Genomic DNA, 57,671 nt, shown 5'->3' with positions numbered 1-57,671 from the left:
GGGCTACTCCGGCCGCGTCCGCACGCTCTCGCTCGACGTTGAACTGACGCTGGTTTCGGCCGAACCGTCGAACGCTGAGAACGCCCCAGACTATCGTATCCACCTCGGCGACGAAGACGGACCGGAGGTCGGCGCTGGCTGGAAACGCACTGGCGAACGCGCCGGCGACTACGTCTCATTGCAGCTCGACGATCCCGTCTTCGTGCAGCCGATCCGCGCTAACCTGTTCCAGTCAGGCGACGATAAGACCGCCTGGGGCCTGCACTGGAACCGCGCGCCAAGACGCTCCGAGCGGGAATGAGCCGATGCCCTGGCCCTTCCTCCCTCGTCGCAAAAGCACTGCTGCCGGGCGTCATCGTGCCGCCCTGCATGCAGGCCTCCTTCTCCTTTCCGGCTTGCTTCTCGTCGGCGCGCCATCGGGCATCACGCTGGCGCAGAGTGTGCCGGGCGACCATGCGACTTCCATCGATCCCTATGCAGCCCACATCGCCGAGGCAGCACGGCGCTTTGGCATTCCGGCGGCCTGGATCAGGGCGGTCATGCGTGTCGAGAGCGCGAACGACCTGCGCGCTGTCTCGCGGAAGGGCGCGATCGGCTTGATGCAGCTCATGCCCGGAACCTGGGCGGAGCTGCGCGTCCGTCATTCGCTCGGCACGGATCCCTTCAATCCGCGCGACAACATCCTGGCGGGCGCGGCGTATCTGCGCGAACTGCACGATCACTACGGCTCGCCGGGTTTTCTCGCCGCGTATAATGCGGGACCAGGCCGATATGAGGAATATCTCGCCGGCCGTCCCTTGCCGGCGGAAACACGCGCCTATGTGGCCGCGCTCCTCCCTATCTTCGGCGGCGGTGAACTAACCGCTTCGGCGACCGTCGCCGCCGCCGCCAATCCGCACGCCTGGACCAGAGCGCCGCTGTTCATCGCGCAGTTCGAGCGCACCACGACTGCCGATCCTGTGCAGCGCGGCGGTACGCGGGACGATGCGCCAATAGCAACGATCGCACGCGATGTCTCTGCCATCGCGCCTCAGTCGGGCGGCCTGTTCGTCGCCCGCAATCGTATGGGAGAGCCACAATGACGGCATTCGCACTTTGGCGCGGTGTAGCGGGCTTCCGATCAGGTTGGGCAGGAGGATGGGGACGGCAGGGAAACACGACCAACAGACGGCGAGATAAAAGCGCATGCCCGAAACGCTGTAAGCCTCTGAAGAGGCTCGCGTTTTGGCGTGCATGGCGGTCGGTCGCGGGCATGAAGCCCGTTTTTATTGAGGAATTTCAAAGCCTCCATATGCACGGCCCCGAAATGCTGCTCCTCGGAGCTGCGTCATGACCAAGGGCGATAGCGATTTTCGGGTCCGGCCTGCGCGCATCAACACCACGCGTGCGCCGAAGGCGAAGAGCTTCCTTAGCCAGGTGCTGCGGGCCGCAAAAAAGGCGGGCCATACCGGCGCCTCGGCGTCAGGCAGACGCGCGTCCGGTTATGGCCGCTCGACCTTTGGCCGGGGGCGCGGCAGCTTCAGCCGCAGCCGCCTGTTCAACTCGACCCGCCGCGTCGTCGTCAAGGCGCGCGTCGTGCGGCATCAGGGCCGATCCTTCCGCTCCGCGCCGCTGTCGGCGCATCTGTCTTACCTCAAGCGCGAAGGCGTCAGCCGGGACGGAGAAAAGGGCGTGATGTTCGACGCCGGCTCCGATCGCACTGAGGATCTCGCCTTTGCCGACCGGTCTAAGGACGACCGGCACCATTTCCGCTTCATCGTCTCGCCCGAGGACACCGGCGAGATGACCGACCTCAAGGCCTTTACGCGCGAACTCGCGAGCCAAATGGAAGCCGATCTGGGGACGCGGCTCGACTGGGTCGCAGTCGACCACTGGAACACCGACAATCCGCACGTCCATCTGCTCGTGCGCGGTGTGGATGAGACCGGCGCCGATCTCGTGATCTCGCGCGACTATATCAGCCGCGGTCTTCGGTCACGCGCCGAGGATCTGGTGGCGATCGAGCTTGGCCCAAAACCTGAGCACGAAATCCGTAGCGCCCTGGAGAAGGAGGTCACCGCCGAGCGGTGGACCCGCCTCGATGTCGAGATCCGCGGCCAGGCCGACGACGTCGGCGCCATCGACCTGCGCCCCGACTCCAGCGACGCCCCTAACCCGGAGATCCGCCGCCTGATGATCGGCCGTCTTCAGCGTCTCGAGAAGATGGGGCTCGCCACCTCGACCGGCTCCGGGGAGTGGATGGTCGGCATGGAAGCTGAACGCCATCTTCGCGACCTCGGCATGCGCGGCGACGTCATCAAGACCATGCACCGCGCCTTCACCGAGCGCGGCCAGGATCGTAGCGTCGCCGATGTGATCGACGGCGGGGCCGGCTCGCCGATCATCGGCCGGCTGGTCGACAAGGGTCTCCACGACGAGCTGACCGGTGAAGCCTATGCCGTAATCGACGGGACCGACGGCCGCGCCCACCACGTCCGCTTCCATGGCATCGAGGCCTTCGAGCATGCGCCGCCAGTCGGCGGCATCGTCGAGGTTCGACGGTTCGGCGGCCCGGAGGACCAGCGGCCGACGTTGGTGCTCGCCACCCGTTCTGACTTCGATCTGCGCAGCCAGATCACCGCGCCGGGCGCCACCTGGCTCGACCACCGTCTGGTCGAGCGCGACCAGATGCCCCTCTCCATGGGTGGATTCGGCCGCGAGGCGCGCGACGCTATGCAGGCCCGGGCCGAACATCTCGCTGACGAAGGGCTCGGTCGCCGCCAGGGCCAGCGCATCATGCTCCAGCGCGATCTCCTCAGCTCGCTGCGCCGCCGCGAGCTGGACGCCGTGGGCGAGAAGCTGTCGGCCGAGACTGGCCTGCCTCAAGTGAAGGCTGCGGCCGGCGAGCATGTCTCGGGCACCTATAGCCAGCGGCTGACGCTCTCCTCGGGCCGCTTCGCCATGATCGACAACGGGCTTGGCTTCCAGCTCGTGCCCTGGTCGCGCGAGATCGAACGCAAGCTAGGCCAGCACATCGCCGGCGTCGCCCGCGATGGCGGCGGCATCGAGTGGAGCCTGGGGCGCCAGCGCGACCTCGGCCTTTAGCCACGAACAAGAGACAAGGAGGACGCCTATGTCCGCGACCAAAATCCTCTGGGGCCAGATCATTATTGTGTTCCTGATCGTCTTGATCACGACTTGGGGCGCGACGCAGTATGTCGCCTGGCAGCTTGGATTTCAGGCCCAGCTCGGAGCGCCTTGGTTCAGGCTCGCCGGCATGCCCATCTATTTCCCGCCCGCCTTCTTCGCCTGGTGGTTCTCCTATGACGCCTATGCGCCGGAGATATTCACACACGGCGCCTTCATCGCCTCGTCGGGCGGCTTCATTTCGATCGCGGTCGCCATCGGCATGTCGGTCTGGCGGGCGCGGGAAGCCAAGAACGTCGAGACCTACGGCTCGGCGCGTTGGGCCGATAAGGGAGAGGTGAAGGCGGCAGGGCTGCTCGGCCCGGATGGCGTAGTGCTTGGCAAACTGGAGCGCGACTATCTCCGACATGATGGGCCCGAGCATGTGCTGTGCTTCGCGCCGACACGCTCCGGCAAGGGCGTTGGGCTGGTTGTGCCGTCGCTGCTGACCTGGCCGGGTTCGGCCATCGTCCATGACATCAAGGGCGAGAATTGGCAGCTCACCGCCGGCTTCAGGGCGAAGCGTGGCCGCGTGTTGCTTTTCGACCCGACCAATCCGAAATCCGCCGCATACAATCCGCTGCTCGAAGTGCGCCGCGGTGATTGGGAAGTCCGCGACGTCCAGAATGTCGCCGACGTGCTGGTCGATCCGGAAGGCTCGCTCGACAAGCGCAATCACTGGGAGAAGACCAGCCACTCGCTGCTGGTCGGCGCGATCCTGCATGTCCTCTACGCGGAAGCAGACAAGACACTTGCCGGCGTCGCCGGCTTCCTCTCGGACCCGAAGCGGCCGATCGAGACGACGCTGAAGGCGATGATGACGACGCCGCATCTTGGGGCGAAGGGGCCGCATCCCGTCGTCGCCTCCACGGCGCGCGAACTCCTCAATAAATCCGACAACGAGCGCTCCGGCGTGCTCTCGACCGCCATGTCGTTTCTTGGCCTCTATCGCGATCCCGTCGTCGCCCAGGTGACGCGGCGCTGCGACTGGCGCATCGCCGACCTGATCGCCGATCCGCGTCCGGCGACGCTCTACCTCGTGGTGCCGCCATCCGACATCTCACGGACCAAGCCGCTCATCCGCCTCGTGCTCAATCAGATCGGCCGCCGTCTGACGGAGGACCTGCACGCCAAGGAGCGAAAGCATCGCGTGCTGATGATGCTGGACGAGTTCCCGGCGCTCGGCCGTCTCGACTTTTTCGAGTCCGCACTCGCCTTCATGGCCGGCTACGGCATCAAGAGCTTCCTGATCGCGCAGTCGCTGAACCAGATCGAGAAGGCGTACGGGGCGAACAACTCGATCCTCGACAACTGCCATGTCCGTGTCAGCTTCGCGACTAACGACGAGCGGACAGCGAAACGCGTCTCCGATGCACTCGGCACCGCGACCGAAATGAAGGCGATGAAGAACTATGCAGGGCACCGGCTTTCGCCTTGGCTCGGCCATCTGATGGTGTCGCGCTCGGAGACCGCTCGCCCGCTGATGACCCCAGGCGAGGTGATGCAGCTTCCGCCGACCGAAGAAATCGTCATGATCGCCGGAACCCCGCCGATCCGCGCGCAAAAGGCGCGCTATTATGAGGACTCCCGCTTCAAGGAGCGGGTGCTGTCGCCACCCGATCCGCAGACGTCCGGACGTACGTCCCGCGCGGACGGCTGGTCGGCGCGCTCCCCACAGAAACCCGACGCGCTGCTGCTCGCCGAAATGGAGAAGGCGGAAGGCGATCCGGCCAATAGCGGCCTGCGCCGCGAGCCCGAGCTTCCCGATCATGTGGCCATCGTCAAGGAGACGACCGACCAGCAGCCGGCGGAGGAGTTCGCGGTTCTGCTCGACGAGGAGCCCGAAGATGTCGCCCGCCAGCGGCAGGCGCTGCGCCGCCAGATGAGCGGCGTGGCCCGTCAGGTCTCGCTCGATCCCAACGACGGCATGGACCTGTAGGAGGCGATGATGCGAGACCGCCTGAACCTCACCTTGCCTGTCGAAATGATCACGCGGATCAACGAGTTGTCGGAACGCAAGAAGATCCCGCGATCGGCCATCGTCGAGGCGGCTGTGGCGTCGTTCCTGTCGCCTGATGCCGCCGATCGACGCGAGGCCGCCTTCACCCGCCGGATGGATCGGCTCTCCCGGCAGGCCCAGCGGATCGAGCGCGATCTCGGCGTTACAGCCGAGACACTCGCGCTATTCGTCCGCTTCTGGCTGACGATCACGCCGCCGTTGCCCGGTGACGCGCAGGCCGCAGCCCAAATCAAAGGTCGGGAGCGCTTCGAAGGCTTTGTCGAGACGCTCGGCAAAAGGCTTCAGAAGAGTCAGAGCTTTCTGCGGGAAATCCCGAACGATATCGCCGGCAGGGTTCGCGGCGATGACGACGACTCGCCAGCAGAAGACCGGTAGTTTCCGCTTGTCATCGATTAATCAGAGTCGATTCCGCCGTTCTCCTGTATTTGCACGCTAGGCTACTACGACGATCTAATCTTGTTGAAGCGGCCTGAGTTCTGGCTCTTTTAATCTCCCCGATCCAGGGCCGCGTGTCGTGCGCGCCCGCGATAGAACGGGGACGACGTGGCGACAACTCACCAGAAATCCGAAGCGATCGTGCGGGGCGCGCGTATGTTGCGCACCGCCCTTGGCCCCGCCATCGCCCGGTTTCTGGAAGATCCCGCGATCGTTGAGGTGATGCTCAACCCCGACGGACGGCTCTGGATCGACCGACTTTCCGAGGGGCTTTCCGATACGGGTGAGCGGCTCTCGCCCGCCGACGGCGAACGGATCGTGCGCCTGGTCGCGCACCATGTCGGCGCCGAGGTGCATGCAGGCAGCCCGCGCGTTTCGGCCGAACTGCCCGAGACAGGGGAGCGGTTCGAAGGCCTGCTGCCTCCTGTCGTCTCGTCGCCTGCATTTGCAATCCGCAAACCCGCCGTCGCCGTCTTTACTCTCGATGATTATGTCGCCGCCGGCATCATGACGAAGGCACAATCCGAGGCGCTACGCGACGCCGTCGCGTCCCGGAAAAACATCCTCGTCGCCGGCGGCACCTCGACCGGCAAGACGACACTCACCAACGCGCTCCTGGCCGAAGTCGCCAAGACGGACGATCGCGTCGTCCTGATCGAGGACACGCGCGAGTTGCAATGCGCCGCGCCCAACCTCGTCGCGCTGCGCACCAAGGACGGCGTCGTCTCGCTCTCCGATCTGGTGCGCTCCAGCCTGCGGCTCCGACCAGACCGGATTCCGATCGGCGAGGTCCGCGGCGCTGAAGCCCTCGACCTTTTGAAAGCTTGGGGCACCGGCCATCCGGGCGGTATCGGCACCATCCACGCCGGCACCGCGATCGGCGCGGTGCGCCGCCTCGAGCAACTCATCCAGGAAGCCGTCGTCACCGTCCCGCGCGCGCTGATCGCCGAGACCATCGATCTCGTCGCCGTCCTTTCCGGCCGCGGCACCCAGCGACGCCTAACCGAACTCGCCTGTGTCGATGGGCTCGGCCCGACCGGCGACTACGCCATCACCCTCGCAGCATCCGAACCTTCGGGAGATCCAGCATGATCCGTTATTCGCACCATATACGCCGTCACATCGCAACTGCGGCGGCCGTCACCTTCCTGTCGATCGCCCTGACGCCCGCCGCCTATGCGTCGGGCTCGTCCATGCCATGGGAGCAGCCGCTCCAGCAGATCCTCCAGTCGATTGAAGGCCCGGTGGCGAAGATTCTCGCGGTGATCATCATAATCGTCACCGGTCTGACGCTGGCCTTCGGTGATACGTCGGGTGGCTTCCGCCGACTGATCCAAATCGTCTTCGGTCTGTCGATCGCGTTCGCCGCCAGCTCGTTCTTCCTGTCGTTCTTCTCGTTCGGCGGTGGGGCGCTCGTCTGATGGCCGGTCCGACCGAACATGCCGGCGAGGTGCCGGGCTTCTCCGTTCCGGTCCACCGGGCGCTGACCGAGCACATCCTGCTCGGCGGCGCCCCGCGCGCGATCGCCATCCTCAACGGCACGCTGGCGGCGGCGCTCGGTCTCGGGCTGCGTCTTTGGCTGGTCGGCCTCGGCCTTTGGGCCATCGGGCACTTCGCCGCCGTCTGGGCGGCCAAGCGCGATCCCCAATTCGTCGATGTGATGCGCCGCCATCTGCGCATCCCGGGCCACTTGGCGGTCTGAGGAGCGGCATCGATGTTGAACCTAGCTGAATATCGCAATCGCAACACCCGGCTTGCCGACTTCCTGCCCTGGGTCGCCCTGGTCGGCGAAGGCGTCGTTCTCAACAAGGACGGATCGTTCCAGCGCACGGCCCGTTTCCGCGGCCCCGATATGGATTCCGCCGTGCCGGCCGAACTGGTCGCCGTCGCCGGCCGGCTCAACAACGCCTTCCGGCGTCTCGGCTCCGGCTGGTCGATCTTCGTCGAAGCGCAGCGCCATGCGGCCGGGACCTATCCCTCCAGCATGTTCCCGGATTCAGCGTCGGGTCTGTTGGATGCCGAGCGCAAGGCCGACTTCGAGCAGGCGGGCACGCATTTCGAGTCAAGCTACTTCTTGACCTTCCTCCATCTCCCGCCTGCCGAGGATGCCGCGCGCACCGAAGCCTGGCTCTACGAAGGCCGCGAACAATCGGGCGTCGATGCCCATGAGATCCTGCGCGGCTTCATCGACCGCACCGATCGCGTGCTGCAGCTCGTCGAAGGTTTCATGCCCGAATGCCTCTGGCTCGACGACGGCGAGACGCTGACCTACCTCCATTCCTGCGTCTCGACCAAACGCCACCGCGTGCGCGTTCCCGAGACGCCGATGTATCTCGATGCCCTGATCGCCGACCAGACGCTCACCGGCGGGCTGGAGCCGAGATTGGGAACGGCGCATCTGCGCATCCTCACCGTCGTCGGCTTTCCGACGGCAACCACGCCTGGATTGCTCGACGATCTCAATCGGCTGGCCTTTTCCTATCGTTGGTCAACCCGGGCGATCCTGCTCGACAAGACCGATGCGACCAAGCTGCTGACGAAGATCCGGCGGCAATGGTTCGCCAAGCGCAAATCGATCGCCGCCATCCTGAAGGAGGTGATGACCAACGAAGCCTCGGCTCTCGTCGACACCGATGCCGCCAACAAGGCAGCTGACGCCGATCTAGCGCTTCAGGAACTCGGCGCCGATTATGCCGGCCAGGCCTATGTGACGGCGACCGTAACGGTCTGGGATGAGGATCCGCGCATCGCCGCCGAGAAGCTGCGGCTGGTCGAGAAAATCGTCCAGGGTCGCGACTTCACGGCAATGCCCGAGACGATCAACGCCGTCGACGCCTGGCTCGGCTCGCTGCCCGGCCACGTCTACGCCAATGTCCGGCAACCGCCGATCTCCACGCTCAATCTCGCCCACATGATCCCGCTGTCGGCGGTGTGGGCGGGGCCGGAACGGGATGAGCACTTCGGGTCGCCCCCCTTGCTCTACGGCAAGACCGAGGGAAGTACCCCGTTCCGGTTTTCCCTTCATGTCGGCGATGTTGGCCACACGCTTGTCGTCGGCCCGACGGGCGCGGGCAAATCCGTCCTGTTGGCGCTGATGGCGTTGCAGTTCCGCCGTTACGCCGAATCTCAGGTGTTCGCTTTCGACTTCGGCGGCTCGATCCGCGCGGCGGCGCTCGCCATGCGCGGCGACTGGCACGATCTCGGCGGCGGCCTGACCGAGGGATCGGCCACCTCAGTCTCGCTTCAGCCGCTGGCCGGCATCGACGAGGTTCCGGAACGCGCCTGGGCGTCCGACTGGATTATCGCGATCCTGATGCGCGAGGGCGTGCCGATCACGCCTGACGTGAAAGAACATCTGTGGTCGGCGCTGACCTCATTGGCCTCCGCCCCGATCAACGAGCGCACCATCACCGGCCTCGCCGTCCTCCTGCAATCGAACGACCTGAAACAGGCGCTGCGCCCCTATTGCATCGGCGGCCCCTACGGCCGGCTGCTCGACGCCGAGGCCGAGTATCTGGGTGAAGCCTCGGTGCAGGCTTTCGAGACCGAGGGCCTGATCGGCACCGGCGCCGCGCCCGCCGTGCTCGCCTATCTGTTCCATCGCATCGAGGACCGGCTCGACGGCCGGCCGACGTTGCTGATCATAGACGAGGGCTGGCTCGCGCTTGATGACGAGGGCTTCGCTGGTCAGCTGCGTGAGTGGCTGAAGACGCTGCGCAAGAAGAACGCCAGCGTCATCTTCGCCACCCAGTCGCTGTCGGACATCGATAATTCGGCCATCGCACCCGCCATCATCGAGAGCTGCCTGACCCGCCTGCTGCTGCCGAACGAGCGTGCGATCGAGCCACAGATCACCGCCATCTATCGTCGCTTCGGCCTCAACGACCGCCAGATCGAAATCCTCGCGCGGGCCATGCCGAAGCGCGACTACTACTGCCAGTCGCGGCGCGGCAACCGACTGTTCGAGCTGGGCCTGTCCGACGTCGCGCTGGCGCTCTGCGCCGCGTCCTCGAAGCAGCACCAGACTCTGATCGCCGAAGTGTTCGCCCGGTCCGGCCGTGATGGCTTCCTGCACGAGTGGCTCGCCGAATGTTCGCTCGGCTGGGCGGCGGATGTCATCGCCGATCTCACCAACGTCATTCCCCAGACCGCCATCCCCACCAGCCAAGAGGTTTCGTCATGACCCGTATTCGATCCCGCACGCGCGCCGCTCGGCTCGTCTTCTCCATCCTGGCGGCGCCGTTGGCGCTGGCGCCGCTGCTGACCTCGCCTGCACACGCCATCATCGTCTACGACCCCACCAACTACGCGCAAAATGTCCTTCAGGCGGCCCGCGCGCTTGAGCAGATCAACAACCAGATCACCTCGTTGCAAAATCAAGCGACGATGCTGATCAACCAAGCCCGCAATCTCGCAAGTCTGCCCTTCTCATCGCTCCAGCAGCTTCAGCAATCCGTCCAGCGAACACAACAGCTCCTCACCCAAGCGCAGAACATCGCTTACAGCGTCCAGGATATCGACAAGGCATTCCAGACCAAATACGGCAACATCTCGCTATCGGCATCCGACCAACAGCTTGTCGCTGACGCGCGTTCGCGTTGGCAGAACACGGTCGGCGGCCTACAGGACTCCATGCGCGTCCAAGCTGGCGTCGTCGGCAACATCGACACCAACCGGACGCAGATGTCGGCGCTGGTCGGTCAAAGCCAGGGCGCGACCGGAGCGCTTCAGGCCACGCAGGCCGGCAACCAGCTCCTCGCGCTGCAGGCGCAGCAACTCGCCGACCTCACGGCCGTCGTCGCCGCCAATGGCCGGGCGCAGGCGCTCCAGTCCGCCGAGCAAGCCACGGCTGCCGAACAGGGCCGCGAGCAGCGCCGTCGCTTCCTTACCCCCGGCTCCGGCTATCAGCCCGGCAACGCCCGGATGTTCCAGAGCGGCAACTGAGGGTGCGATCATGGATGGAAAGATGTTCGCCCGCATCGGTGCCATCGTCTTCATCGCAGTGGCCGTCACCGCCGCGGCGGTCGAGATGACCAGACACGAGGACGCGCCGATCTATCGAAGTGTCGATCGTCCCAGTAACGAGGCCGCCGATCGTCTGCGGGCCGAACTCATCCGCTGCGCAGGGATCGGCGAGGCCGGTCCGCGCGACCCGTCCTGTCTGCACGCCTGGGCCGAGAACCGTCGTCACTTCCTGGCCCCCGGATCTCGCCCCGCCGAGCGGTTGCCCGACGCGCCGCAGTCGCCGCACCCGACGGCGACCATCCCTGCGCCCGTCGTTCCGCTCCAACGCGAAGAAGTCAGGTAAAACCATGGGCGGCTCCGGCGTCATCGACCACTTCCTGGAGGTCTTCACCCGCTACATCGATAGCGGGTTCGGCCTGTTGAGCGGTGAGATCGCGTTCATCGCAACGACCCTGATCGTCATCGACGTGACGCTCGCCGCCCTGTTCTGGAGTTGGGGTGCCGACGACGACATCATTGCGCGGCTGGTGAAGAAGACCCTGTTCGTCGGTGTTTTCGCCTACATCATCGGCAACTGGAACAATCTCGCCCGCATCGTTTTCGAGAGTTTTGCCGGGCTCGGCCTGAAGGCGAGCGGTACGGGCTTCACGACCGCCGATTTTCTGCGTCCCGGCAAGGTGGCGCAGACCGGGCTCGATGCCGGCCGGCCGCTCCTCGATTCCATCTCCGGCCTGATGGGCTATTGGAGCTTCTTCGAGAATTTCATCCAGATCGCCTGCATGTTCTTTGCTTGGGCACTGGTGCTACTCGCCTTCTTCATCCTCGCCATCCAACTCTTCGTGACACTGATAGAGTTCAAGCTGACGACGCTCGCCGGCTTTGTTCTCATTCCCTTTGGCCTCTTCGGCAAATCCGCCTTCATGGCGGAGCGGGTCCTCGGCAACGTCATCTCGTCTGGCATCAAGGTGCTCGTGCTCGCCGTCATCATCGGTATCGGCTCCACCTTGTTCTCCGAATTCACCGCTGGCTTCGGCGGCGCGACACCGACGATCGACCAGGCCATGGCGATCGTGCTCGCAGCGCTCTCGCTGCTAGGCCTCGGCATCTTCGGTCCCGGCATCGCCAACGGCCTGGTCTCGGGCGGACCGCAGCTCGGCGCGGGCGCGGCGATTGGCACCGGGGTTGCCGCCGGGGGCATGGTCGCCGCCGGCGCGGCCACCGTGGGAGCTGTTGCTTCCGGAGGTACTGCCGCGATCGGTGGCGCGGCCGCCGCCGCCCGCGGTGGAGCCGCGCTCGCAGGTGGAGCGTCAAGCGCCTACAGCCTCGGCGCGGCTGGTCAGTCCGGTGCGGCGGGCGTCGCTTCCGGCCTCGGTGGCGTTGCCCGCGCCGGCGCGTCCGCTGCTGCCTCTCCGCTGAAGCGCGCCGCGTCGCGTACGGCGGACAGTATGAAGTCGAGCTTCTCCGCCGGCGCCAAGTCCGTTTTCGAGGCAACCGGCGGCTCTTCGACCGCAGGCACGATCGGCAGCGACACCGAGGCAGCCAACGACTCCTCTACCAGTCAGAGCGCGTCTTCCCGTCATGGGCCGCCCGACTGGGCCAAGCGCATGAAGCGCTCTCAGAACATCACGCACGGCGTCCAGGCCGCCGCGCATGCCGTCCGCTCCGGCGACAGCCATGGCGGCGGCTCTTCCATCAACCTCTCCGAAAGCGAACGCTGATGAGCCTCTTCAAACGACCGGCAACCCACTATGGCAAATCACCCGAGCCCGAGACGCCCTACCAGCGCGCCGGTCAGGTCTGGGACGAACGCATCGGCTCGGCCCGTGTGCAGGCGAAGAACTGGCGTTGGATGGCGTTCGGCTCGCTGATCCTCTCGGCCGGCTTCGCTTCGGCGCTGGTCTGGCAGTCGGCGCGCGGAACGATCGTGCCCTGGGTGGTGCAGGTCGATCGTCTCGGGCAGGCGCAGGCCGTCGCGCCCGCCACCGCCGACTATCAACCGACCGATCCGCAGATGGCCTGGCATCTCGCCCGCTTCATCGAGCAGGTTCGCTCGATCCCGGCCGACGCCATCATTGTGCGGCAGAACTGGCTGCGCGCCTATGAGTTCACGACCTCTGCTGGCGCGATGGCGCTCAACGACTATGCCCGCGCCAACGACCCCTTTACCAAGGTCGGCAAGCAGCAGATCTCGGTCGATGTCTCGTCGGTCATCCGCGCGTCGCCCACGAGTTTCCGCGTCGCCTGGGTCGAGCGCCACTATCAGGACGGCGCGCTTGCCGAGACATCACGCTGGACTGCCATCCTCACCATCGTCGTGCAGCCGCCGCGCGACGCCGAAAAACTCCGGGCCAATCCGCTCGGAATCTACGTCAACGCCATCAATTGGTCACGGGAGCTGGGACAATGAAGTCGTCTTTCCGTAAAGCCGGAAACCCGGCTTCACATTCATCCGCATCGTCGGTTTTGCGCAAAGCCGGGTTGCCGCTCATCCTCCTCGCAACGACCGCCCTCGCCGGCTGCGCCACGACGCATAAGCCGCCCGAGATCAGCTATGACGACGCCGCGCCGGCCGTGCAGACGGTCGATCCGCCAGCGCCGGTCACCGTGGTCGAACTTCCCCGGCCACTGCCGCTCCCTGGCCAGATGAAGCCGGTCGAGACGACGCGGAGAGCGCCTGAGGCGTCCGATCCGACAGCGCGGGTCAACCAGGCCAACGCCGCTGCTCGCATTCAGCCGGTACGCAACGGCTTCATCAACTCGATGCAGGTCTATCCGTTCACACAAGGCGCACTGTATCAGGTCTACACCGCCGTCGGGCAGATCACCGACATCGCGCTCCAGCCCGGCGAGCAGCTCGTCGGCTCCGGTCCCGTCGCCGCGGGCGACACCGTGCGCTGGATCATCGGTGACACCGAAAGCGGAACCGGCGCGACGCGACAGATCCATATTTTGGTGAAGCCGACCCGTGCCGAGTTGATGACGAACCTGGTCATCAACACCAACTTGCGCACCTACTACATGGAGCTGCGCTCGACCGAACGGACATATATGGCGTCCGTCTCCTGGCAGTATCCGCAGGATCAGCTCATTGCGCTGCGCCGTCAAAACACCGAGGCCCAGGCAGTCCAGCCTGTCGCCACCGGCATCGACATTTCCCGCGTCAATTTCCGCTACGAGATCGACGGCGACCGCGCGCCGTGGCGGCCGCTCCGCGCCTTCGACGACGGCCGTCAGGTGTTCATCGAGTTTCCGCGCGGCATTGGTCAGGGCGAGATGCCGCCGCTCTTCGTCATCGGCCCTGAAGGCAACACGTCCGAGTTGGTGAACTACCGGGTTCGCGGCAACCACATGATCGTCGACCGCCTGTTCGCCGCCGCCGAGCTGCGCTTCGGAGCGGGCGACCGCCAGAAGCGTGTGCGCATCACCCGTACTGACGGGAGGCCAGCATCGTGAGTGACATCGATCCCCGGAAAGAGGAAGGGCCTGCGCCGGACAACGTCGAGCAGCCCCTGACCGGCGAACCGGCACCGCCAATGCGGCTGCGCGCCGAGGCGCCGCGTGTCACGCGCTTGTCGAGGAAGGTGTTGACCGGTCTCGGTCTGGTCGCCAGCGTCGGTATTGGCGGCGCGCTGATCTACGCCCTCCAGACCCGCGACGGCGGCCGGCCGAATGAGGAGCTGTATTCCACTGACAATCGCGCCACCGCCGACGGCCTTGCCGGCCTGCCGCGGGACTATACGGGGCCGGTGCTGGGTCCTCCGCTGCCCGGCGACCTTGGCCGTCCCATCCTCGACGCTCAGAACCGGGGACAGCAGGTCCTCGTTCCTGGCATGGCGACACCCAACCCCGAGGAACAGCGTCGGCTGCAGGAATTGGAGGCCGCGCGCACGGCGCGCCTGTTCGCCTCGACAGAAACCAGGACAAGCGCGCCCGCGGCGACATCGCCTGGGGCGACACCAGCCGCCAGTCCTCAACTGCCGGCGCCAGACCTGACCAGCCTCGGCCTCGCGCCACCGCCCGCCACACCGACCGCGCAGGACCGCCAGCTCGCGTTCCTGAGTGCTGCCGCCGATCGACGGACCGTCTCCCCGGATCGCGTCGCTGCGCCGGCGTCGCCGAACATCCTGCAGGCCGGTGCGGTAATCTCGGCCGCGCTGATCACCGGCATCCGCTCCGATCTGCCCGGCCAGATCACTGCTCAGGTCACAGAGAACATCTATGACAGCCCGAGCGGCCGCATCCTGCTTGTGCCCCAAGGCACCAGATTAATCGGCCAGTATGATAACGGCGTCGGCTTTGGCCAGCGCCGCGTGTTGCTGGTCTGGAACCGGCTCATCATGCCGAATGGACGCTCGATCGTGCTCGAACGCCAACCAGGCACCGACTCCGAGGGGTATGCCGGCCTGGAGGACGGCGTCGACTATCACTGGGCCGAACTGCTCAAGGCCGCCGCGCTCTCCACCATCCTTAGCGTCGGCGCAGAGGCAGGATCGTCAGGCCAGGACAGCGACATCGTGCGCGCGTTGCGCCAAGGGGCATCAGACAGCGTCAGTCAGACCGGTCAGCAGATCGTTAGCCGCCAGCTCAACATTGCGCCGACGCTCACGATCCGCCCGGGATTCCCTGTGCGCGTGATCGTCACCCGCGATCTCGTCCTCGAACCATACAAGGGCTGAAATGACCAAACTGAAACTCGGCCCGATTACCGAAGACAAGCCAGTCAAGGTCACAATAGACTTGCCTGGTAGCCTGCATCGTGATCTCGCCGCCTATGCCGAGGCCCTGGCCAGGGAAAGCGGTCAGCCCGCTGCCGATCCAAAGCGGCTGATCGTGCCGATGCTGGAGCGGTTTATTGCGACGGATCGGGGCTTTGCAAAGGTGCGGCGAGCGCCGGATCAGAACCGTTCATCCCGCTTTCCGAAGGACCAGTCACGCCCGTCGTGACAACGCTGGCCTCACAGCGTTTTGAAATGACTTTGGCCAAGCTGAGAAACCGCCGGAAGGCCGGATTGTCATTGCGGGGCGACCATACCGCACAGAAAGGCAGCACTTCGCCTGTAAGAGGGCGATAGACAACACCGGGAAACTGCGCAGCGATCGTCGCTTCGCTGGTGAGCGTCAGACTGCTTCCGCCGGCGACAATCTGCATCAGTGTGTCTCGATAGACCGCATGCTTCTGCACACTTGGACTATGGCCGAGTTCGGCAAGATGCTTCACCAAGCAGTCGTGAATCTCCTGCCCCGACTGCGCTTCGCTGACGATGAACTCCCGGTCTCGAAGATCGCTCCACGCGATCCCGTCTTTTCCGGCCAGTTCATGTCTGCCCGACATCGCCACGAAAATCCGCTCGTTCCACAGATGCAAAACGTCGCAGTCTTCGGCCGCAGGCGTGCCAGTCAGGAAGGCGACATCCAGCTGGTGCTGCTGGATCGCCGGAACATGTTGAGAAGCTTGACCTTCGACATATTCGATCTGTACCTCGGCATGAGTGACACCATAGGCATCAAGAAGCTTGGCGATGAAACCGGAAGCAATCGAGGACGTCAGGCCGATCCTGATGATGCCCGCTTGGCCTCGCCCTATGGCGCTGGCATCAAGGGTAGCATGGGTGAGCTGGTTCAGCGCTTTGCGTGCCCTTCGGATGAAGCGCTCACCTGCAACAGTGAGACTGACGCCATCATGAGCGCGAATGAACAGGGCAGCGCCAATGTCGTCTTCCAGATCGCGGATACGGCGACTGATCGTCGATGGCTCGACGGAAAGGCTGCGAGCAGCCCGCCGAAAGCTTCGCTGCTCAGCCGCTGCGAGAACATATCGCAGATGGCGAAGCTCGAATTTCACGCCGCAAATTCCCGATGTAGCAGGAAGCTGAATGCTGCAACGCACGCAGTTCCGTCAAGGAAAACACCTTGTCCAGTAGATATTAGCTTAGGGCCTGTCGCTGAACCGCAAGCCCAGTTTTTTGCATGCATCCCTTCCGGCATGATCACATTGCCTCTCTATCCGATTCCACGCTATGGCTCTCCAATTCGTCCTCTTTCGGCGCCATGCCGTAATCGGGCATCGTGATCTCGTTCGGTTCAACGACTGGGCTGACCGCATTCTCAGGAACCAGATGAGAACTAGGCCGACGCTATAGCCCTCTGTATTCGCTGGCCCTGCAACGGCCACGGCAACGCTCTTTGACCGGTTCGCAGTGCTCACTGTGGACCGATCGCCAGCCGATAAAGCTGTACATTCGACCACGCAGGCGCACCCCGAAGCGAACCGTGTAGGTTGAGTTGCATTAAATGATCCGTTCAGCCAGTCCTTCCGGCAGGTCGAGGAAGGACATGGCATGGCGGAAGTTCTGGTCGACACTTTCAAGGAAGCTGGCGGAATTCATCGGACAATGCTCGTTGGGGTCTGCTGTTGTTGTGAACGACTGCCGGGTTGCCAAGCCCACCCCGCGAGGGGTGAGCGCAGCCCGCGTTCAGAGCGACACGCCCGACACCATCAGCGCTGGGCGCCCGAAGTCATGACAGGGACTAGACCGCCTTCTTCAGACGAATGGCCTCAGGGTCGTAAACCCGGCCAAAGCGATTGTTCAGGAAATCTGCCAGCGCGACTTCCTCCTGCCGAACGAAGCCCTTCTGAGGCAGTTTTCCATCGGCGAGGAGGTCGAGAACCGTCGTGATGCCGGCGGCCGTCGTGATCTGGATCGCGCTCATCGTTTTGCCCGCGACGACACCCGAATAAACCTTGTTGGCGTAGGTTTCCTGCATATAGCGGCCATCTTTCCAGCCACACACGGTGACGAAGATCACCACCACGTCCTGCATCGTGGCCGGCAGAGCGTTTTCGAACAGGTCCTTGAGCACGTCCCGGCGGTTTTTGAGGTTGAGGTCGTTCAGTAGTGCCTTGATGATGGCCTGATGGCCTGGATAGCGGATCGTGCGGTAGTTCATCGTCCGAACGCGGCCCTCCAGCGTCTTGGCCAGCGTGCCGAGACCACCAGATGTGTTGAATGCCTCGTAGGTAACACCATCCAGCGAAAATTCTTCGCGCTCTTCCATGGCCGGCACTGTAATGAACTTGCCCTCGACAATCGCCTCGCATGGCTCGATGTATTCGTTGATCAGCCCATCCGTGCTCCAGGTCAGATTGTAGTTCAGAGCGTTCGACGGATATTGCGGCAGTGCTCCAACGCGCATGCGTACGCTATCCAGCGTGTCAAAGCGCTTGGCGAGCTCATTGGCAACAATCGAGATAAAGCCGGGCGCGAGGCCACACTGGGGGATGAAAGCAACATCCGCACCTTCGGAGAGCTCCTCAACCTTCTTGGTCGTTGCGACATCTTCCGTCAGGTCAAGGTAATGCACCGAGGCTTCCAGCGCAGCCTCGGCGACTTTGCCGGTCAGGTTGAAGGGCGCCGCGGACAGAACGGCGAACTTCCCGCGAAGCAGCGCCACGATCGCCGCGTTTTCGGTGATATCAACAACTTTTCCGGAAATCCCGGGATGCTTGTCGAGCTTGTTGAGCTGCGCCTGGTCACGATCGGTTACGACGACATTGTAATCGCCTGTTTCGGCCAGCATCAATGCGATGGCGCCACCGATCTTACCTGCGCCAATGACCACTACGTCCTTCATTTCAGTCTCCTCCGCTTCAGGATTTCAATGTTGATAGTTTGAAGGGATGAGGCAACATATCATAGGGTCACATTGCTATTTTTGTTTGCTTGTTTTAAGCATTTCGCCGTATCAGATTGACTGAATGCCGGGGTTCCAATGAATGTGACGGGAAAAGATCGGGAACTGCTCGATTTGCTTGGCGAAAATGCACGGGCGCCCGTGGCAAGCCTTGCCAAAAAGCTCGGTTTGTCGAGAACGACCGTTCAGGCCCGACTTGATCGCCTGGAGCGTGAAGGGGTCATTGCCGGATATAACGTTAGACTGTCCGATGCGTATCAATCAGGTCTAGCGAAAGCCCATGTCATGATCACGCTCGCGCCAAAAGTCTTATCACAGGTTTGCGTTTCGCTGCAGGCAATCCATGGTGTGAAATCACTGCACTCGGTGAGCGGTACATTCGATCTAATTGCGGTTCTCGAAGCGCCGTCAATTTCGGAACTTGATCAACTCGTGGACGGGATCGGAATGATCGATGGCGTTGAGCGAACGCTTTCCTCGATCATCATGTCCACTCGACTAAGCCGCTGAACACATCCAGCTAGATGCGCCTCACCGCTGATTACAACGCCAGTCTCTATGCGTTGGAATTGACTAGGCGTGCTATGATTTGAAGGGGATGCTCCACAGCAACGGCCCCAAGGATCTTGACCTGCGACCGGCAGGAATATCCAGTGACCATGACAACGTCCTCTTTTTGTCGACCTGCGATCGGAGACTTCCAACTCATTTCGTAGAGCGCTTCCGATAATCTTCTGTTGCGCGTCTCGTGCCCAAACGTGCCCGCCATCCCGCAACACCCCGTCTCGGCAACTTCGAGTTCAATACCGAATTGCGCGAATACCGCCTTCCACTGCCCGATGGCGGCAGGCGCGTTGGTTCTTTCCGTGCAATGGGGCATGAGCGTGTAACGCGTACCTTCGATGGCTTTTGCGCGAGGTAGCTCTGCTAGAACATTTGCCAGCCACTCTTGCGGCAGGGCGACATCGGCCCCCAAAGGCTTGCCGGGCAGCGCGCTATATTCGCTGCGGAAGGCAAGCGTCATTGAAGGATCAATGCCGACTAATGTTACGCCAAGATCAGCAAGCCCTTGCAGGTAGGCGGACGTTTCTCTTGCCGCCTTTTCGAAGCGTGCCAGATAGCCATGCACATGCAGCGCTTTCCCGTTGATGTGCGGAGCGGCAAGCAAAGGCTCATACCCCAGCTTGCGGGCAAGGCTGATCGCTGCAAGTGCGACATCCGGATCGAAATAGGAGGTGAAAACATCCGGCACGAAGACGACTGTCCGGGCCAGTTTTTCATTGGCGAACCGTGTCAGATCCTCGGCATGCGCAATGGCCACTCCCAGCCGTCTGGCTTCCCTGCGCAGCGAAACTGCGGGCAAAGGTGGGAGTGCCGTCAGCCCAGCCATGCGCGTCAGAGCCTTGCCAGGCATAGTGCCTGCAACGAGGTTATAGAGCGGTCGGACACGCGCCATCATCGGCAGCATTGTCTCGATGGATGCAACGAGCGAGTCCTTGAGGGGCCGCAGATAGCGGCCATGGTAGATCTCCAAAAACTTGGCCCGGAAAGAGGGGACACTCACCTTAACAGGACATTGCCCGGCGCAGGCTTTGCAGGCGAGGCAGCTGTCCATCGCCGCCTTGACCTCATGCGAGAAATCGCCTGCGTTTGTCGGGTTGAATGAATTGAGGATACGGCGCGGCAGTTGCCACAGACCGACGGCCTTGCGCAGACGCTCCACTTCCCTACCGGGATCGGTGCCCTTCTCCGCCAGAAGCCGCAGCCATTCGCGCATCAATGACGCACGGCCCTTGGGCGACTGACGCCGATCCCGTGTCGCCTTGTAGGACGGGCACATGGGACTTCTTTCATCGAAATCGAAACAGGCACCATTGCCGTTGCAATAGGCGGCGTTGTCGAACGCGGCGCGGATCTCGTGCCCTATAATCCTGTCGAAATCGCCGCGGAGCGGCACCTCATCGATCTTCAGCAACGGTCTTCCGTCGATGCTGGTGATCTTGCCTGGATTAAGCCGGTTTTGCGGATCGAAGCCGCGCTTGATGTCTTGCAGGCAAGGGTAAAGGTCTCCGAAGAATTCGGGCACATATTCCGACCGCACGCCCTTGCCATGCTCGCCCCATAGCACGCCGCCATATTTGCGAGTGAGCGCCACCACCGCATCGCTAATTTGGCGAACCAGGGCTGTGTGATCCGGTCGAACCAGATCAAGAGCCGGGCGGACATGCAGCACGCCGGCATCGACATGACCGAACATGCCGTAGGACACGCCTGCCCTATCGAGAAGATCGCGAAACTCGCGGATATAGGCAGCCAAATGCTCAGGCGGCACGGCGGTGTCCTCGACGAAAGGCACCGGCCGAATCGAGCCTTCGACATTGCCGAGCAGGCCCACCGCGCGCTTGCGCATGGACCAGATCGACTCGGCATCGGCATGGCCGCGCGCGACCGTGAACCTCAGCCGGTTTGCACCGGGCCTTGCCTCGAGCGAGGCAGCGACCTCCGCGATCTTTTGCTCAAGCGCGTCGCCGTCGTCAGCCAAGATTTCCACGATGTTGATGCCGTTTGCCGCCCGCCCCCCCTCCGTGGGAAAGAAACGGCCGATAGCGCTCCACACAATATCGCCTTTGGCAAGACCGAGAACTTTCTCGTCAACCGTTTCAACCGAGGCGACGCCGAGCGCCACCAGGTTGCGGGCATCTTCCAGCGCAGCATTGAAATCGCCATATTGGATGTTGATGAGCGCCACCTCGGCGGGAAGCGGCATGAGATTGAGTTCGGCCTCAGCAATCAGGGCGAGAGTTCCCTCCGACCCGCACAGCACAGCGTTGAGATCGAAAAGCCCGTCCTGCCGTCGCACATGCGCCAGGTCGTAGCCGGTCATGTACCGGTTGAGATTTGGGAAGACCTCGGCGACCCGCTCCTGCTTTTCCCGCGTGATGCGATCCACGATCCGATGGACTTCACCGATGCGGTCATCGCGCGCGCATATTTCGGTAAGCTCCGCGTTTTCGAGCGGGCGGGACCAGAAATCCGAGGCGTCCATCAGCACGAGCCGCAGACCCAGAACATGGTTCGACGTCTTGCCGTAGAGGCAGGAGCCCTGCCCGCAGGCATCGGTAGAAATCATACCGCCGATCGTCGCCCGGTTCGAGGTGGAAAGCTCCGGCGCGAAGAATAATCCATGCGGCTTTAGCGCCCTGTTGAGCTGGTCCTTGACGACGCCCGCCTCAACGCGAGCCGTTCGTCGCACAGGGTCGATCTCGAGAATGCGGTTCATGTGCCGTGAACAATCGACCACTACGCCATCGGTCAGAGACTGGCCGTTGGTGCCTGTACCACCACCACGCGGGGCAATGACGATGGTGCGGAAAGCTGGCTCGGAGAGGGTGCGGGCGATGATTTGCAGATCTTCCGCATCGCGGGGAAAGACAATCGCCTTCGGCTCCATCTGATAGATGGAGTTATCCGTGGCATAAACCGTGCGGGAGGCCGCTCGCTTTTCAATATCGCCGCGAAAGCCCGCCTCGATCAGGCGCTCGAAGAAGCTTGCAGGAGCGTCAGCGGCGGAAGCTAGGCGATCGAGGCGTGGAATCATGGCGGGAGAATTTATCCTTTCAGAGCCAGCCGCAGGAGGTAATCGGTGAAATCGGTATCCGTCAGCAGGGTCTTTCCCTTTCGGAATGAACTTTTTCAGCACGCCCGCGCAGCCCGAAAAGGTGCAGAAGGCCCCTTCGGGTGTGTGCGGCATTCAGGATCAGGAATGGCATTGAGCCGACCGACCACCAGATCGCGACGTAGTGCTACCGGTGTGACGAACTCGAACCTATCATTGACGATATGCCCATACATATTGTCCACCATCAGCCAGACATCCAGATGGCGTAGTAGAACTTCGATCAGCGGCTGGTAATCTACGGGACTACAAGCCGGACGGATTGGACGGCGAGCTCAACAGCAGCCAGCGGGTTTTCGGCGCGATCGCCTGAAGACGAAACCCGGCCGCAGCATCACATGGCACAAGACCGGATGTGCCGCCGCACACTTCTACAATATCGGAATAGCAGGGTGTGAGTATGATGGTTGCCATGAAGGCGTTGAACAGGATCTGCTTGGCGCCGGCGCCGACGTCACTTCGTCGGTAGCGTGTTCAATGCCGTTCTCGCGCTTGAACTTAGTGGAGACCGCCGGCTTCATAGCTGGAGAACCGTCGAGCGCGGTGTATTTGGTCTCACCGGCATCAATGGCTGCCTTCGCGGTCTGCTTGATATGGTCTGGTGTATCGAAATCCGGCTCGCCCGTGCCGAGAATAATGACGGGCAAGCCCTCTTGCTTCATCGCCGCGGCTTTGGCGCCAATTTGCAGGATTTTCGAAACGTCGACAGGCGAGCCGCGCGGCGGCCCGAAAGCTCCCCTCCCCAACGTTGATTGAGACCGTCATGGCGTCGAGCCCTATTCAATATCGAAAGAGACACCTTGCGCGAGCGGCAAGGATTTCGAATAGTTTATGGTGTTGGTGGCGCGGCGCATATAGGCCTTCCATGCGTCGGAACCGGACTCACGTCCGCCGCCGGTCTCCTTTTCCCCACCGAAAGCGCCACCGATTTCAGCGCCCGACGTGCCGATATTGACATTGGCGATGCCGCAGTCCGAACCATCCGCCGCCAGGAAGCGCTCGGCTTCGCGCATGTCCAATGTAAAAATCGACGAGGAAAGACCTGCACCCACCGCATTGTGATCGGCCAGAACGGCGTCGAAGTCGCTGTATTTCATCACATAGAGAATGGGTGCGAAAGTCTCATCCCGCACCGGGCCGTCATGCGCCGGCATCTCGACAAAGGCAGGCCTCACATAATAGGCGTTCGCGCTACCGGCGTCTATCCGCTCGCCGCCATGTACGGTGCCGCCGTGCGCCTTGGCCGCGGCGATCGCTTTCTGCATCCCCTCAAAAGCCAGCTTGTCAATCAACGGACCGACCAAAGCGCTTCCGTCCAGCGGGTTGCCGACGGAAACGCTGGCATAGGCCTTCTTCAGACGCGGCACGAGTAGGTCATAGACGCTTTCATGGACGAAGAGGCGGCGCAGCGTGGTGCAGCGCTGGCCGGCGGTGCCCATCGCGCCGAAGGCAATGGCACGCAACGCCATGTCGAGATCGGCGGAAGAGCAGACGATGCCACCGTTGTTGCCCCCAAGCTCTAGGATTGCGCGGGCAAAGCGCTTGGCAAGGCGCGGTCCGACCTCGCGGCCCATCCGGGTCGACCCGGTTGCAGAAACCAGCGGCACTTTGGGGTGATCGACCAAAACCTCGCCAACGGTTCGGTCACCGATCAGCACTTGCGCCAGGCCCTCCGGCGCATCGCCGAAGCGCTTCAGGGCGCGCTCGAGGATGGCCTGCGCGGCAAGCGCGGTTAGGGTCGTCTTTTCGGACGGTTTCCACACCACGCTGTTGCCGCAGACTAAGGCAAGGGCGGTATTCCAAGCCCAGACGGCAACGGGGAAGTTGAAAGCGGAAATGATCCCGATGACACCAAGTGGATGCCAGGTTTCCATCATGCGGTGACCGGGGCGTTCGGTGGCGATCGTCAGGCCGTATAGCTGGCGGGACAGGCCGACCGCGAAATCGCAAATATCGATCATTTCTTGCACTTCGCCGAGGCCTTCGGACGGAATCTTGCCGGCTTCGATGGACACGAGACGTCCGAGATCAGCCTTGGCGGCGCGCAGTTCCTCACCGAACAGCCGAACCAGTTCGCCACGCTTCGGGGCGGGCACCAGGCGCCATGCGCGAAATGCAGTATCGGCGCGCTCGATAGTCTCGGTGGCCCCCGCTGCTGAAACGGTTTTCAGGCTACCGGTCTGCTCGCCGGTGACGGGAGAGAAGGAGCTAAGGTTACCGCCCGTATAGGCGGATTTGTCCACCCCGAGGCGGTCCAGAATGGCAGCAGCTTCCGCTTTGAGGGAGAGGCTTTCAGGAACAATGTTCATCTATGGAACTCCAAGAGAGGGTTGGTTCGGCCGGCTACTCGGCTGCGGCACGCTTCTGAAGCGCGTTGAGGCAGGCTTCGAGGGACGTCTTTTCGATACCCGCGTAGTGATCGAATTCGTTCAGGACTTTGGCGCCGAGATCGGCTTCGAACCGCTTCTGGTTCGGGCTCGCTTCAAATTCCTGCTGCGCGCCGCCGCCCAGATTTGACTGGAAGATTCCGGCGGCACTGACGGGCAAAAAGTCTTCGTACACGACGGGATCGAAGCGGATAAAGCCTTCGGCGATCAATGTATCGAGATCGAGCGACGCCGGAGCCGTATGCTCCGCCTTTTCGGTCAGCGCGTAAGCGAAGTAGCCGAGACCTTGGGAGCGGATCGACGCCCAATCATCCGGAAAAGCCTTGAACGTCTCGGCAAGCGCGGTCTCGTAGGCAGCGGCATTAGAGCCATCGGCGGCTGGACGTGCGATCTTGCGCGTGCCATCCAGCAGCCTGTCGTAAAGGGCGCGGCCAGTCGGGGTCAACGCGACACCGCGCTGCTCGATCTCGCCGAAGCGGGCCGTATGGGTGCCGGCCTGCCAGCCCCCCTCACAGTCCTGGAAGGAGACAGGTTCTTCCAGAGCCTTGAACGAGGTCTGACGCAGCAGGATCTGACATTTGCGCGTGGGAGGACCTTCGACCACGGCCTTCGGCGAAATGCCATATTCCGGCATCAGCGCCTGCACCTCGTCGATGTCCAGGGTGCGGGGTGTCAGGTGGTTAATGTGCGGCCCCTTAAAAGACACGACATCCGCGATCAGCCGGTGGGCGTCGTGCAGGCGATGGTACATGGACAATTCGACATTGGCCTTGTCGTGCCAGCGAAACGTCTCCAGCACTTCCGCCACGAAACGGGTCGCGGCTTCCTGGCAGAGCCCACCTTCCCTCTCCGCCTTTTCCGTCAGGGCAACTGCGGCGGACGTGAAGATCTGGCGCTCCGCCAGAACAGTCTGTGCCTCTTGCCGGAGCGCTTCATCCGCGATCAGGTCGAGGCGAAGCAGCGAAGTGAAAACACGGAAGGGATTGCGCCTGAGCGCCGCCTCACCAACTGGCCGGAAAGCCGTTGAGTGAACTGGAACGGCCGCCATCGAGAGGTCGTAGTAGCCAACCGGATACATTCCCATCACCGCGAAGATGCGGCGCATCATCGCAAGCTCGGCTGCGGTGCCGAGCCGGATGGCCCCGTGCCGCTCCTCGGAAATGCGTTGCAAATTGTCGGTCGCTTCGAGACGGGATTTCAGCTCTGGATCGCTGGCCAGCGCCTGTTGGTTCACGCGAGCCACCAGCTCCATAAGCGTGCCATATGCCGGAACTTCTTCTCGGTACATTGCGGACATCGCACTCGAAAACGAGGCCCGGATGTCGCTTGCAGAAACCTTCCCGGTCATGGTGGAAATTCCTGTGGTTAGTGCTTATCATCCACTTTCATCACCATAACCCGGATTTTCGTGGCCGTGTTGTGAGGTTTTCTGTTAAATTAATGAGGTAACGGAATATATATGCGCAGAGCCTTGATCCCGGACATCGTAAATCTGCAGGCATTCGAAAGCGCTGCGCGTCATGAGAACTTTTCCAGGGCTGCCGAAGAACTCAATCTCACCCAAGGTGCCATCAGCAGGCAGGTAGCTGAACTCGAGCAGCAAACCGGACTGAGACTATTCGAGCGCATCAAACGTCGTGTCGTGCTTTCCGACGCAGGGCAGAGACTGCTGCCTGAAGTTAGACAGTTCCTAGCGCAGTCTGAGCGCCTGATGATTGGAGCGGTAGCAGCCGGGACCATGAGTTCGTCTCTGCGAATTGCCACGCTTCCGACTTTCGGGGCCAAGTGGCTTGTTCCCAAACTCGGAAGGTTCATTGCCGATCATTCTGACGTTGCCATATCTGTTGAGTCACGCTCGAGCCCGTTCAGTTTCGCCGAGGAGAAATTCGATCTGGCAATTCATTTCGGGCAGCCCACATGGGCAGGTGCAACCGCCACGTTCTTGTGTCACGAGACCGTTTTGCCTGTTGCAAGCCCGGCCCTTCAAGAGGGAACTCATGCGGCAACGAACGATCCTTTTTGCAGCGCGCAATTGTTGCATTTGACGACAAGACCAAAACTCTGGTCTGACTGGTCCGCACATCACGCCATATCGCTTCCGCGCGCGTATCAGGGGCCGAGGTTTGATCAATTCTCGATGATCATTTCGGCCGCGATTGCGGGTCTTGGAGTTGCGCTCCTCCCTACATATTTAGTTGAAGATGAGCTTGCCTCCGGCGCGCTGGCCCCGTTTGTCCCCCAATCAATGCAAACGGAGAATGCGTACTGGGTCGTTCGCCCCGAGCAGAAGCGCACGATGGGGCTCGCAGTGGAATTTCAGGAATGGCTTCTTCGAGAAATCAATAGATCAAACTCTATCGCCACTCCGGGGCCAAATATTTCATGAGTCCTGAACAAGATGCTGCCACCAGCAAAGCCGCTATCTCGTTAGAGACTTTCCCTGACTAACGAGAAGTCGCAGCCGACAATGCAATGACGTAGAGGTTCGTATTGACTTGGAACCAGTCGCACTGACGTCGACACCTCCTACGAGAAGGTGTCGACGAATTTTCAAAAACAACCTTGCCTCAATCCGTCAAAGTTGTGCCGGGTTCTCTCATTGGGAAAGAATTGACACGCAGCGCTCAAGCGCTAGCTCATAGTTCGTGCGTCCGTCAGCTTGTGTCTGACCCCACCATTCATAGTTCTGCGGGATTTCTTTGCCTTTCCGCTCGGGCGCCCCCGGAAGGGCTTCAACCAGATCCTTTGACAATAGCGCAAATGCGTCGCTATTTATTGGACCGTATGGAATTTCTGTGGAAAATGCCGCCTGGGGCTTCGCTTGGGAAATATAGGCCAGGAATTTAAAAGCATTTTCCTTGTTGGGTGCATCTTTCAGCACCACCCAGTAATCATATTGCAGTAAGGCTTGATCCCAAGATAGGGCGAGTGGCGCTCCCTGCTTTTTTGCACTTATAATCCTACCATTGTAGGAAGCCGCCATATCGACCTCACCGCTCACAAGGCTTTGAGGCGCGTCCGCGCCAGCGACCCACCAACGGCCAACATTCGGTTTCATTTTCGTGATCTTCGCAAATGCGCGCTCCACATCGAGAGGATAAAGCGCTTGAGGCGAAACACCGTCACCCAAAAGTGCTGTTTCTAACAGCCCCCCGTTTAACATACTTTCACATTTCGGAAGGCCTCGTTTACCCGGATATGCATCAACGTTATAGAAATCTACCCAATTCCTCGGAGCATTCGTTTCAGAGAACACCTTAGTGTTATAGGCTACGTTCAACGAGAAGATAACAGCGCCGACGCCATACTTGGACTTTAGATAATCTGGCACACCCTTCAGTGTATCTTTCCCGAAAAGGCTGTAGTCAATTTCTTCAGCTGCGGATTTATTGACCCAGGTAGGTAACGAACCCCCATTTATCTCAGTTATGTCTGCGGCCGGTTGACCCAGTTTAACTGAAGCCAACATCTTGCCGTCGTCCTGCGGCACGACGACAACTTTGATCCCCGTGTCACGAGTGAACGGCTCAAAGAAGGCTTTGCGCTGAGCAGCCTCCCAAGCGCCACCTCCAGATGTAACAATGACCTCTCCAGATCCTTTTAGGTTTTCAGGCACAGTTTGTGCCCAGGCGGATGGTGCCACTATTGACCAGCCCAGCGCGGTGCTGATGGCGATGGCAAGTGCTGATGTCTTCATGCTTTCTTCCTCCCTGACTAAGGCTTCCACTCAAGCAGTGTAAGGGTACGCGGCTGATTGGCAGAGCCGGCCGCCTGAGCGTACGCAGCTTCAACCTTGAGCGGCCATTCCCCTGAGTTCTGGACTAGCCATAGGAAATCACGTTTCAAGCATTTGGGAAGCAGCTCCGACTGCCCTGGTTATTATTCTCACCATCCGGTTGGCGGTTCGGCGCTAGTAGGTGGGCGGCGTGATCGCGCTGAGGATTTCGCTCTGCCCGTCATCGACGTTGCGAAAGCGGTGAGGCAGCCGGCTCTCGAAATAGTATCCGTCACCCGGCTCCAGCACTCGTTTCTGATCTCCAACCGTGACCTCCACCTTCCCCGACAGCACCATGCCAGCCTCCTGCGCGGCGTGTGAAAACTCCTCGCCTGTGTCAGCGCCGGGCGCATAGCGCTCGTGCAACATCAGCAACTGTCGGTTTGGGTGATCCAGTCCGATGACGCGATATGAAATTGTATCGACCTTTCCAATCTCGGTCAGGTCAACAGACGCGTAGAATGGAGAGTATGGAAGGGTCGACTGCAAATCGGAGAAGAAGCCAGGCATTGTCGTGCCCAGGGCTTCGAGCACCGCGCTGAGCGTGTCAACCGAGGGACTCATGCGATCTCGTTCGATAAGGGAAATTGTTGAATGAGATATCCCTGAACGGGCGGCCAGTTCCCGAGCACTCAAATTGCGTCGACGGCGCAACTCATGCAGCTTGCTCCCGATCTTGGGCATGTGACAGCTCTCCCCGTATCATTCAACCAGGCCCACAATGACACCATCCATGTCGAAGGGAGGACCAGATGCAACATATAGGCTAAACACTGGTGAATATACTGAACGGGCGAGCGACTGGCGATTGCCGGGCCGCCGAGCTTCCACGATGCTGGCGTGGATTATCCCGATTTTAGGAGATTTTGATGACGCCGCGTCTTGAAGCGTTGAAAGGCAAATTTGTCCAGCTCAAGCGACCGACCAGGGACGCCGTCTCCGATACAGCGCAGGTCGAAACAACCGTAAAGGAGATCATCGCAAATGTCCGCAAGCGAGGTGACGCGGCGGTTCGCGAATACTCCCGTTTCTTCGACAAGGCTGACGTCGCAAACTTCGAGGTCACCGAGGAAGAGAAGCTGAAGGCTGTTGCCGATCTTGATCCGCAGACCCGCGAGGACACCGAGTTCGCTATTGCCAATGTCCGTCGCTTCGCCGAGGCGCAACTTGGCACTATTTTGCCCCTCGAAATCGAGAGCCTTCCCGGCCTTCACCTCGGCCATCGTGTAATCCCGATTGAAACGGTTGGTTGCTACGTACCGGGCGGTCGTTACCCGCTTCTTTCGGCGCCGGTGATGACCATCGTACCGGCAAAGGTCGCTGGCTGCGACCAGGTCATCGCTTGCCTTCCGCCAAATGCTCACCCTGCAATGATCGCTGGCTGCCATCTCGCGGGCGCTGATCGCATCTTCCGCGTCGGCGGCGCGCAAGCAATCGCCGCCATGGCATATGGCACCGAGACGATCCCGGCTGTCGACAAGATCGTCGGGCCCGGCAATGCCTTCGTCAACGAAGCAAAGCGTCAGGTGTTCGGCCAGGTCGGTATCGACCAGCTTGCCGGTCCCAGCGAAATATTCGTTGTTGCTGACGAAACGGCCAATGCAGTAACGATCGCAACGGACCTGCTCGCCCAGGCCGAGCACGACGTTCGCACCCGTGTTGGTGTGGTCACAACCGACCGCAAACTCGCTGAAGACATTCTCCGCGAAGTCGAGAACCAGTTGGAAACCCTGCCGACGGCACCGGTGGCAGCGGTCGCGTGGAAGGACTACGGCGAGATCACCGTTGTTGAGGACGAAGAGGCGATGATTGCCTACTCCGATCACATCGCAACGGAGCACTTGCAGGTTCACACCCGCGACCCACAGGCGACCGCGAAGAAGCTGCGCAACTACGGCTCGATTTTCATCGGGGAACTTGCCAGTGTCGTCTATTCCGACAAGTGCTGTGGCACCAACCATACCCTTCCGACGATGGGTGCAGGGCGTTACACGGGTGGCCTCTGGGTCGGTTCCTACGTGAAAATAGCCACCCATCAATGGCTGGATGAACGCGGCGTCGCCGCCGTTGCTCCCGCAGCTGTTCGCCAGAGCGCAACCGAAAAACTCGAGGGCCATCGCCGCGCCGCCGCACTTCGTCTCAGTCCAAAACAACTTGCCGCTGAGTGATCTGGTTCCCTCTAGAAGTTTGCGTGACCGATGCGATCAATGGGATTGGCTTCTCATCGAGACACTGGGCGGCAAAACCCAACGAGGAGCGCTTACTTCAAGGCACCCATAGCAAGCGGTGGGTCATTTCAGGACCCATGGGATTTCTGAATTCATTCGCGGCCCTGAACGCTGCAACTCGGTCTTAGCAGCAGACAAAAGGCTTTCGTTCGTTAAGAGGTCCAAGGCGACCGCGGCCATTGCCTTGGCTGCAAGTGCTACGCCCTTGTGTGCGGCTGGTGCCTTGCCTTGCGCAACGAGTTGCCACAAGTGGGGCGTCGTTCCGACGGCATAACACGACACACGGCATTGGACGGTGGGTACGACCCAACTAAGTGTTCCTACGTCCGTCGACGACGATGGAGGCAACCTTCCGTTCAGCGGCGAATAGATGTCGCTTGAAAGCACCTCATTCTTTTCCGGCAGCCTGTACTCCGCGTAGGAGGTCCTGATGTTCGTAGGCGACAGGGTCTTTTGACTCTCGGCCGCAAAACTTTTATGCGCTTCGTCAAATTGTGGCCCACCAAGTGCGGCAGGTTCCGATGCGTAGCCATTTCGAGCGGAGCATTCCCAACAAGATTGGCTTCCCCCGAAAGCTGCTTGAACGCCATTGCGGCCTCGGTCATTAGCGCAGCGCCTTGCGCGATCTTTCGAAGCAGTAAGCGACTATAGTCGATGGTATACCTTGGCGCGCGCAAGGCAGCAACTACGCTAGATAATCGGTCAGTATTGTGTCTCCTTATCTAAGGGCCACAATGGTCGTCGGATCTGCTTATAGTCATAGCGGGTCAGGTCTTGGCTCATCAGGCCAGGGCTATCCGCTAGATAATCACGCTTGATTATGCCGGCGAAGCCGTCCCTCCACTTGTTGGTCGATTTAATTCCCACGATCTTGAAGCGCGATACATCGATCCCATGCATCAAAAATATCTCAGGATCGTACACCTGATGGCGCTCGGAAACGACGATGATCTCGATGCCACCTACTTGTAGCCGCACGGTCGGCCCTACATTCATCGACCGTCCTCTTTCTTCAGCGGACATACGGATGAAGCGGCCATCAGTTAGGGCTTTTACATATGCGTTTGCCTCGATGGGCGCACCATGCATTTCATCGGTCTTACCGCCGAGGGTTATCTGGATCGTCTTACCGACACCTGCCTGGTGCGACTGTCTGACAACCGCTGGATCGCAAACGGCAGCGTAGCAAGCCTCTCGCAGATCCGCCTCAAGCATAGCGCGCAAGAGATATGTCCCATCGCCAGGGCATCCTCCCCCCGGATTATCTGCCCCGTCGAGTACAGCCACAGGCCAGTCGCCCGATGATAAAGCGATTTCGATGGCTGCTTCTGGGGAAAACGATTGTGCTCCAATGGTCTCTCTAGAATCCCAGACCAAACGGGCAACTTGCTTCGCGGCCACACCGGCCTTTTCCGCATTGCCATTGGCCACCACAAGTACCGATGCCCCCAAGTCCGAGTTGTCGACGTACGGGAAGCCATGAAAGAACGTGCACGAGACAATGTCGTCGTCCTTTTCACATTGTCGACAAAGATCGTTCACTGCGGCGGCAACACCATACATTGTTGTGACGGGCGCTAGTAGGAAGGGAATCTTCTCAATATACAGTTCTGGAATAACGCTGCCATCCAGCAATCTAGGGATGATATTTACCGCGTCCTGACCTCTTTCGAACATATCCGTATGAGGATGGTAGCGAGTGCCAAATGCCGCGTCAACTAATTCTGATAATCTCGGGTTTAGGTTCCCATGAAGATCCAGAGTTACCACGATTTTAACTTCTTGGCCTACGAGTTGCCGAACCTTCTCACAAATGTCTACTTCAATATTGCTTACGCCATGGGCGACCCCTGCTCCATGTAGAGCCAGAGCTACCGCGTCGAGAGGAAGGGCTCTCTTGATGTGTAAAAGCAGATCGTCGACCATTTGTGCATAGGCGTCCGCATCAATGATACCCGAAGGCTCGTCATCTGCATGTAAAGTTGGCACCACTGTTGCACCTAAACTAGACGCGGCATCCAGCATTCCGCCTAGATAGGAACGCACCCCTTCGTGCTTGAGAATAAGCGCATCTCCCCGCACCACATCAAAGTCGGAAGACTTCGCGTCTTGGAGCCGAAACGTATTCGTCTCATGCTCGATGCCGCCAACTGCAAGCTTAAAGGTCATTGTGACTATAGTCCCCGTTGAAGAAGCGACCCTGAGTGGAAGGGCGTCCGCAGAGCTAGCTCGGCCATACCTCAACCCCTTCCGTTGAAGTGTCGAAGCTAAATGTCCGGACGCGTCCAGATCAAAGGTCGACGGTTATCCTTGATTGCGAAGCCGCCCGCCTCAGTTAGTTCAGCATGACGCAATGCTCGGGTTTCCAGGATACCGTTACCGAGGTGCCACCCGTATAGTAGGGTTGACCGCGGTTTTGCCGCTTGGCGATGATGGTTTCGTCACCGCAACGAATGTGGTATCGGGTCATCTCACCAAGGAAGAGCACGTTCTCGATGACGCCGGCGACGGAGTTCAGCGTCTCGGAAGACGTTGACACAGGAGTGATGTCGATATGCTCCGGACGGACAAAGAGCCAGCCATCGTCACCCTGAGACTGACCCGTCAGTTGTGCTGAGAAGGTAGAAATCCCTGCCATCGTGACCTTGCCCGCTCCGTTTTCCGCCTCATCGACGCGACAGCGGATCATGTTCGATTCTCCAACGAATGACGCGACGAAGCGGTTTTTGGGCTTACTATAAAGACTTTTGCTGTCATCTACCTGCACGAGCCGACCTTCGTTGATCACGGCTATGCGGTCGGACATTGTTAGCGCCTCGTCCTGGTCGTGAGTTACGAAGACAACCGTCATGTTGAGTTCTTTCTGAATCCGCATGATTTCGATCTTCATGTGCTCACGCAGATTCCGATCCAATGCCCCGAGCGGCTCGTCCATGAGCAGGATGCTCGGATTGAACACGATCGCTCTGGCCAAGGCGATGCGTTGCTGCTGACCACCTGATAGTTGGTTGGGATAGCGGCTGCTGTACTGATCCATCTTGACGAGTTGCAAGGCCCTTGCGAGTTTTTCCTCGACGTCTTTGCGAGGCGCCTTCCGGACTGTGAGGGGAAAGGCGACGTTTTCTGCGACCGTCATATGCGGAAAGAGCGCGTAGTTCTGGAAGACCATGCCAATCCCGCGCTCACAAGCGGGAAGATCGACGATCGACCGAGCGCCCAGGAAGATGTCCCCTGATGTCGGTGTTTCGAAGCCGGCGATCATCTTGAGGGCAGTCGTTTTGCCAGAGCCCGATGGTCCCAGGAACGTAACGAACTCCCCGGGTTGGATGTGGAGATCGAAGTCTTTCACCACATGGAGAGAGCCATAGAACTTCTGAATGTTTTTCATTTCAAGACTAGTGGACATATCTGTCTCCGATCATTCGGCCGCACTGGCCGCAGTGCGCTTTTCGTAACGCACGCGGATCAGTTGGACTGTAATTATCGATGCCGTAACGAGCACGACGATGAGAGTGGATGCTGCGCTAAGAAGCGGATCGATCTGATACTTGATATCGGCCCAGAACTTGATTGGAAGGGTCGGTGTCTGACGTCCCAGAAGGAAGAGGCCGACAAGAAGCTCGTCGAACGATGTGAGGAACGCGAGCAGGCTTGCCGTGAGAAGAGCCGGCTTCAAAATCGGAAGTGTCACAAGGCGAAGCACCTGATGCGGACGAGCGCCGTGGACTGCGGCAGCCGGTTCAAGTGAGGCGTCGAAGTTCCTCAATGCGGCGGCCATGACTACTATGACGTAGGGCACGGACAGCAACACATGTCCGATCACCAAGCCCGTGAAGGTTCCAAGGATTTTCAGACGAGCCTCGAATACATAGAGAGACGTTGCGATGATTACGACCGGGACCATAAGAGGAGACAGTGAGACCAGGAAGAGCATCTTCTTAAACATGAACTTCGTGCGCACGAGCCAGAAGGCCCCCATGGTCCCAATGATCGTAGCGACGAATGCCGCGGCGATCCCGAGTTGGATCGAGAAGAAGAAGGACTGGTGCCAGTCCGCAGCATTCGCCAGCTTCTGCCACCATTGCAGCGAGAAACCCGGGGGAGGAAACACCACGAACGGCGAAGAGCTAAATGAGAGAATCACCACGACGATCAAGGGCGCTGTGAGGAACATCAGGATCGCGACGGTGTAAGCCCAAAGCCAACCGCCATTTTTGGTGAGCAGGGGTCTTGTGACCGCATGCGTGCCTCCCTCAATAGCGGCGACGAGCGGACCAAGCATTCGCTTAGCGCGCTTAAGCAGGCGAGCCGCAGCACGAGGCTCCCTATCCGGCGAGCTCGTCTCCGACGACCAGATCATTTCGAGGGGAATGAACAAGCTCGCGACGAAGAGGATTGCGATCGTGACGAAAAGCAGGACCATGGACGAAGCATATCCGAGTTCAAAGTTCAGAAGCGTCGTCATCTGATCTACGATGAGCTGCGAAATCATCGTGTCGCTCGGTCCACCGAGGAGAGCTGGCGTGATGTAGAAGCCGATGGCGGTGATGAAAATCAGGATGCCCGCCGAAAATACGCCTGGCAGCGTCAGCGGCAGATACACACGAAGGAAGGCTTGAACGGGTTTCGCGCCAAGGATCTGGGCCGCATGCGCGTAATCGTGGTCGATACGTGCCATTGCTGAATACATCGTGAAGATGGCCATCGGCACGAAGACGTGTGTCATGCCGACTACAACCGCGAAGGTGGTGTTTAGGAGCTGGAGAGGCGCGCTGATCAGGCCAAGCCAGATCAGCGCGTTATTTATGATCCCTTCACGCCCCAGAATGATCATCCAGGCATAAGTCCGGATCAAAAAGGCTGTGAAGAGAGGGATCAGAATGAAGACGCTCAGAATGGACAGAGAGAGCGACCGAACCTTGGTCAGGAGATAGGCTACCGGGTAGCCCAGCAGAAGCGAGACCACGGTGACAATAAGACCTACGCGAAGTGTATGAAGGAGAATGTTGAAGTTCACGGCACTGGCAAATACGCGTCCGTAATGTGCGAAATTCAGCTTCGTACCTTCGAAACTTCCCCAGAAGATGTAGGACAGCGGAATGACAAGGAACCCGATCAACAAGACGAGAAGTGGAGTGGCTGCGACAATGCTGCCCATCTTCAATTTTCGGTTTGATCGTTTCATCGGGTTTTGTCTTTCGGCCAGCCCCTCAGACGCCGAAGCGACGAGATTAAAAGTTGCCACGTCCATGATGGCTTTCTCCTTCGCTGCTCGTCAAGGACGAGCAGCGTGTATCGAATTCTTCGTTATGAGATGGCGCGTCGCGCGCCGCCTCACTGCGACAGGAGAGCCACGCAACGCTCGAGTGCTACGTCCCAGTTCGTGCGTCCATCGGCATTCTTGGCGTTCCACCATTTGTAGTCCTGGTAGACCTGCTTCTTTGCGATGGAGGGAGATCCTGGAAGGATATCGAGCAGTTCTTTCGATACGAGGCTGAAAGCTTTTTCGTTGACCGGGCCGTAGGAGATAGCTTCCGAGAACGCAGCCTGTGGTTCCGGGCGAGAAACGTATGCGAGGAATTTCTGGGCGTTTTCCTTATTCGGGGAACCCTTCATGACGACCCAGAAGTCGTACTGAAGCAAGGATTGATCCCAGGAAAATTCCAACGGCGCACCTTCCTTCTTGGCGCCGAAGATGCGGCCATTGTAGGCATCGGCCATATCAACCTCGCCACTGATCAAACTCTGAGGGGCATCTGCACCGGCGACCCACCAGCGACCGACATGGGGCTTCAGTTCCGCCACTTTCGCGAATGCTCGGTCCATGTCGATAGGATAGACCTTGTCAGCGGGAACGCCGTCGCCCATAAGCGCACCTTCAAGCAAACCGCCGTCGACGATCTTTTCGCATTTGGGAAGGCTTCGCGCGCCCGGGAATTTCTTTACGTCGTAGAAATCGACCCAGTTTTTCGGTTCTTGGCCTTTCGGAAACTTCGTGGTGTTGTAGGCGACACCAACCGAATAGAGTAGCGCGCCGACACCGTTCTCGTTCTTCAGCTGCTCCGGCATTTCCGCAAGGGTGTCCTTTGCGAATAGGCTGTAGTCGATTTTCTCGACGGCGTCCTTTTCGACGAAGCCGTTGAGGGCACCGCCGGGAACAGATGTGAGGTCGGCTTCAGGCTGACCAAGCTTCACCGAAGCTAGCAATTTGGCGTGATCTTCCGGTACCAACACCACCTTGATGCCGGTGTCACGTGTGAAAGGATCGAAGAAGGCTTTCTTCTGCGCCGCTTCCCAGGTGCCGCCGCCGGAAGTGATGACGACTTCGCCTGTACCTTTAAGATTTGCAGGTACTTCGTCAGCCTTGGCGGTTGCCGACAGGGCAGCAAGCAACAAAACTGCGGTGAGTGATTGAGTAATCGTTGTGGTTTTCATTTTTATTCCCCTTTGTGAAGTAGCTCTGGTCTATATTCAAACGTCAGGCCCGAGCCATGGCCTGGTCGTTGTCTGGCTTTACGGTGTTCGGATGTCTCCCTGACGCTGGCTCGCTGCTCGTTCTTCCACAGCGACCGCGAGCACCGGCGACCCCTTCGGAATGGAGGGGTGCGTCATGCGCCACAGCAAGAATCCAGTTTCGGGCGCGGCAATCTCCGCGACGGTTTCCCCAAACAGATCGCAGATATTTCCGAGCCGCTGATCTTTATGAATTCGGTCGCCAGGCTCTACGTCCGAGTGAAACTCCCCGTCTGTCGGACAAGCCACCCAGATATAGTCGTCACAAGGAACCCGTGCTCGTTGGAATTCGGTTGACGGCGTGTCGAGTATTCCTAGAGCCCGTGCGACATTAAGGACGCCGTCGACATGAAATTGTGCCGAGGTCTCGTCAACTAATCCATTCGCGCCGGCCTCCGACATGATTGCGAGCCTGTCCTTCGAGGCAAATCCTGTCGGCGGGCGGCCCGGCTTCGACATATGAGCAACGGGGAGCCCGACGACGAGTTCGGCGTCGAAGCACATCGCCATCCGTCTTGCACGTTCGTCCAGGACCGGGTCCTCCGTGTGCTGGAAGATGGTGAACTTGGAAACGTTTTCTCGAAGATCACCTCCGTGCATGTCTACGTAGCAGTCCGCACCCACGCACCACTCGTTCATTATTGCGTCACAGAGGATCTCAGAAAACGAGCCATTGGGGTCGCCTGGGAACGAGAAATTGATGTTTTTTCCATCAAGGGGACAGACGTATTCGCTGTATTTGTACAGTGCGGGCTGGTTCACAAGCGGGATAATCGAAACCGATCCCTGAATTTTTCGGGGATCGAACAGCTTCTGAAGGCGAACAGCAGCCTCGATAGCGGCGACCTCATTCACATGAACGCCTGCCGAGATACAAAGCCTCGGCCCATCACGATCGCCACGGATCTCGCACAGAGGCCACATGTATCCTGAAAGACGAGAGTCGGCGAAGGAGAAGTGGCCTCGGAAGATGCCAGGCTCTCCATAAGCAACGCTGTTCGATGATGCAGTTATCTTCATTGTCGTAGCACTCGTGGTTTCCGATGCTTGGTCCTATTGCGATAGCATCTCTACACAACGGCTCATTGCGTCGTCGTAGTTCGTCCGGCCATCGGGACGCATCTCAGCCCACCATTTGTAGTTTTCGAAGATTTGCTTGTCGGCGATTTCCGGCGCTCCGGGGAGATCCGCAGCGATTTCCTTCGGAAGAAGACCGAAAGCTTCCTTGTTGACAGGCCCGTAGCGCATGGCCAGCGCGAACTGCGACTGAGGTACAGGCCGCGAGATATAGGCCAGAAACTTGTTTGCATTTTCTTTGTTCGGCGAGCCTTTCATAATGACCCAGTAATCATACTGAAGAAGCGACTGGTTCCATGTGAAGGCGATGGGCGCACCTTCCTGCTTGGCAATGGCAATGCGGCCGTTGAAGGAAACTGCCATATCGGCGTCTCCGGAGATGAGGCTCTGCGGAGCTTCCGCTCCACCGGACCACCAACGTCCCACGTTGGGCCTAAACTGCTTGATTTTCGCGAAGCCGCGATCGACGTCGAGTGGATACAGATTCGCCGGCGAAACTCCGTCTCCGAGCAGAGCGCCTGCCAGAAGACCGCCCGCGAGTATACGTTCACACTTCGGGAGCGCTCGCTTCCCCGGAAAGTCCTTCACATCGTAGAAATCGACCCAGTTGTCCGGATGCCTCCCATCGGCAGCGAATTTGTTGGTATTGAAGGCGATAACGGCGGAATAGAGCAGGGCTCCGACGCCGTTCTTGTCCACGAGTTGCTCGGGCATTGCTGCGAGAGTTTCTTTCGCGAAGAAGCTGTAGTCCATCGGCTCAACGGCGTCCTTCGAGATCCAGCCGGGAAACTCGCCGCCGGAAACGGACGTCAGATCCGCATCCGGCTGACCGACTTTTACTGATGCAAGCAGCTTTCCGGGATTGGAGGGAACGACCACGATCTTGATTCCCGTATCCTTGGTGAACGGGTCGAAGAACGCCTTTCGAAGCGCCGCCTCGTAGCTTCCACCGTCGACTGCCACAACGACCTCTCCGGAACCCTTCAAGTTTTCCGGAATGTCTTCGGCGCGGACTGCAGAGACTTGTGTTACGGCCATCGCCGCGAAGCTAAGTGCCAGGCTGATAGTTCTAGTTGTCATCGCATCCCCCTTTTGGTTGTCTGAAGAAACGGCCCAGCGGCTTATGCCATGTCCAGCGCAGGTGTGTTGCGGTTGCTCCCTTCAATGAAACCGTGGCAGCAGAAAGCGACAGGACCGGTCATGATCACCATGTTGTTTTCGACAAGCTCGATCTGAAGTTCGCCCGCGGGAAGGTGTACCGTGACCTTCGGAGAATTCACGAGACCGCGCATCTTCGCAGCATAGACGGCAACGCAAGCCCCGGTCCCGCATGCTTTGGTGAGAATGCCGGGACGCTCCCACACGGCGAGGCGTATGGTTTGGGAGTCGACGATCTGGGCCACGCCAACGTTGACGCCTTCCGGGAAAAGCGGATCGTTCTGCACGGCCGGGGCATAGGTCGGAATGTCGTCGACGACGAGTTGATCGACGAAGAACACAGCATGCGGATTGCCGATGTTCAGCGCGACCCCATCGGAAAGAGGTCCGCTTGTCAAAAGGACATGGCGGGTATCGATCTCGCGGCTCAACGGGATTTGCTGCCAGTCCAGGCTAATCGGCCCCAATTTGACGCTGATCTGCCGAAGACCTGCTCCGTAGCATTGCAGCACCCCGGACTTGGTCTCGATCAGTACTTCCTCAGTCCCCGTCTCCTCAAGCAACAAGTAAGCCATACAGCGTGTAGCATTCCCACACGCACCGACTTCCTTGCCGTCGATGTTGAAAATCCTCATCTGCGCGTAAGCGCCTGCCCTTCGTCCCTCGTCGGAGGCTCGTTCGATCGTGAGCAGTTGTTCGCCGCCAGCTCCGACGTTTGTACTGCAAATCCTGACGATGTCGGCGACGTCAAACGGCTTTGCGACCGCACGCCGATCGACAATCACGAAATAGTTTTCCAACCCGTGCATCTTCACGAATGACCAAAGCGTCGGCGCATCCACGCATGGGGTTTGCGAGAGGAATTGGATGTGGTTCATATCGCGACCGCTTTCAAAGTGCTGTTGCTGCGTCAGCGTAGGTATTGGATGCCTGCCAAGGCCTCTCCACCTCGAGGGTGAGGAGGTCCTCGATCGTCTGGCGACGCCGAATGACCCGGAACCGGACGCCATCGACAAGGACTTCGGCGATCAGATCTCTTGAATTATAGGTAGAAGCCATCGATGCCCCGTAGGCGCCTGCGCACCCGAATGCGAGGCGAGCCCCTGCACGAAGCTTGGGTAGGCCTTCATAGCTTCCGAACACATCGGAAGTTTCGCAGACAGGACCGACCAACTGATACGTTGAAGAGTCGCCGCCCTTGATATCTTGTAGCGGGAGTACCGGATGGACGGCGCTATAGAGCGAGGGTCGCATGAGATCGTTCATGGCGGCATCAACGATGACGGTCGCCATATTGCCAGTATTCTTCACATATAGTACTTCGGTGACCAGCAAGCCCGCTGGTCCGACAAGCCACCGGCCGGGTTCGACGGTGAGTTCGCAATCAATGCCATTGAACGCTTCCTCGATAATCTTCGCGTACGCACCGACATCAGGCCCGGCTCCGAATTCGTAGGAGATTCCCAAGCCACCTCCCAGGTCGAGGCGCCGTACCTGGTGACCGCGAGACCGCAATGTCTTAACAAGGTCAGCGAGCCGTTCGTATGCTGCCCGGTAAGGCGACAGATCCAGGAGCTGTGACCCAATGTGCACGGCAAGACCAGCCACATCGAGTTCGGGCGAAGCTTCGGCCCTCGTGTACAGTTCTGGGATTTCCTCAAGGGCAATTCCAAACTTGTCGCCTTTCTTGCCAGTGCTGATTTTCGCGTGGGTCTTTGCATCGACGTCAGGATTTACCCGGAAGACGATAGGCGCCCTACGACCGAGCAATCGAGCGATGTCGCGGATAACATCGAGCTCGGCGGGCGATTCGACATTGATCTGATGGATGCCAACCTCCAAGGCGCGGGAGATCTCCGCTCGGGTCTTGCCAACACCGGAAAAAACAATCCTAGACGGCTGAACGCCGGCGGCGAGCGCCCTCTCCAACTCGCCCCCCGATACGATGTCCATGCCGCAACCTAGATCCGAGAGCAGTCGCAGCACGGAAACGTTGCTGTTCGCTTTGACGGCAAAACAGATCGAAGCTCGCGACGATCCGAGTTTGTCGGCCAGCAGTCTGTAGGCGTGGGTGATCGTAGAGGCGCTGTAGCAGTAGAACGGGGTTGGAATTGCATCTGCGATTTCGCCAACCGATATCTCTTCGATAAACAGTTGACCATTCTCATAAGAGAAGCTGCCGTGGTGGAGCGCTGGCGATCGTGCCGCGCGTTCATTTCCGTCCAGGAGTGTCATCTGCATCTCGCATCGTTAGCTGCCCTTGGTCTGATCTTTGCAGATGACAAAACCACGACAAAATACTAATTTGACCGCCTCTCATTCATTCTTGATATATGTGAGGTCGGGTTCATGCGGCTCAGTCAGCGTCAGATTGAAATTTTCAATGCTGTGATGATTTACAAGAGCGCTACCGCGGCTGCAGAGGCGCTCGGCACCTCCCAGCCGACGGTAAGCCGAGAGCTACGGGAGCTCGAATCCTATCTCGGCTTTGAACTCTTCAATCGGTTCGGCAAGCGCCTTTCTCCGACCAAACAAGCACTGCTTCTTCACTCCGCCGTAAGCCGCTCTTTCGTAGGTATGCAGGAAATTAGCCGCGTGGCGTTGGCTATAAAGCAACACAACGCGGCTCAGTTGAGGATCGCGAGCCTTCCCGCCTACGCTGAGGCGTTCCTACCAATGGTCGTACAACGATTCCTGAATAATAAATCGCAAGTCCATCTGTCGATACATTCCCTCGAGGAAGTGCAATTGCGGCACGACATCACCACCCAGATGTTCGATATAGGTTTGACGGAAGGCAGCCTTGAAACTGACGATGCGACAACGGAAACCATCGATGTTGGTGAAGTCGTATGCGTGCTTCCTTGCAACCATCCCCTCACGTCCAAGAGCGTGTTGGAGCCGAAGGATTTCCAAGGTGCTGATTTCGTCTACTTCACTCAGGAGGATCCATACCGCCGTAAGATTGATCTGATCTTCGAGGCCGAGGGCATCTCTCGGAGATATTGCGTGGAAGCAACGACGGCAACGGGTGTCTGCTCGATGGTCGCTTCCGGAGTTGGCGTCTCCATCGTCAATCCTTTGACAGCTTCGCACTATGCCGCGAAAGGCGTTGCTTTACGTCGCTTTAGTGTGCTTGTTCCGTACCAGTTGAACCTGTGGCGACCGGCCAAGACCTTGAGATCCACTCACGCCGACCTTTTTGTGAATGTGATGCGGCAGGTTGCGAACGAAGTCGTTGAGAAATTGCGGTCCCTCTGATCTTCAGTGTTTCGGACGAGATCTCGCCCGCTTGATATGCGCTTTTAACCCACCGAAGAGAAGGACGATGGTCCTGCGTGGTGCGCGCTCCGGCAAGACGGCGATCGGCGACGGATCTCGAGCTCGCCATAGGAACCGAAGACAAAGGGGCCCGTCGCAAAGTTTTGCTGTTGATGTCTGAAAGAGCGCCAAAGATTTCCCGCGAGATTTTTGATGAGGATTTCAAATGGCGCCATTTTTAGGGTGAAGTGATTTCGTGGGCTGTTCGCTGGTATTGCCAGCGCAACCGTCTTTCCATCTCCGGCGCGTATTTCCGCGCCAAGCGATAAATCGTGGAATGATCAACGGGCACGCCGCGCTCACCCAACCTCTGCTAAGATCACGGTAGCTGACGCCATAGCGGCATAGTCTTCGGAGGGCTCCCTACATTTTGTCGACCACCTGACCAGCTTTCGGGAAGGACCCCTATAATATAGTCTCCCTCGCGCAGCTCGTAATCCAGTCAGAAAAAATAATGACATTTTTGTTGCGCTGATTTACCGGTGTGACAAGATAGTAATTGTTGCTTGTGACCATACTGATCTTGGATATCTCTATTATAGATCCTGACCGCAATTCCTCTTCAACTAAGTAACTTGGTATCAATCCGGCTCCGAGCGACGCTTTGGCTGCCGAGATAACCATCGAAAACTGATCAAAATACTTCCCAGCCAGACTATGGTTATCCACCAGGCCAGCCTGCTCGAAATAGTTCTTCCAGGCGATAGGGCGTGTCGACAGATGCAGCAAGGGCGACCGCGCAAGGTCGGAGATGTCTTCAATCCCATGCATGTGCTTAAAAGCGGGAGAGGCGACTGGTACGAGGCTCTCTGAGCATAGGGGTTTCATATCGGTGTCCGGCCAATCCGCGACCCCAAAATGAATTGCTAGATCGAACCGTTCCCGGGTCATATCGAATGGCTCCAGTCGCGTGAACAGACTGAGCTCGACCCCACTGTGTCTTGCAAAAAAATCGGGTAGTCGGGGTATCAACCAGCTATTGGCAAAAGCCGGTAATGTCGCAATGCGCAAAGCGGCCCCCATCCCGCCTGCCGAAATGGCCCGCATTACAGTCCGTTGGATATTTTCAAGATCGACGCAAAGTTCAGTCGCCAAGCTACGCCCTGCATCGGTTAACACGACATGTCGACCAACCCTCCTAAAAAGCTTCGTTCCGATGGTAAGCTCAAGTTCCTTGACCTGCCTGCTGATGGCGCTTTGAGTCAGGTGCAGTTCTTCTGCCGCTAGTGTGAAGCTCTCATGGCGCGCCGCTGCCTCAAAGCTAGTCAAAGCTGAGCTTGAAGGGAGAAAACGGCGCGGGAACCGGGACATACTTCTCGCTCTCAACCAAGATGTAAACCCGCTTGGCAACGATGGACGCCCACCAGTTGGCCATTCGTGGAGCACCCAGTCAACAAGGAGATTCCCTTCTTAGATGATGAAAACTCACGAATCGATGAGAAATCGCTGTTTGTAATGTCCGCGGCTTACGTCGTCTATTCATCGACAGTCTGAGGCGCTCGGATCAGCACCAGATTTGCCGCGCCACACCAAAACGAAAAGGTTGGGTATCGCTATGGCCATCGCGGAGAAATACGAGCTCTCGTCAAGGGAGCAGGCCTTCTTGGCCGAAGTCTCGAATGGCAAATACGATCGCGAGATCATCACCGGTCTCAAGAAGTTTTTTGACGGCTCCGTGCCCCAGGACATGCAGGGTTTCTATTCGCAGGAGGAACTGGAGGCGATCAAAGAACTCGAAGGAACTCCGCGCGATTTACAAGCTCGCATGCCGGTGAAAATAACGCGCCACTATTTTGAGCAGGCCAAAAATTCAAAGGCGATCCAGACACTGGTAAAAGCCAGTCCAAAGGAGACCTACGATCTGGATGGAGCATCCGATCCGGGAAAGCAGATGTCCTACAGCCCGGTCGAAGGGCTGATACACAAATACGAACTTGGATTGATCTACGTCGCGGCGACTTGCTCAGCCCACTGTCGGTTTTGCTACCGAGAAGAGCTCATCGCCAAGAAAGAAGTCGAGCGACCCGATGGCACCGTCGCGCCCAAAGGACTCGCCCAAATTCCCGAGATTGTTGCATATATTCGCGAACATAACCGCTTGGTAGATGAGAACGGCGGTCGTCATCCGACCACAAATCGAGAACGCCTGCGCGAGATCCTGATGTCTGGCGGCGATCCGATGGTGCTTGGAAACAAAAACATCGCACAGTGGCTGGCAGCCTTGTCGGAAGCCGGTATTGAGAACATCAGAATCGGAACAAAGGAACTAGCTTTCTATCCTGAGCGTTTCGACGCAACGTTTTTTGCAATGCTGGATTCATTCCACAAGTCATATCCGCGAGCCAGTCTTCGTATGATGGTTCATTTCAACCATCCCGATGAATTTCTGGCCAAGAATCCCGATGGCAGCTACATCCCCGATGCCCACGCGGGTTTCAGATGGCTGCCGCCCACCCTCGCTGCGGTCCAGGCACTGCGAAGCCGTCACTGGATCAACATCGACAATCAGTCACCGATCATTTCCGGTATAAATGACGATCCTGATGCGCTGCGGATAATGCAACGCGAACTCAAGCGGAACGGCGTCGAGAACCACTACTTCTTCTGCGGGAGAGACATCGTGGGACACAAGGCATTCAATGTGCCGATTGAGCGAGCCTGGCAGATTTTGAATGAATCCCAGAAAGGGCTTTCCGGCGTGGAGACACATGCGCGTCTCTCCATCACACACTATAAGGGCAAGACCGAGGTCTCCGCAGTGACGAACGAACCCTTCCCGGGCGTGAAGGGCGGCGAGAACGGAGTAGTGATTTTCAAGCTGCTGCGTTCGGCAGCCGATGCTCGAGATCGCTGCAAGGTGACCATCGTTGGTCGCAACCCGGACGCGATCTGGTTCGGCGGTTATGACGATCGGGTCATAATGGACGAGGCCGAGCTCTATTCAATGTATAACATTAAGCCTTTGGCGCTCCTGGCCGCCGAATAATCCGTTGGCCGCTGAAAATACGCGTCGAACTTAATCCCGGTGTGAAGATGACATACGTCGTTACCGACAACTGTATCCAGTGCAAGTTCACCGATTGCGTTTCCGTCTGCCCTGTCGACTGCTTTTATGAAGGTCCAAATTTCCTGGTGATCCATCCGGGTGAATGCATCGATTGCGACGCGTGCGTCGCGGCATGTCCAGCCGAAGCGATATACAACGAAGACAGGTTGCCAATTGAAAAGAAGCATTTTCTTGAAATCAACGAAGAGTTGTCGCTGGTCTGGCCGCAGATAACGGCAAGGAAGGACCCATTGCCCGATGCTGAGCAATGGTTAGGAATCGCTGGCAAGTTGGAAAACCTCGTTAAATTGGCGCGGCACGACTGATCATGAATAATATGTCGAAAAGCGCCGCGTTGTATGAACGCGCCAAAACAGTCATGCCCGGTGGCTGCAGCCGCAATACGATCCTTCGCAAGCCTCACCCGATCTATGTGGCAAAGGCCCAGGGATGCCACGTCACCGACATCGAAGGCGTCGAACGGATTGATTTTGCGAACAACGTGGCTTCGCTCATTCACGGGCATGCACACCCCGACATCACAAGGGCTGTTATCGAACAGATCGGCAGAGGGACAGCCTTTACTGTGGGGACGGAAGTTGAGGTGGTATTTGCCGAGCAGATGGTGTCACGCAACTCAAGCTTCGAGAAGATACGCTTCGTCAACTCTGGCACTGAAGCGGTAATGAGTTGCATCAAGGCCGCTAGAGCTTTTACCGATCGCCCTAAGATCGCTAAGGTCGAAGGCGCATACCACGGCTTATATGATTACGCGGAAGTCAGTCAGACTGCGAGGCCATCAAACTGGGGAAGCTTGGAATCACCCACCAGCGTACCGGTGTCACGCGGAACCCCAGAGTCGGCATTGAGCGAGGTCGTGGTCATACCGTTCAACGAGTTGGACCGTGCAATAGCCATCCTGGATCTGCACAAGGCTGATCTAGCCGCTATTGTGATCGATCTGCTTCCACATCGCATCGGTGTCATCCAGGCCACCCAGGAGTTCGTCCTGGGTCTTAGCAAATGGGCCACCAAGAACGGCGCACTTCTAATCGTGGACGAGGTGATCACCTTCCGCACAAATTTCGATGGCGCCCAAGGTTCATATGCAATCAAGCCTGACTTGACCGCGATGGGAAAAATGATCGGAGGTGGGTTTCCTGTCGGTGCATTGGCCGGTCGAGCTGACGTCATGGACGTCATGAACCCATTGAACGGCCCAGCTCCATTTCCACACTCTGGCACGTTTAGCGCCAACCCTATCACAATGACCGCGGGCTTGGTCGCGATGCAGATGTTCGATCGGGACGCCGTTGCAAGCTTGAACAGCCTGGCTGACCGAGCCCGAGCAGGGATCGCAGAAGCTATCAAGATTGCTGATGTGCCTGCGTGCGTTACCGGAGCAGGTTCCATGTTCCGCATACATCTAAAAGGGACCGCGCCAACCAGCTATCGGAGCGCCTTCGCAGGACCTAAGGAACAGAACTGTATCTCAGCGCTGCTCGACCACTTCTTCTCCAATGGCTTGCTCATGATCGAGACATGTTCGGGCCTTTTATCCACCCCGATGACTGAGGCCGAGATCGATCGGTTGTCAGAAGTAGTATTGGACGGCTTGCGCCTTGTCAGGCCGATGCTCGATGACATACAGGTTGCTTAAACAAGGGTCGCGATCGAGCGGCAGGCCTGATCGCGTGACATGAGGTTCATCTCAGCCGGCCAGTCCTTCAGGCTGGAGCGAGACTAGGTTCGCTTTGCGTCACATGTTCAGGGATGTGTTGCAACACAGTCAACGACGGATGACGGCCTGCCGAAAACTGATCGAAGCTGCGGCCACCAAGCGACAAGCAGCGGTCGACCGTGGCGCCGGCGGCATTCGAACGCGTCGAAAAGGCTCGCAACAATTACCCAAGTGGCGAAGGACGCCGTGGGCAACCTTGCTCAGCGCGGCGGTGGACGCGGCGCGTGCACGTACGACCGTCGGCGAGATTTCGGACGCCATGCGTGCCGCTTTCGGTGACCATTGCGCAACGCCAGAAGTGGGGCACTCTATGGCAAGCCTGTGGCGACGACCCGAGATGACAGTGCTGGCGGGTCGGCTTGCCAAATACGCCAAGAGGTCAGGGATCAAGCCAAAGGTAATGGTCGCAAAGCTCGGTCAGGACGGCCACGCCCGTGGCGCCAAAGTCATCGCCTCCGCCATCGGCGACATTGGCTTCGACGTCCTATTCGGCCTACTGTTCCAGACGCCGCAGAAAGCCGCCGAAACAGCGATTGAAACAAGGTTGCCGTTTGTACTCTGCGGTCGAGTAGAGGTGGCAACGGAGATCGGCGATGGCCTCTTCAAACTTGCGGTGCCAGTGAGCCTGTAAAAGTCCGTACCGGAAATCGTCTTCACATTGTTGGAAACACTTGTGCGGCACCTAGCCCCGCTGATGGCCGCGCTCCGCTAAGGCGGGGGGCGCCGACAGCCCCGCCTATATGGCACCCATGGTATCCGTTTCTCCGACGCCTGCGTTCAACGTCTTTCGCGGTCGCGAATATCACAGCATGTATGTCCATGCGGAAGCGTTAGGTACTGGGCTCGGGCGATTGAACCAGTGATCCAAAACCAACTACTCAAAACGTTGAAAAGGCTGCCGCGATAAGCAACGTAAAGCACGGCGGCACGGCCTCAATCGTGCTGCCGAAGGAGGCAGTAATGGCAGATAGCAAATTCCTTACGCCGGAAGAGGTGGCTGAGCGTTATCGTGGCGGCGTTTCAGTCGGGACCCTGCGAAATTGGCGCGCGATGCGTCTGGGCCCTTCTTTCGTTAAGGTTGGCAAGGCCGTCCTATATCCGGTCGATGATCTTGATGCGTGGGACGAAAGGAATAGAGTGCAGTGCAGTGCATCCAAACGACTCATTGAGCGGCTGGGTGATCAGGCGTGATGATCACGAACGGGCACGGTCAACAGATCCCAATTACCGGCACCATTCGCAGTCGCATTTGGATTTATCCGTTCAAAATCAATACATTGCGCGTTTTGTCGGCGTGGTCCACAACCACCCTTCCGGCGATCCGACGCCGTCACGCGCCGATATCGAGATGACGAAAGAGATCATCGAAGGGGCCAAGCGGCTGGGCATCTCAGTCCACGACCACATCATCATCGGGCGAAAAGGCTATTCCAGCATGAAGGGCCTGCTGCTGATCTAGACGGCGGGACTGGCGCCAGGCCAAGGGCAAGAGCCGGGATTTTTCAATCAACATAGTCGGCTCTAGAATTGCGACCCCAAAATAAGCTATAATGGGCCAGGTATTTCCCTGGACGGCTTCGCGCCTCTTGGAATGCCTGGAGGAACGGGACATGGCCGTAGCGCTTGTACTCGTTTTGATCGTCGTGGGCTCAGTGTTGTTTCACCTGCTGAGCCCATGGTGGTGGACGCCGATTGCCTCGAACTGGGCCTATATCGACAATACCATCATCATCACCTTCTGGATCACCGGCATCGTGTTCGCCGCAGTGGTTCTATTCATGGCCTATTGCGTCTTCCGTTTCCGTCATCGGGAAGGCAACCGGGCTGCCTACGAACCTGAAAACAAGCGGCTCGAATCGTGGCTGACGATCGTCACCGCGGTCGGGGTCACTGCGTTGCTGGTTCCCGGCCTGTTCGTCTGGAGCCGGTTTGTCAACGTCCCAAGCGACGCAACCGACGTCGAAGTCGTCGGCCAGCAGTGGCAGTGGAGTTTCCGTCTGCCCGGCAAGGACGGCAAGCTTGGCACATCCGACACCCGCGACGTCTCCGCCGACAATCCGCTGGGCGTGATCGGCGGCGATCCCAATGGTCAGGACGATGTCGTGGTCGAAGCGGCCGATCTGCATCTGCCGGTCGGCAAGCCGGTCAAGATGCTGCTCCGCTCCATCGACGTGCTTCATGATTTCTATATCCCGGAATTCCGCGCCAAGATGGACATGATCCCGGGCTCGGTCACCTATTTCTGGTTCACTCCGACCAGGACCGGGACCTTTCAGGTCTTGTGCGCCGAACTCTGCGGCCAAGGGCATCCCTTGATGCATGGCGTGGTCGTGGTCGACACGCAGCAGGACTACGTGGCCTGGCTTGGCCAGCAGCAGACTTTCGCGCAGTTGTCGGCGCCACTGCAAACCGGTTCGGTAGAGCAGGCGCCGGGCAAGACGACGGGTTTGAAAATTGCAGCAAGGCTCGAAACGGCCGGAGCTCGCTGAGAAGGACCGGAGGTGTTCCTATGGTCGACATCACCCCTGCGGACGGCATCCCGCCCGCCGAAGTCGCGGAAGTGGAACTCTATCATCCGCGCAGCTGGTGGACGAAATACGTTTTCTCGCAGGACGCCAAGGTCATCGCGATCCAGTATTCGGCGACAGCAACGGGCATCGGTCTGGTCGCCCTGGTGCTGTCCTGGCTGATGCGGCTGCAGCTCGGCTTCCCCGGCACGTTCGACTTCATCACTCCGGAGGCCTACTACCAGTTCATCACCATGCACGGCATGATCATGGTGATCTACCTGCTCACCGCCCTCTTCCTTGGCGGCTTTGGCAACTACCTGATCCCGTTGATGGTCGGCGCCCGCGACATGGTCTTTCCCTATGTCAACATGCTGAGCTACTGGATCTACCTGCTCGCCGTGCTGGTTCTGGTGTCGGGCTTCTTTGCGCCCGGCGGACCGACGGGGGCCGGCTGGACGCTGTACCCGCCACAAGCCATTTTGAGCGGCACACCGGGTGGCCAGGGCTGGGGCATCATCCTGATGCTCTCGTCGCTGATCCTGTTCATCATCGGCTTCACGATGGGCGGCCTGAACTATGTGGTGACGGTGCTGCAGGGCCGCACGCGCGGAATGACGATGATGCGCCTGCCGCTGACCGTCTGGGGCATCTTCACCGCGACCGTCATGGCGCTGCTTGCCTTTCCGGCGCTGTTCGTCGCCAGCGTGATGATGCTGCTCGACCGCGCGCTCGGCACCAGCTTCTTCATGCCGGCGATCTCCGAGATGGGCGAGCAATTGCCGCACAATGGCGGCAGCCCGATCCTGTTCCAGCACCTGTTCTGGTTCTTCGGCCATCCCGAGGTCTACATCGTGGCGCTGCCGGCCTTCGGCATCGTATCCGACCTGATCAGCACTCATGCCCGCAAGAACATCTTCGGCTACCGGATGATGGTCTGGGCCATCGTCGGCATCGGCGCGCTGAGCTTCGTGGTCTGGGCACACCACATGTATGTCAGCGGCATGCACCCCTATTTTGGGTTCTTTTTCGCCACCACGACACTGATCATCGCCATTCCGACGGCCATCAAGGTCTACAATTGGGTGCTGACACTGTGGCGCGGTGACATCCATCTCACCATACCCATGCTTTTTGCCCTGGCCTTCATCGTCACCTTCGTCAACGGCGGGCTGACCGGGCTGTTTCTCGGCAATGTCGTCGTCGATGTCCCGCTGTCCGACACCATGTTCGTCGTTGCCCACTTCCATATGGTCATGGGTGTCGCCCCGATCCTCGTGGTTTTTGGCGCGATCTACCATTGGTACCCGAAGGTCACCGGCCGGATGCTCAACGAGATGCTGGGCCGGTTCCATTTCTGGGTCACCTTCCTCGGCGCCTACCTGATCTTCTTTCCCATGCACTATCTCGGCCTGATGGGCGTGCCGCGGCGCTATGCCGAACTGACCGACATGACGATCATGACGGAGTCGGCCCACCACCTGAACTCGTTCATCAGCATCATGGCGTTCATCGTCGGCTTTGCCCAAATGGTGTTCCTGTTCAATCTGATCTGGAGCATCCGCCATGGCCGCGAGGCCGGCGGCAATCCGTGGCGGGCCACGACCCTCGAATGGCAGACGCCGCATACACCGCCGGCCCACGGCAATTTCGGCAAGGATCTGCCGATCGTCTACCGCTGGGCCTATGACTACAGCGTACCGGGTGCAAAGGAGGACTTCATCCCGCAGAACATGCCGGGCTCCTTCGGCCCCTCGAGGGAACCGGCATGAGCGTCATCCTGGTCTTCCTGCTCGTCATTGCCGGTTTTGCCGGATGGTGGCTTTCACACCAGAGGCTGATGGGCAAGCCATGGCTTGAGCAAGGCCTGGCCAGCGATTTTGTCGCCTTCGACAGGTCGGCGCTGCCCACCGCCAAGATCGGCCTCGGCGTCTTCCTCGCCGTTGTCGGCTGCCTGTTCGCGCTCTTCACCAGCGCCTATTTCATGCGGATGACGGTGTCGGACTGGCAGCCGCTGCCGCTGCCGCGGCTGCTCTGGTTCAACACCGGCGTGCTGATCCTGAGCAGCGTAGCCCTGCAATGCGCCTCGGTGGCGGCGCGCAGGGGCCAAGTCGACATGGTCAGGCTCGGTCTTGTCACCGCCGGGCTCACGGCGCTCGCCTTCCTGATCGGACAGCTCATGGCATGGCGGCAACTGACCGACGACGGCTATCTCCTGAGCTCCAATCCGGCCAACAGCTTTTTCTACCTGATCACCGGCATGCATGGCCTGCACATATTGGGCGGGCTTGTGGGCCTCGGCAGAACCACCGCCGGCGCCTGGAATGGAGCGCGGCCGGAGCGGCTTCGCCTCAGCGTCGAACTGTGCTCCATGTACTGGCATTTCCTGCTCTTCGTCTGGCTCGCCATCTTCGCGCTGCTGGCCGGCTGGGCCGCGACATTCGTCGACATTTGCCAACGATTGCTGACCTGAGAGGATCAAGCGGATGGCAGAGACACTGACACATATCGGCCAGACGGAACCACGGCCCACGGGCTGGCAAGGCATTGCCGCCGACTGGTCCTCAGATCAGCGTGCGTTCAAGAACGTGTCCTGGGGCAAGGCCATGATGTGGATCTTCCTGCTCAGCGACACCTTCATCTTCGGCTGCTTCCTGCTCTCCTACATGACCGCGCGCATTTCGACGCGTGTGCCGTGGCCCAATCCGAGTGAGGTTTTTGCGCTTCGCATCGGTGGCTCCGATATCCCGCTGATCCTTATTGCCATCATGACCTTCGTGCTGATCTCAAGCAGCGGAACGATGGCCATGGCGGTCAATTTCGGCTATCGCCGCGACCGCCGCAAGACGGCGATCCTCATGCTTGTAACCGCGGCACTCGGCGCGACCTTCGTCGGCATGCAAGCCTTCGAATGGACCAAGCTTATCACCGAAGGGGTGCGGCCCTGGGGCAATCCCTGGGGCGCCGCGCAATTCGGCTCATGCTTCTTCATGATCACCGGTTTCCACGGCACCCATGTGACGATCGGGGTGATCTTCCTGATCATCGTGGCCCGCAAGGTCTGGCGTGGAGACTACGACACCGGCCGGCGCGGATTCTTCACCAGCCGCACGGGCCGCTACGAGAATGTCGAGATCATGGGGCTGTACTGGCACTTCGTCGATCTGGTCTGGGTGTTCATCTTCGCATTCTTCTATCTTTGGTGAGAGGCAGATATGGCTGAAGCAACCGCAAACGGCCTGGGGCAACACGCACTTCACACTGGCCATGCACATGAAGCGCCGGCGGCCATCGTACATGCCGACTTGCATCAGGAACATCCGATCAAGCTCTATCTGGTGGTCTGGGCATGGCTGTTCATCCTCAGCAGCTGCTCCTACCTGGTCGATTATTTCGGCCTTCACGGCTATCTCAGATGGTCGCTGATCCTGATCTTCATGATCCTCAAGGCAGGGCTGATCGTCGCTGTCTTCATGCACATGGCCTGGGAACGGCTGGCGCTGGCCTATGCGATCATTCTGCCGCCGATACTGGTGCTGGTGTTCGTGACCATGATGGTCTTTGAGGCCGACTACACGCTTTTCACCCGGCTGTCGTTTTTCGGAGCCGGCCCCTGACGCGCACACCGGATTTGCCCTTGGCATTTCCGGGCAGAACCCACGGATCTCGCATGCGTGCAGCCCTCTTGCCGGCGCCTTGAAACTATCGGCCGCTGGTCCAGTTTTGCTAAAAATGGACCCGGGTTTGCCGTGCTGATCTTCGGTTCGGAAAGAACTTGCTCAAACAAGGGAGGCCAGGATGACGATCGCAAACAAATTGAAGGACTTCATCGACGGCAAGGGAATTTCCTACGACACCGTCGCTCACCATCGCACGTCGACAAGCCGGCAGGCGGCACTAGCCGCGCATGTGCCCGGCAGCATCATGGCGAAATCCGTGGTCGTTCACCACGAGCTTGGCTATACGCTGGCCGTGGTTCCGAGCACCCACAGGATCGAACTTGGCAGGTTGCAAGACGTCATGGACAAGCGTCTTGGCCTTGCTTCCGAAGACGAGGTGATTTTGCTCTTCGATGATTGCGACACTGGCGCCATCCCGCCGATCGGCGCCGCCTACGATGTGCCGGTGATCGTCGATGAAAGCCTTGGCGACGCCGCCGACGTCTACTTCGAAGGCGGCGACCATCGAACGCTGGTGCATGTCAGCGGCAAGGATTTCCGCAATCTGACCATGGGCGCATACCAGGGCCGCTTCAGTCACCCGGCCTCCTGATGGCTTCGATCAGCCCTGCACCGGCACCTCGCCGATGCAGGGAGGCGCAACGTCCTCAACTCGCCGACCCGGCTGGCGGCTCCACGACCTTGCGGTAGACATGCCAGGTGGCGTGACCGAGGATCGGCAACACGACGGCCAGCCCGACGAACACCGGCAGCGACCCGATGATCAGGGCGACGGCGACAATCAGTCCCCAGACAGCCATGGTGATCGGGTTCGCCAGCACCGCACGCACCGAGGTGTGAATGGCTTCGTAGGCGCCGACGTCGCGATCGAGCAGCAATGGGAAGGCGACAACCGTTGTGCACAAAACCACCACTGCGAAGACGAAGCCTATGGCATGCCCTAGGACAATCAGCGACCAGCCGCGTCCGGTGGCGAATATCTCATTGATGAAGCTGGATATCGATTCCGGCGGAGCCGGACCGAAGAGATATTCGTAGAAGAGTTTCGCCGTCAAAAGCCAGGTGATGAAGATTGCCAGAAGCATGATCCCGACCGCCGCGATGGCGGGGAGCGCCGGAGAATTTCTGACTTCGAATGCGTGCCGCCAGGAAGTGTCGAGCCCGGCTTCCCGTCTGCGGCTAATTTCATAGAGGCCTATCGCCGCGAACGGGCCAACCAGCGCGAAACCCGAGACCAGTGGAAACAACAACGGCAAAGCATTGGCGCCGGAAGTCCAGGCGGCGAGCACGACTCCCACCAGCGGATAGATCAGGCAGAGAAAAACGATGTGCGATGGTTTGACCATGAAATCGTCGACGCCCCGCTTGAGCGCGTCGAAAAGGTCGGAAACACCGATTTTTCGAATTCCGATATGTTCCAGCGTCTCGCTGGAACCTGCAATCACGTGAAAGCTTGCCATGACCGTTCCTCCAGACCTGGTCCGGTAAGGTCGCGGTTTCGTGGTGCTGCCGTTCTGTGTGACTGGCCACGCAAAACCGCGACCTGCACCGCAAACAACATACTCTCTTGCCGGAGACTTGTCGCGCTTTGTCAGAGGGAGACCCGCCGGTCTGGCTAGCTCCGGCGGGGTTTTTTCGATATTCTGGTACAGCGCCGCGTGCCTTTTTAGACACGCGAAGGGCGCCGTACCACGTTGATTGACGCATGGTTCCTGCTGAAGATCGATTTCGATTTTCAGGCTCATGCGCCGAGTCAAAGGTGAAGGTCATGGACGGAAGGACGCTTCTCATACTCGGCCTTGGCATAGTCGCTTTGCTGATCCTGGGATTTTGGGCAATACCATCTTGATCTCGGAGCCGATCCTGGTCTGCTCGCAGGGTCTTCAACGCAACAATTGCGGACTGGCGGTGTCGAGCCGGCGGGTGTGGCAACAACGGCGTCAACCTCCGGCTGACATGAACGCCCGTGTTGCGACGGTGTCGGCAAGCAGTGTGGCAAAGATCGCGAAAAGATAGAAAATCGAGAAGGCAAACAACGCTTTCGCAGGCTTCGTCTCCTTGTCTGCAACGACCAGAACCTTCCAGGCGTGCCAGATAAAACCCGCGCCCAATGCAGCCGACGCAATCCCATAAAACGCGCTCGCGAATCCGAGCATCCAGGGCAGCACGCCGATCGGCGCCAACAACAGTGAATAGGCGAATATCTGTTTTCTGGTCGAGGCCTGGCCGGCCACGTTCGGCATCATCGGAATGCCGGCAGCCGCGTAGTCGCCGACCTTGAACAGCGCCAGCGCCCAGAAATGCGGCGGCGTCCACAGGAAGATGATCAGAAACAGGATCAAGCTCTCAATGCCGATGGCGCCAGTCGCGGCCGCCCAGCCAATGACCGGAGGAAGGGCACCCGCCGCGCCGCCGATGACGATGTTCTGCGGCGTCGAGCGCTTCAGCCACATCGTATAGATGACGATGTAGAAGAAGATGGTGAAGGCCAGCAGCAGCGCGGCAAGCCACCCCACCAGCACGCCGAGCGTCATGACCGAAAGCGCCGAAAGCACCAGGCCGAAGCCGAGAGCTTCGCCTGGCGTGACGCGGCCCGACGGAACGGGCCGCTTTGATGTGCGAGACATCAGCGCGTCGATGTCGGCGTCGTACCACATGTTGAGGGCCCCGGCCGCCCCTGCCCCGACTGCAATCGCACCGATTGCAATCACGGCAATGACCGGATTCATCGCGCCGGGCGCCACCATCAGGCCGACGAAAGCGGTGAATACGGCCAGCGCCATCACTCGCGGCTTCAAGAGCGCGAAGAAGTCGCCCGCTGTCGCTTCCGAGAGGCGGATGCCGGTATCCTTGAGGCGGCCTTCCTGGGTCGACATATCAGCCGGTGAAAGAACAGGGTTACGGAGAGAATTGTTTCAGATAGGCAATGACGTTGGCCACGTCCGCATCGGTCTTGAGGCCGGGAAACGTCATCTTGGTCCCCTTGACCATGGCCTTGGGGTCATGAAGGTAGGTCGTCAATGTCGGTTCGTCCCATTTGACGCCGGATTTGCCGGCGGCGATCATGGCATCGGAATATTTGAAATCCGGATGCGTACCGGCGGTGCGGCCGATGACGCCATGCAGCGATGGACCGATCTTGTTCTTGTCCTCGTCCGCGATGTGGCAAACCTTGCATTTGGTGAAGACCTTCTCACCAGCCGCAGCGTCCTGAGCTTGCGATGGATTGGCGATGAAGGTTGCAACAGAGGCGACGGCGAAAAACGCGATCAAGCGCATGGCATTTCCTCCTGATCGTCAAATGTCCCTGAGACGATCTGCGCGCATGTCGGTACCATGCGCCTTGCACGGGAGAACAGATTATCCGCTTCTCCCCATATGGAATTGCGGCATCTATATACCACAGAATCTGGCTGGCAGGTAGAAGAGGTCGACCGTACGAAGGTTTGATGCATGTCGCCCAAAATTGATTACGGTTTCGGGAACAACGACATGCATGGAAGCAAAGGCCAAAAGCGCGTCAAACCGTTGCGACGCGACGCGCTTTAGGCGGTCTGCGGTGGCTCAGGGCACTTCCGTCTGACAAGTCGCGGCAATCTGGCTGACCGCCTCACCGAAGCCGGCCAGGTCGAAATCGGCCTGACCGCGCCCGGACAGCAGCCCGAAACGCCACGACAGCAGCAGGCGATTTGCCGGAACGAGGCGCTTTATGCCGTCGGCGCCATCGCGCATCAGCATCCTGGCGCGTGTGCCGACCGACCAGCTCTCGTCGAATTTGCTGTCCCTGTCGATCGTGACCGACATGGTGATTTTCCGGCTGGCGGAGACCGCGTCGTTCAACTGCAGCCATTCGGTCCAGGCGGGCTCGCCGTCCGCCCGGCAGGCAATTGTCAGCACCGGGCTGTAGCTCAGCGCGCCGCCCCCGGTGATCAACTTGTTAGTGGCATAGAGAGAGGCGGTGACGAGGCCGTCATTGCCGGTATCGAAACGCCAATTGTCCGTGCCGGCCCCGGCAGCGCCGCAGGCCAAGGCCAGGAAAAACACGGTGGCGGCAGCGCGCCTCAGTTCCACGAACACCCGCAACGACATTGCCAACTACCTCTGGTCTTCCAACCAACCAGATAATGATCAAGGCTTCGCACCGCCACCGGTGCCCACCAGGAACGAATCCGATGTTGCAATTTCGCAACGAAAAAGGCCGCCCGGAGGCGGCCTTTCGGAATTCGTTGGAATGTCCGGTCTATTCGGCGTCCTTGGCCGCCTTTTTCTTCGGTGCGGCCTTCTT

General features: G+C 59.5%; 52 protein-coding genes and 4 pseudogenes (2 of these 56 running past the window's edge). 32 read left to right on the top strand and 24 right to left on the bottom strand.

Features of this window, described 5'->3' with window-relative positions:
- From EN851_RS03060 to EN851_RS02985, 16 genes are all read left to right on the top strand, one after another.
- Positions 1-301, top strand: the 3' portion of a protein-coding gene (locus tag EN851_RS03060) for a DUF736 domain-containing protein (protein ID WP_135928518.1). 35 nt of this gene lie to the left of the window's left edge; the window shows 301 of its 336 coding nt (coding positions 36-336); its start codon lies off the left edge, out of view; its stop codon occupies positions 299-301.
- Between the two features lie 4 nt (positions 302-305).
- Positions 306-1,082, top strand: coding sequence for a lytic transglycosylase domain-containing protein (locus tag EN851_RS03055; RefSeq protein WP_135928517.1), 777 nt, complete (start codon positions 306-308; stop codon positions 1,080-1,082).
- Positions 1,083-1,329: 247 nt separating this feature from the next.
- Entirely contained in the window at positions 1,330-3,084 is a 1,755-nt protein-coding gene (locus EN851_RS03050; RefSeq protein WP_135928516.1) for a DUF3363 domain-containing protein, read from the top strand.
- Positions 3,085-3,112: 28 nt separating this feature from the next.
- Positions 3,113-5,104 carry a conjugal transfer protein TraG gene (locus tag EN851_RS03045; protein WP_135928515.1) on the top strand — a complete coding sequence of 664 codons (1,992 nt, stop codon included), beginning with the start codon at positions 3,113-3,115 and terminating at the stop codon, positions 5,102-5,104.
- Between the two features lie 9 nt (positions 5,105-5,113).
- Positions 5,114-5,560, top strand: coding sequence for a ribbon-helix-helix protein, CopG family (locus EN851_RS03040; RefSeq protein WP_135928514.1), 447 nt, complete (start codon positions 5,114-5,116; stop codon positions 5,558-5,560).
- A gap of 168 nt (positions 5,561-5,728) precedes the next feature.
- The gene (gene trbB, locus EN851_RS03035; RefSeq protein WP_135928513.1) at positions 5,729-6,712 is read left to right on the top strand and encodes a P-type conjugative transfer ATPase TrbB; all 984 of its coding nucleotides are present in this window, start codon (positions 5,729-5,731) and stop codon (positions 6,710-6,712) included.
- Positions 6,709-7,041 (top strand): TrbC/VirB2 family protein, encoded by a 333-nt coding sequence (locus EN851_RS03030; RefSeq protein WP_135928512.1) that lies wholly within the window; start codon positions 6,709-6,711, stop codon positions 7,039-7,041. The genes trbB and EN851_RS03030 overlap by 4 nt, the downstream gene beginning before the upstream one ends.
- Positions 7,041-7,322: a VirB3 family type IV secretion system protein gene (locus tag EN851_RS03025; RefSeq protein WP_135928511.1), complete on the top strand. Its 282-nt coding sequence runs from the start codon at positions 7,041-7,043 to the stop codon at positions 7,320-7,322. The genes EN851_RS03030 and EN851_RS03025 overlap by 1 nt, the downstream gene beginning before the upstream one ends.
- A gap of 12 nt (positions 7,323-7,334) precedes the next feature.
- Positions 7,335-9,803 carry a conjugal transfer protein TrbE gene (trbE, locus tag EN851_RS03020; protein ID WP_135928510.1) on the top strand — a complete coding sequence of 823 codons (2,469 nt, stop codon included), beginning with the start codon at positions 7,335-7,337 and terminating at the stop codon, positions 9,801-9,803.
- A complete protein-coding gene (trbJ, locus tag EN851_RS03015) occupies positions 9,800-10,564 on the top strand; it encodes a P-type conjugative transfer protein TrbJ (RefSeq protein ID WP_135928509.1) in 765 nt (254 codons plus the stop codon). The genes trbE and trbJ overlap by 4 nt, the downstream gene beginning before the upstream one ends.
- A gap of 22 nt (positions 10,565-10,586) precedes the next feature.
- Positions 10,587-10,928 (top strand): putative entry exclusion protein TrbK-alt, encoded by a 342-nt coding sequence (gene trbK-alt, locus EN851_RS03010; RefSeq protein ID WP_135929142.1) that lies wholly within the window; start codon positions 10,587-10,589, stop codon positions 10,926-10,928.
- A 4-nt stretch (positions 10,929-10,932) separates the two neighbouring features.
- On the top strand, positions 10,933-12,303 hold the full coding sequence (trbL, locus tag EN851_RS03005; RefSeq protein ID WP_135928508.1) for a P-type conjugative transfer protein TrbL: 1,371 nt from the start codon (positions 10,933-10,935) through the stop codon (positions 12,301-12,303).
- Positions 12,303-12,992 (top strand): conjugal transfer protein TrbF, encoded by a 690-nt coding sequence (gene trbF / locus EN851_RS03000; protein WP_135928507.1) that lies wholly within the window; start codon positions 12,303-12,305, stop codon positions 12,990-12,992. Before trbL ends, trbF begins: the two co-directional genes overlap by 1 nt.
- The gene (gene trbG / locus EN851_RS02995; RefSeq protein ID WP_135928506.1) at positions 12,989-14,038 is read left to right on the top strand and encodes a P-type conjugative transfer protein TrbG; all 1,050 of its coding nucleotides are present in this window, start codon (positions 12,989-12,991) and stop codon (positions 14,036-14,038) included. The genes trbF and trbG overlap by 4 nt, the downstream gene beginning before the upstream one ends.
- Complete coding sequence (locus EN851_RS02990; protein ID WP_135928505.1) at positions 14,035-15,261, top strand: TrbI/VirB10 family protein; 1,227 nt, start codon at positions 14,035-14,037, stop codon at positions 15,259-15,261. Before trbG ends, EN851_RS02990 begins: the two co-directional genes overlap by 4 nt.
- A 1-nt stretch (position 15,262) precedes the next feature.
- The gene (locus EN851_RS02985) at positions 15,263-15,529 is read left to right on the top strand and encodes a DUF2274 domain-containing protein (protein WP_135928504.1); all 267 of its coding nucleotides are present in this window, start codon (positions 15,263-15,265) and stop codon (positions 15,527-15,529) included.
- Here the strand turns inward: EN851_RS02985 and EN851_RS02980 are convergent.
- The 3 genes and pseudogenes from EN851_RS02980 to EN851_RS02970 form a co-directional block, all read right to left on the bottom strand.
- On the bottom strand, positions 15,435-16,427 hold the full coding sequence (locus tag EN851_RS02980; RefSeq protein WP_245520677.1) for a LysR family transcriptional regulator: 993 nt from the start codon (positions 16,425-16,427) through the stop codon (positions 15,435-15,437). The genes EN851_RS02985 and EN851_RS02980 overlap by 95 nt on opposite strands.
- A gap of 340 nt (positions 16,428-16,767) precedes the next feature.
- A pseudogene (locus EN851_RS02975) lies at positions 16,768-16,920 on the bottom strand (glutamate dehydrogenase); the annotation flags it as partial.
- 193 nt (positions 16,921-17,113) lie between these two features.
- Positions 17,114-18,217 carry a saccharopine dehydrogenase family protein gene (locus EN851_RS02970; RefSeq protein ID WP_135928503.1) on the bottom strand — a complete coding sequence of 368 codons (1,104 nt, stop codon included), beginning with the start codon at positions 18,215-18,217 and terminating at the stop codon, positions 17,114-17,116.
- 138 nt (positions 18,218-18,355) lie between these two features.
- On the opposite strand from EN851_RS02970, the gene EN851_RS02965 reads away from it, so the two are divergent.
- Complete coding sequence (locus EN851_RS02965; RefSeq protein ID WP_135928502.1) at positions 18,356-18,787, top strand: Lrp/AsnC family transcriptional regulator; 432 nt, start codon at positions 18,356-18,358, stop codon at positions 18,785-18,787.
- Between the two features lie 46 nt (positions 18,788-18,833).
- Here EN851_RS02965 and EN851_RS02960 read toward each other — a convergent pair whose 3' ends face one another.
- The 4 genes and pseudogenes from EN851_RS02960 to EN851_RS02945 form a co-directional block, all read right to left on the bottom strand.
- Positions 18,834-21,875, bottom strand: coding sequence for an FAD-binding and (Fe-S)-binding domain-containing protein (locus EN851_RS02960; protein ID WP_135928501.1), 3,042 nt, complete (start codon positions 21,873-21,875; stop codon positions 18,834-18,836).
- 90 nt (positions 21,876-21,965) lie between these two features.
- Positions 21,966-22,718 (bottom strand): annotated as a pseudogene (locus EN851_RS36970) (aminotransferase class I/II-fold pyridoxal phosphate-dependent enzyme); the annotation flags it as partial.
- 11 nt (positions 22,719-22,729) lie between these two features.
- Positions 22,730-24,262: an aldehyde dehydrogenase family protein gene (locus tag EN851_RS02950; RefSeq protein WP_135928500.1), complete on the bottom strand. Its 1,533-nt coding sequence runs from the start codon at positions 24,260-24,262 to the stop codon at positions 22,730-22,732.
- A gap of 34 nt (positions 24,263-24,296) precedes the next feature.
- Positions 24,297-25,688, bottom strand: a complete 1,392-nt coding sequence (locus EN851_RS02945) for a VOC family protein (protein WP_135928499.1) — start codon at positions 25,686-25,688, stop codon at positions 24,297-24,299.
- A 105-nt stretch (positions 25,689-25,793) separates the two neighbouring features.
- Here EN851_RS02945 and EN851_RS02940 point away from each other — a divergent pair, with 105 nt between their 5' ends.
- A complete protein-coding gene (locus EN851_RS02940; protein WP_189521807.1) occupies positions 25,794-26,726 on the top strand; it encodes a LysR family transcriptional regulator in 933 nt (310 codons plus the stop codon).
- A gap of 210 nt (positions 26,727-26,936) precedes the next feature.
- Here the strand turns inward: EN851_RS02940 and EN851_RS02935 are convergent, their stop codons facing one another.
- Both EN851_RS02935 and EN851_RS02930 read right to left on the bottom strand, forming a co-directional pair.
- Complete coding sequence (locus EN851_RS02935; RefSeq protein WP_135928497.1) at positions 26,937-28,037, bottom strand: ABC transporter substrate-binding protein; 1,101 nt, start codon at positions 28,035-28,037, stop codon at positions 26,937-26,939.
- A gap of 213 nt (positions 28,038-28,250) precedes the next feature.
- Positions 28,251-28,799 carry a cupin domain-containing protein gene (locus EN851_RS02930; RefSeq protein WP_135928496.1) on the bottom strand — a complete coding sequence of 183 codons (549 nt, stop codon included), beginning with the start codon at positions 28,797-28,799 and terminating at the stop codon, positions 28,251-28,253.
- Positions 28,800-28,984: 185 nt separating this feature from the next.
- Between EN851_RS02930 and hisD the strand changes: the two genes are divergently transcribed.
- Positions 28,985-30,283 (top strand): histidinol dehydrogenase, encoded by a 1,299-nt coding sequence (hisD, locus tag EN851_RS02925; protein WP_135928495.1) that lies wholly within the window; start codon positions 28,985-28,987, stop codon positions 30,281-30,283.
- A 762-nt stretch (positions 30,284-31,045) separates the two neighbouring features.
- Here the strand turns inward: hisD and EN851_RS02920 are convergent.
- The 8 genes from EN851_RS02920 to lysA form a co-directional block, all read right to left on the bottom strand.
- On the bottom strand, positions 31,046-32,512 hold the full coding sequence (locus EN851_RS02920) for a M81 family metallopeptidase (protein WP_135928494.1): 1,467 nt from the start codon (positions 32,510-32,512) through the stop codon (positions 31,046-31,048).
- 166 nt (positions 32,513-32,678) lie between these two features.
- Positions 32,679-33,749, bottom strand: a complete 1,071-nt coding sequence (locus tag EN851_RS02915; RefSeq protein ID WP_135928493.1) for an ABC transporter ATP-binding protein — start codon at positions 33,747-33,749, stop codon at positions 32,679-32,681.
- A 12-nt stretch (positions 33,750-33,761) separates the two neighbouring features.
- The gene (locus EN851_RS02910; RefSeq protein ID WP_135928492.1) at positions 33,762-35,594 is read right to left on the bottom strand and encodes an ABC transporter permease subunit; all 1,833 of its coding nucleotides are present in this window, start codon (positions 35,592-35,594) and stop codon (positions 33,762-33,764) included.
- An 83-nt stretch (positions 35,595-35,677) separates the two neighbouring features.
- Positions 35,678-36,778: an ABC transporter substrate-binding protein gene (locus tag EN851_RS02905; protein ID WP_135928491.1), complete on the bottom strand. Its 1,101-nt coding sequence runs from the start codon at positions 36,776-36,778 to the stop codon at positions 35,678-35,680.
- Between the two features lie 78 nt (positions 36,779-36,856).
- Positions 36,857-37,876: a succinylglutamate desuccinylase/aspartoacylase family protein gene (locus tag EN851_RS02900; protein WP_135928490.1), complete on the bottom strand. Its 1,020-nt coding sequence runs from the start codon at positions 37,874-37,876 to the stop codon at positions 36,857-36,859.
- 33 nt (positions 37,877-37,909) lie between these two features.
- A complete protein-coding gene (locus tag EN851_RS02895; protein WP_135928489.1) occupies positions 37,910-39,013 on the bottom strand; it encodes an ABC transporter substrate-binding protein in 1,104 nt (367 codons plus the stop codon).
- A gap of 41 nt (positions 39,014-39,054) precedes the next feature.
- Positions 39,055-39,969 carry a diaminopimelate epimerase gene (gene dapF, locus EN851_RS02890; RefSeq protein WP_135928488.1) on the bottom strand — a complete coding sequence of 305 codons (915 nt, stop codon included), beginning with the start codon at positions 39,967-39,969 and terminating at the stop codon, positions 39,055-39,057.
- A gap of 13 nt (positions 39,970-39,982) precedes the next feature.
- Entirely contained in the window at positions 39,983-41,326 is a 1,344-nt protein-coding gene (gene lysA / locus EN851_RS02885) for a diaminopimelate decarboxylase (protein ID WP_135928487.1), read from the bottom strand.
- A gap of 114 nt (positions 41,327-41,440) precedes the next feature.
- On the opposite strand from lysA, the gene EN851_RS02880 reads away from it, so the two are divergent.
- Complete coding sequence (locus EN851_RS02880; RefSeq protein ID WP_135928486.1) at positions 41,441-42,352, top strand: LysR family transcriptional regulator; 912 nt, start codon at positions 41,441-41,443, stop codon at positions 42,350-42,352.
- 277 nt (positions 42,353-42,629) lie between these two features.
- On the opposite strand, the pseudogene EN851_RS36965 reads toward EN851_RS02880, so the two are convergent.
- Positions 42,630-42,772, bottom strand: a pseudogene (locus tag EN851_RS36965) (IS6 family transposase); the annotation flags it as partial.
- Positions 42,773-42,817: 45 nt separating this feature from the next.
- The gene (locus EN851_RS02870; protein WP_135928485.1) at positions 42,818-43,723 is read right to left on the bottom strand and encodes a LysR substrate-binding domain-containing protein; all 906 of its coding nucleotides are present in this window, start codon (positions 43,721-43,723) and stop codon (positions 42,818-42,820) included.
- Between the two features lie 292 nt (positions 43,724-44,015).
- On the opposite strand from EN851_RS02870, the gene EN851_RS02865 reads away from it, so the two are divergent.
- From EN851_RS02865 to EN851_RS02810, 12 genes and pseudogenes are all read left to right on the top strand, one after another.
- On the top strand, positions 44,016-45,398 hold the full coding sequence (locus EN851_RS02865; RefSeq protein ID WP_210234916.1) for a hypothetical protein: 1,383 nt from the start codon (positions 44,016-44,018) through the stop codon (positions 45,396-45,398).
- Between the two features lie 47 nt (positions 45,399-45,445).
- Complete coding sequence (gene fdxA, locus EN851_RS02860; RefSeq protein ID WP_135928483.1) at positions 45,446-45,784, top strand: ferredoxin FdxA; 339 nt, start codon at positions 45,446-45,448, stop codon at positions 45,782-45,784.
- Positions 45,785-45,786: 2 nt separating this feature from the next.
- Positions 45,787-47,118 (top strand): aspartate aminotransferase family protein, encoded by a 1,332-nt coding sequence (locus tag EN851_RS02855; RefSeq protein WP_135928482.1) that lies wholly within the window; start codon positions 45,787-45,789, stop codon positions 47,116-47,118.
- Positions 47,119-47,278: 160 nt separating this feature from the next.
- A pseudogene (locus EN851_RS02850) lies at positions 47,279-47,734 on the top strand (methylmalonyl-CoA mutase); the annotation flags it as partial.
- Positions 47,735-48,159: 425 nt separating this feature from the next.
- Positions 48,160-48,390 (top strand): helix-turn-helix domain-containing protein, encoded by a 231-nt coding sequence (locus tag EN851_RS02845; protein ID WP_135928480.1) that lies wholly within the window; start codon positions 48,160-48,162, stop codon positions 48,388-48,390.
- Entirely contained in the window at positions 48,305-48,658 is a 354-nt protein-coding gene (locus EN851_RS37665) for a JAB domain-containing protein (RefSeq protein ID WP_348630709.1), read from the top strand. The genes EN851_RS02845 and EN851_RS37665 overlap by 86 nt, the downstream gene beginning before the upstream one ends.
- 151 nt (positions 48,659-48,809) lie before the next feature.
- Positions 48,810-49,688, top strand: coding sequence for a cytochrome c oxidase subunit II (locus EN851_RS02835; protein WP_135928479.1), 879 nt, complete (start codon positions 48,810-48,812; stop codon positions 49,686-49,688).
- A 20-nt stretch (positions 49,689-49,708) separates the two neighbouring features.
- A complete protein-coding gene (gene ctaD, locus EN851_RS02830; RefSeq protein ID WP_127872644.1) occupies positions 49,709-51,478 on the top strand; it encodes a cytochrome c oxidase subunit I in 1,770 nt (589 codons plus the stop codon).
- Positions 51,475-52,179 carry a cytochrome c oxidase subunit 3 gene (locus EN851_RS02825; protein ID WP_135928478.1) on the top strand — a complete coding sequence of 235 codons (705 nt, stop codon included), beginning with the start codon at positions 51,475-51,477 and terminating at the stop codon, positions 52,177-52,179. Before ctaD ends, EN851_RS02825 begins: the two co-directional genes overlap by 4 nt.
- A 13-nt stretch (positions 52,180-52,192) precedes the next feature.
- On the top strand, positions 52,193-52,912 hold the full coding sequence (locus EN851_RS02820) for a heme-copper oxidase subunit III family protein (protein WP_127872646.1): 720 nt from the start codon (positions 52,193-52,195) through the stop codon (positions 52,910-52,912).
- A gap of 9 nt (positions 52,913-52,921) precedes the next feature.
- The gene (locus EN851_RS02815; RefSeq protein ID WP_135928477.1) at positions 52,922-53,323 is read left to right on the top strand and encodes a cytochrome C oxidase subunit IV family protein; all 402 of its coding nucleotides are present in this window, start codon (positions 52,922-52,924) and stop codon (positions 53,321-53,323) included.
- 181 nt (positions 53,324-53,504) lie between these two features.
- Positions 53,505-53,978: an aminoacyl-tRNA deacylase gene (locus EN851_RS02810; protein WP_127276669.1), complete on the top strand. Its 474-nt coding sequence runs from the start codon at positions 53,505-53,507 to the stop codon at positions 53,976-53,978.
- Between the two features lie 55 nt (positions 53,979-54,033).
- On the opposite strand, the gene EN851_RS02805 is transcribed toward EN851_RS02810, so the two are convergent.
- From EN851_RS02805 to tig, 5 genes are all read right to left on the bottom strand, one after another.
- On the bottom strand, positions 54,034-54,846 hold the full coding sequence (locus tag EN851_RS02805) for a DUF2189 domain-containing protein (RefSeq protein ID WP_127276667.1): 813 nt from the start codon (positions 54,844-54,846) through the stop codon (positions 54,034-54,036).
- Positions 54,847-55,326: 480 nt separating this feature from the next.
- A complete protein-coding gene (locus tag EN851_RS02800; RefSeq protein WP_135921454.1) occupies positions 55,327-56,262 on the bottom strand; it encodes a heme o synthase in 936 nt (311 codons plus the stop codon).
- A gap of 22 nt (positions 56,263-56,284) precedes the next feature.
- Entirely contained in the window at positions 56,285-56,665 is a 381-nt protein-coding gene (locus tag EN851_RS02795) for a cytochrome c family protein (protein WP_135880525.1), read from the bottom strand.
- Positions 56,666-56,950: 285 nt separating this feature from the next.
- Positions 56,951-57,475, bottom strand: a complete 525-nt coding sequence (locus EN851_RS02790) for a hypothetical protein (RefSeq protein ID WP_167531454.1) — start codon at positions 57,473-57,475, stop codon at positions 56,951-56,953.
- Positions 57,476-57,626: 151 nt separating this feature from the next.
- Positions 57,627-57,671 carry the 3' end of a trigger factor gene (gene tig, locus EN851_RS02785; protein ID WP_135928476.1) on the bottom strand. Its footprint extends 1,431 nt past the window's final position, so 45 of the gene's 1,476 nt are visible here — the last part of the coding sequence; its start codon lies off the right edge, out of view; it ends in the stop codon at positions 57,627-57,629.

The sequence above is a fragment of the Mesorhizobium sp. M8A.F.Ca.ET.208.01.1.1 genome (assembly GCF_004791315.1).
Classification (GTDB): Bacteria; Pseudomonadota; Alphaproteobacteria; order Rhizobiales; family Rhizobiaceae; genus Mesorhizobium.
The sequence above is the reverse complement of the archived record's forward strand: the minus strand, read 5'-3'. Positions and strand labels throughout refer to the sequence as shown.

Bases quoted from the DNA above. Each gene is read 5' to 3' on its own strand.
- EN851_RS02815 (WP_135928477.1), top strand. From the start codon at position 52,922: ATGGCTGAAGCAACCGCAAACGGCCTGGGGCAACACGCACTTCACACT.
- EN851_RS03050 (WP_135928516.1), top strand. From the start codon at position 1,330: ATGACCAAGGGCGATAGCGATTTTCGGGTCCGGCCTGCGCGCATCAAC.
- EN851_RS37665 (WP_348630709.1), top strand. From the start codon at position 48,305: ATGATCTTGATGCGTGGGACGAAAGGAATAGAGTGCAGTGCAGTGCAT.
- trbJ (WP_135928509.1), top strand. From the start codon at position 9,800: ATGACCCGTATTCGATCCCGCACGCGCGCCGCTCGGCTCGTCTTCTCC.
- EN851_RS02930 (WP_135928496.1), bottom strand. From the start codon at position 28,799: ATGCCCAAGATCGGGAGCAAGCTGCATGAGTTGCGCCGTCGACGCAAT.
- EN851_RS02945 (WP_135928499.1), bottom strand. From the start codon at position 25,688: ATGACCGGGAAGGTTTCTGCAAGCGACATCCGGGCCTCGTTTTCGAGT.
- EN851_RS02835 (WP_135928479.1), top strand. From the start codon at position 48,810: ATGGCCGTAGCGCTTGTACTCGTTTTGATCGTCGTGGGCTCAGTGTTG.
- hisD (WP_135928495.1), top strand. From the start codon at position 28,985: ATGACGCCGCGTCTTGAAGCGTTGAAAGGCAAATTTGTCCAGCTCAAG.
- fdxA (WP_135928483.1), top strand. From the start codon at position 45,446: ATGACATACGTCGTTACCGACAACTGTATCCAGTGCAAGTTCACCGAT.
- EN851_RS02960 (WP_135928501.1), bottom strand. From the start codon at position 21,875: ATGATTCCACGCCTCGATCGCCTAGCTTCCGCCGCTGACGCTCCTGCA.
- EN851_RS02805 (WP_127276667.1), bottom strand. From the start codon at position 54,846: ATGGCAAGCTTTCACGTGATTGCAGGTTCCAGCGAGACGCTGGAACAT.
- EN851_RS03055 (WP_135928517.1), top strand. From the start codon at position 306: ATGCCCTGGCCCTTCCTCCCTCGTCGCAAAAGCACTGCTGCCGGGCGT.
- EN851_RS02845 (WP_135928480.1), top strand. From the start codon at position 48,160: ATGGCAGATAGCAAATTCCTTACGCCGGAAGAGGTGGCTGAGCGTTAT.
- EN851_RS03040 (WP_135928514.1), top strand. From the start codon at position 5,114: ATGCGAGACCGCCTGAACCTCACCTTGCCTGTCGAAATGATCACGCGG.
- trbF (WP_135928507.1), top strand. From the start codon at position 12,303: ATGAGCCTCTTCAAACGACCGGCAACCCACTATGGCAAATCACCCGAG.
- EN851_RS03025 (WP_135928511.1), top strand. From the start codon at position 7,041: ATGGCCGGTCCGACCGAACATGCCGGCGAGGTGCCGGGCTTCTCCGTT.
- EN851_RS02935 (WP_135928497.1), bottom strand. From the start codon at position 28,037: ATGAAGACATCAGCACTTGCCATCGCCATCAGCACCGCGCTGGGCTGG.
- EN851_RS02855 (WP_135928482.1), top strand. From the start codon at position 45,787: ATGAATAATATGTCGAAAAGCGCCGCGTTGTATGAACGCGCCAAAACA.
- EN851_RS02985 (WP_135928504.1), top strand. From the start codon at position 15,263: ATGACCAAACTGAAACTCGGCCCGATTACCGAAGACAAGCCAGTCAAG.
- EN851_RS02880 (WP_135928486.1), top strand. From the start codon at position 41,441: ATGCGGCTCAGTCAGCGTCAGATTGAAATTTTCAATGCTGTGATGATT.
- EN851_RS02800 (WP_135921454.1), bottom strand. From the start codon at position 56,262: ATGTCGACCCAGGAAGGCCGCCTCAAGGATACCGGCATCCGCCTCTCG.
- EN851_RS02910 (WP_135928492.1), bottom strand. From the start codon at position 35,594: ATGGACGTGGCAACTTTTAATCTCGTCGCTTCGGCGTCTGAGGGGCTG.
- EN851_RS02820 (WP_127872646.1), top strand. From the start codon at position 52,193: ATGGCAGAGACACTGACACATATCGGCCAGACGGAACCACGGCCCACG.
- trbE (WP_135928510.1), top strand. From the start codon at position 7,335: ATGTTGAACCTAGCTGAATATCGCAATCGCAACACCCGGCTTGCCGAC.
- EN851_RS02810 (WP_127276669.1), top strand. From the start codon at position 53,505: ATGACGATCGCAAACAAATTGAAGGACTTCATCGACGGCAAGGGAATT.
- lysA (WP_135928487.1), bottom strand. From the start codon at position 41,326: ATGACACTCCTGGACGGAAATGAACGCGCGGCACGATCGCCAGCGCTC.
- EN851_RS02795 (WP_135880525.1), bottom strand. From the start codon at position 56,665: ATGCGCTTGATCGCGTTTTTCGCCGTCGCCTCTGTTGCAACCTTCATC.
- trbK-alt (WP_135929142.1), top strand. From the start codon at position 10,587: ATGTTCGCCCGCATCGGTGCCATCGTCTTCATCGCAGTGGCCGTCACC.
- EN851_RS02950 (WP_135928500.1), bottom strand. From the start codon at position 24,262: ATGAACATTGTTCCTGAAAGCCTCTCCCTCAAAGCGGAAGCTGCTGCC.
- EN851_RS02970 (WP_135928503.1), bottom strand. From the start codon at position 18,217: ATGAAGGACGTAGTGGTCATTGGCGCAGGTAAGATCGGTGGCGCCATC.
- EN851_RS02825 (WP_135928478.1), top strand. From the start codon at position 51,475: ATGAGCGTCATCCTGGTCTTCCTGCTCGTCATTGCCGGTTTTGCCGGA.
- EN851_RS02895 (WP_135928489.1), bottom strand. From the start codon at position 39,013: ATGACAACTAGAACTATCAGCCTGGCACTTAGCTTCGCGGCGATGGCC.
- EN851_RS02920 (WP_135928494.1), bottom strand. From the start codon at position 32,512: ATGACCTTTAAGCTTGCAGTTGGCGGCATCGAGCATGAGACGAATACG.
- EN851_RS02965 (WP_135928502.1), top strand. From the start codon at position 18,356: ATGAATGTGACGGGAAAAGATCGGGAACTGCTCGATTTGCTTGGCGAA.
- trbG (WP_135928506.1), top strand. From the start codon at position 12,989: ATGAAGTCGTCTTTCCGTAAAGCCGGAAACCCGGCTTCACATTCATCC.
- dapF (WP_135928488.1), bottom strand. From the start codon at position 39,969: ATGAACCACATCCAATTCCTCTCGCAAACCCCATGCGTGGATGCGCCG.
- EN851_RS02905 (WP_135928491.1), bottom strand. From the start codon at position 36,778: ATGAAAACCACAACGATTACTCAATCACTCACCGCAGTTTTGTTGCTT.
- EN851_RS02790 (WP_167531454.1), bottom strand. From the start codon at position 57,475: ATGTCGTTGCGGGTGTTCGTGGAACTGAGGCGCGCTGCCGCCACCGTG.
- EN851_RS02870 (WP_135928485.1), bottom strand. From the start codon at position 43,723: ATGTCCCGGTTCCCGCGCCGTTTTCTCCCTTCAAGCTCAGCTTTGACT.
- ctaD (WP_127872644.1), top strand. From the start codon at position 49,709: ATGGTCGACATCACCCCTGCGGACGGCATCCCGCCCGCCGAAGTCGCG.
- EN851_RS03030 (WP_135928512.1), top strand. From the start codon at position 6,709: ATGATCCGTTATTCGCACCATATACGCCGTCACATCGCAACTGCGGCG.
- trbL (WP_135928508.1), top strand. From the start codon at position 10,933: ATGGGCGGCTCCGGCGTCATCGACCACTTCCTGGAGGTCTTCACCCGC.
- EN851_RS03045 (WP_135928515.1), top strand. From the start codon at position 3,113: ATGTCCGCGACCAAAATCCTCTGGGGCCAGATCATTATTGTGTTCCTG.
- EN851_RS02915 (WP_135928493.1), bottom strand. From the start codon at position 33,749: ATGTCCACTAGTCTTGAAATGAAAAACATTCAGAAGTTCTATGGCTCT.
- EN851_RS02900 (WP_135928490.1), bottom strand. From the start codon at position 37,876: ATGAAGATAACTGCATCATCGAACAGCGTTGCTTATGGAGAGCCTGGC.